At 57.9% G+C, this 57,671-nt stretch carries 46 protein-coding genes (1 of these 46 running past the window's edge); 37 read left to right on the top strand and 9 right to left on the bottom strand.

Annotation, left to right across the window (positions count from 1 at the left end; all coding sequences use genetic code 11):
- Nucleotides 1–93, top strand: partial view of a tRNA adenosine(34) deaminase TadA gene (tadA, locus tag ACKLKD_RS18090; RefSeq protein ID WP_025711668.1) — the 3' end only. 417 nt of this gene lie to the left of the window's left edge; 93 of the gene's 510 nt are visible here — the last part of the coding sequence; its start codon lies beyond the left edge, outside the window; it ends in the stop codon at nucleotides 91–93.
- On the opposite strand, the gene mltF is transcribed toward tadA, so the two are convergent.
- Nucleotides 90–1,706, bottom strand: coding sequence for a membrane-bound lytic murein transglycosylase MltF (gene mltF, locus ACKLKD_RS18085; RefSeq protein ID WP_080896819.1), 1,617 nt, complete (start codon nucleotides 1,704–1,706; stop codon nucleotides 90–92). The two genes, tadA and mltF, sit on opposite strands and share 4 nt — an antisense overlap.
- A 175-nt stretch (nucleotides 1,707–1,881) precedes the next feature.
- Here mltF and purL point away from each other — a divergent pair, with 175 nt between their 5' ends.
- The 5 genes from purL to glnB all read left to right on the top strand — a co-directional run bounded on the left by purL (nucleotide 1,882) and on the right by glnB (nucleotide 10,228).
- Nucleotides 1,882–5,769: a phosphoribosylformylglycinamidine synthase gene (gene purL, locus ACKLKD_RS18080; RefSeq protein WP_025711671.1), complete on the top strand. Its 3,888-nt coding sequence runs from the start codon at nucleotides 1,882–1,884 to the stop codon at nucleotides 5,767–5,769.
- Between the two features lie 590 nt (nucleotides 5,770–6,359).
- Nucleotides 6,360–7,796 carry a sensor histidine kinase gene (locus ACKLKD_RS18075; RefSeq protein WP_025711672.1) on the top strand — a complete coding sequence of 479 codons (1,437 nt, stop codon included), beginning with the start codon at nucleotides 6,360–6,362 and terminating at the stop codon, nucleotides 7,794–7,796.
- Between the two features lie 17 nt (nucleotides 7,797–7,813).
- Nucleotides 7,814–8,500, top strand: coding sequence for a two-component system QseEF-associated lipoprotein QseG (gene qseG / locus ACKLKD_RS18070; protein ID WP_025711673.1), 687 nt, complete (start codon nucleotides 7,814–7,816; stop codon nucleotides 8,498–8,500).
- Nucleotides 8,487–9,824, top strand: a complete 1,338-nt coding sequence (gene glrR, locus ACKLKD_RS18065; RefSeq protein WP_025711674.1) for a two-component system response regulator GlrR — start codon at nucleotides 8,487–8,489, stop codon at nucleotides 9,822–9,824. Before qseG ends, glrR begins: the two co-directional genes overlap by 14 nt.
- Nucleotides 9,825–9,889: 65 nt before the next feature.
- Nucleotides 9,890–10,228, top strand: coding sequence for a nitrogen regulatory protein P-II (gene glnB, locus ACKLKD_RS18060; RefSeq protein WP_002914032.1), 339 nt, complete (start codon nucleotides 9,890–9,892; stop codon nucleotides 10,226–10,228).
- Nucleotides 10,229–10,302: 74 nt separating this feature from the next.
- Here glnB and hmpA read toward each other — a convergent pair whose 3' ends face one another.
- A complete protein-coding gene (gene hmpA / locus ACKLKD_RS18055; protein WP_008803780.1) occupies nucleotides 10,303–11,493 on the bottom strand; it encodes an NO-inducible flavohemoprotein in 1,191 nt (396 codons plus the stop codon).
- Between the two features lie 325 nt (nucleotides 11,494–11,818).
- Here hmpA and glyA point away from each other — a divergent pair, with 325 nt between their 5' ends.
- Nucleotides 11,819–13,072 (top strand): serine hydroxymethyltransferase, encoded by a 1,254-nt coding sequence (gene glyA / locus ACKLKD_RS18050; protein WP_002914027.1) that lies wholly within the window; start codon nucleotides 11,819–11,821, stop codon nucleotides 13,070–13,072.
- Between the two features lie 56 nt (nucleotides 13,073–13,128).
- Here the strand turns inward: glyA and ACKLKD_RS18045 are convergent, their stop codons facing one another.
- Together ACKLKD_RS18045 and ACKLKD_RS18040 are read right to left on the bottom strand one after the other, a co-directional pair.
- Entirely contained in the window at nucleotides 13,129–13,551 is a 423-nt protein-coding gene (locus tag ACKLKD_RS18045) for a DoxX family protein (RefSeq protein ID WP_087805527.1), read from the bottom strand.
- A 73-nt stretch (nucleotides 13,552–13,624) separates the two neighbouring features.
- Nucleotides 13,625–14,821: an ROK family transcriptional regulator gene (locus ACKLKD_RS18040; protein WP_087805520.1), complete on the bottom strand. Its 1,197-nt coding sequence runs from the start codon at nucleotides 14,819–14,821 to the stop codon at nucleotides 13,625–13,627.
- A 112-nt stretch (nucleotides 14,822–14,933) separates the two neighbouring features.
- On the opposite strand from ACKLKD_RS18040, the gene ACKLKD_RS18035 reads away from it, so the two are divergent.
- From ACKLKD_RS18035 to ACKLKD_RS18020, 4 genes are all read left to right on the top strand, one after another.
- On the top strand, nucleotides 14,934–18,209 hold the full coding sequence (locus ACKLKD_RS18035) for a DUF5107 domain-containing protein (protein WP_087805518.1): 3,276 nt from the start codon (nucleotides 14,934–14,936) through the stop codon (nucleotides 18,207–18,209).
- A gap of 70 nt (nucleotides 18,210–18,279) precedes the next feature.
- Nucleotides 18,280–19,716, top strand: coding sequence for a sugar porter family MFS transporter (locus ACKLKD_RS18030; RefSeq protein ID WP_025711679.1), 1,437 nt, complete (start codon nucleotides 18,280–18,282; stop codon nucleotides 19,714–19,716).
- Complete coding sequence (locus ACKLKD_RS18025) at nucleotides 19,716–20,549, top strand: aldose 1-epimerase (protein ID WP_087805516.1); 834 nt, start codon at nucleotides 19,716–19,718, stop codon at nucleotides 20,547–20,549. Before ACKLKD_RS18030 ends, ACKLKD_RS18025 begins: the two co-directional genes overlap by 1 nt.
- Nucleotides 20,550–20,631: 82 nt before the next feature.
- Entirely contained in the window at nucleotides 20,632–21,768 is a 1,137-nt protein-coding gene (locus tag ACKLKD_RS18020; RefSeq protein WP_025711681.1) for a 3-phenylpropionate MFS transporter, read from the top strand.
- Here the strand turns inward: ACKLKD_RS18020 and csiE are convergent.
- The gene (gene csiE, locus ACKLKD_RS18015) at nucleotides 21,765–23,042 is read right to left on the bottom strand and encodes a stationary phase inducible protein CsiE (protein WP_080896822.1); all 1,278 of its coding nucleotides are present in this window, start codon (nucleotides 23,040–23,042) and stop codon (nucleotides 21,765–21,767) included. The two genes, ACKLKD_RS18020 and csiE, sit on opposite strands and share 4 nt — an antisense overlap.
- Nucleotides 23,043–23,166: 124 nt before the next feature.
- Between csiE and ACKLKD_RS18010 the strand changes: the two genes are divergently transcribed.
- From ACKLKD_RS18010 to ACKLKD_RS18000, 3 genes are all read left to right on the top strand, one after another.
- Nucleotides 23,167–23,805 (top strand): DUF1007 family protein, encoded by a 639-nt coding sequence (locus ACKLKD_RS18010; protein WP_080896823.1) that lies wholly within the window; start codon nucleotides 23,167–23,169, stop codon nucleotides 23,803–23,805.
- Nucleotides 23,796–24,776 (top strand): nickel/cobalt transporter, encoded by a 981-nt coding sequence (locus ACKLKD_RS18005; RefSeq protein ID WP_025711684.1) that lies wholly within the window; start codon nucleotides 23,796–23,798, stop codon nucleotides 24,774–24,776. Before ACKLKD_RS18010 ends, ACKLKD_RS18005 begins: the two co-directional genes overlap by 10 nt.
- A gap of 99 nt (nucleotides 24,777–24,875) precedes the next feature.
- Complete coding sequence (locus tag ACKLKD_RS18000; protein ID WP_080896824.1) at nucleotides 24,876–25,712, top strand: hypothetical protein; 837 nt, start codon at nucleotides 24,876–24,878, stop codon at nucleotides 25,710–25,712.
- Between the two features lie 46 nt (nucleotides 25,713–25,758).
- Here the strand turns inward: ACKLKD_RS18000 and suhB are convergent, their stop codons facing one another.
- Nucleotides 25,759–26,562, bottom strand: coding sequence for an inositol-1-monophosphatase (gene suhB / locus ACKLKD_RS17995; protein WP_025711686.1), 804 nt, complete (start codon nucleotides 26,560–26,562; stop codon nucleotides 25,759–25,761).
- Nucleotides 26,563–26,682: 120 nt separating this feature from the next.
- Between suhB and trmJ the strand changes: the two genes are divergently transcribed.
- The 11 genes from trmJ to sseB all read left to right on the top strand — a co-directional run bounded on the left by trmJ (nucleotide 26,683) and on the right by sseB (nucleotide 35,610).
- Nucleotides 26,683–27,417, top strand: a complete 735-nt coding sequence (trmJ, locus tag ACKLKD_RS17990; RefSeq protein ID WP_025711687.1) for a tRNA (cytosine(32)/uridine(32)-2'-O)-methyltransferase TrmJ — start codon at nucleotides 26,683–26,685, stop codon at nucleotides 27,415–27,417.
- A gap of 252 nt (nucleotides 27,418–27,669) precedes the next feature.
- Entirely contained in the window at nucleotides 27,670–28,161 is a 492-nt protein-coding gene (gene iscR, locus ACKLKD_RS17985) for a Fe-S cluster assembly transcriptional regulator IscR (protein WP_012540866.1), read from the top strand.
- Nucleotides 28,162–28,339: 178 nt separating this feature from the next.
- Nucleotides 28,340–29,554 (top strand): cysteine desulfurase, encoded by a 1,215-nt coding sequence (gene iscS / locus ACKLKD_RS17980; protein WP_002913992.1) that lies wholly within the window; start codon nucleotides 28,340–28,342, stop codon nucleotides 29,552–29,554.
- 26 nt (nucleotides 29,555–29,580) lie between these two features.
- Nucleotides 29,581–29,967, top strand: a complete 387-nt coding sequence (iscU, locus tag ACKLKD_RS17975; protein ID WP_002913991.1) for a Fe-S cluster assembly scaffold IscU — start codon at nucleotides 29,581–29,583, stop codon at nucleotides 29,965–29,967.
- A 17-nt stretch (nucleotides 29,968–29,984) separates the two neighbouring features.
- On the top strand, nucleotides 29,985–30,308 hold the full coding sequence (iscA, locus tag ACKLKD_RS17970; RefSeq protein WP_004104506.1) for an iron-sulfur cluster assembly protein IscA: 324 nt from the start codon (nucleotides 29,985–29,987) through the stop codon (nucleotides 30,306–30,308).
- A gap of 74 nt (nucleotides 30,309–30,382) precedes the next feature.
- Nucleotides 30,383–30,898 carry a co-chaperone HscB gene (hscB, locus tag ACKLKD_RS17965; protein ID WP_025711688.1) on the top strand — a complete coding sequence of 172 codons (516 nt, stop codon included), beginning with the start codon at nucleotides 30,383–30,385 and terminating at the stop codon, nucleotides 30,896–30,898.
- 15 nt (nucleotides 30,899–30,913) lie between these two features.
- Nucleotides 30,914–32,764 carry a Fe-S protein assembly chaperone HscA gene (hscA, locus tag ACKLKD_RS17960; RefSeq protein WP_025711689.1) on the top strand — a complete coding sequence of 617 codons (1,851 nt, stop codon included), beginning with the start codon at nucleotides 30,914–30,916 and terminating at the stop codon, nucleotides 32,762–32,764.
- 1 nt (nucleotide 32,765) lies between these two features.
- Nucleotides 32,766–33,101, top strand: a complete 336-nt coding sequence (fdx, locus tag ACKLKD_RS17955) for an ISC system 2Fe-2S type ferredoxin (RefSeq protein ID WP_002913956.1) — start codon at nucleotides 32,766–32,768, stop codon at nucleotides 33,099–33,101.
- A 1-nt stretch (nucleotide 33,102) separates the two neighbouring features.
- Nucleotides 33,103–33,303 carry a Fe-S cluster assembly protein IscX gene (gene iscX, locus ACKLKD_RS17950; RefSeq protein ID WP_002913954.1) on the top strand — a complete coding sequence of 67 codons (201 nt, stop codon included), beginning with the start codon at nucleotides 33,103–33,105 and terminating at the stop codon, nucleotides 33,301–33,303.
- A 107-nt stretch (nucleotides 33,304–33,410) separates the two neighbouring features.
- Complete coding sequence (gene pepB / locus ACKLKD_RS17945) at nucleotides 33,411–34,697, top strand: aminopeptidase PepB (protein WP_080924277.1); 1,287 nt, start codon at nucleotides 33,411–33,413, stop codon at nucleotides 34,695–34,697.
- 136 nt (nucleotides 34,698–34,833) lie between these two features.
- Nucleotides 34,834–35,610 carry an enhanced serine sensitivity protein SseB gene (sseB, locus tag ACKLKD_RS17940; protein WP_025711691.1) on the top strand — a complete coding sequence of 259 codons (777 nt, stop codon included), beginning with the start codon at nucleotides 34,834–34,836 and terminating at the stop codon, nucleotides 35,608–35,610.
- 70 nt (nucleotides 35,611–35,680) lie between these two features.
- Here sseB and ACKLKD_RS17935 read toward each other — a convergent pair whose 3' ends face one another.
- From ACKLKD_RS17935 to sseA, 3 genes are all read right to left on the bottom strand, one after another.
- Nucleotides 35,681–36,523, bottom strand: a complete 843-nt coding sequence (locus ACKLKD_RS17935; RefSeq protein WP_025711692.1) for a hypothetical protein — start codon at nucleotides 36,521–36,523, stop codon at nucleotides 35,681–35,683.
- 102 nt (nucleotides 36,524–36,625) lie between these two features.
- Complete coding sequence (locus ACKLKD_RS17930; protein WP_008803797.1) at nucleotides 36,626–37,276, bottom strand: DUF5066 family protein; 651 nt, start codon at nucleotides 37,274–37,276, stop codon at nucleotides 36,626–36,628.
- A 164-nt stretch (nucleotides 37,277–37,440) separates the two neighbouring features.
- Nucleotides 37,441–38,298, bottom strand: coding sequence for a 3-mercaptopyruvate sulfurtransferase (gene sseA / locus ACKLKD_RS17925; protein ID WP_012967442.1), 858 nt, complete (start codon nucleotides 38,296–38,298; stop codon nucleotides 37,441–37,443).
- Nucleotides 38,299–38,503: 205 nt separating this feature from the next.
- On the opposite strand from sseA, the gene ACKLKD_RS17920 reads away from it, so the two are divergent.
- The 12 genes from ACKLKD_RS17920 to ACKLKD_RS17865 all read left to right on the top strand — a co-directional run bounded on the left by ACKLKD_RS17920 (nucleotide 38,504) and on the right by ACKLKD_RS17865 (nucleotide 57,492).
- Nucleotides 38,504–43,453: an alpha-2-macroglobulin family protein gene (locus ACKLKD_RS17920; RefSeq protein ID WP_087805514.1), complete on the top strand. Its 4,950-nt coding sequence runs from the start codon at nucleotides 38,504–38,506 to the stop codon at nucleotides 43,451–43,453.
- A complete protein-coding gene (gene pbpC, locus ACKLKD_RS17915) occupies nucleotides 43,454–45,778 on the top strand; it encodes a peptidoglycan glycosyltransferase PbpC (RefSeq protein ID WP_087805512.1) in 2,325 nt (774 codons plus the stop codon).
- A 160-nt stretch (nucleotides 45,779–45,938) separates the two neighbouring features.
- Nucleotides 45,939–46,370, top strand: coding sequence for a nucleoside-diphosphate kinase (gene ndk / locus ACKLKD_RS17910; protein WP_004144312.1), 432 nt, complete (start codon nucleotides 45,939–45,941; stop codon nucleotides 46,368–46,370).
- Nucleotides 46,371–46,722: 352 nt separating this feature from the next.
- Nucleotides 46,723–47,889: a bifunctional tRNA (adenosine(37)-C2)-methyltransferase TrmG/ribosomal RNA large subunit methyltransferase RlmN gene (locus ACKLKD_RS17905; protein WP_002913894.1), complete on the top strand. Its 1,167-nt coding sequence runs from the start codon at nucleotides 46,723–46,725 to the stop codon at nucleotides 47,887–47,889.
- A gap of 276 nt (nucleotides 47,890–48,165) precedes the next feature.
- Nucleotides 48,166–49,161 (top strand): cytoskeleton protein RodZ, encoded by a 996-nt coding sequence (rodZ, locus tag ACKLKD_RS17900; RefSeq protein WP_025711696.1) that lies wholly within the window; start codon nucleotides 48,166–48,168, stop codon nucleotides 49,159–49,161.
- A gap of 26 nt (nucleotides 49,162–49,187) precedes the next feature.
- Entirely contained in the window at nucleotides 49,188–50,309 is a 1,122-nt protein-coding gene (gene ispG / locus ACKLKD_RS17895; RefSeq protein WP_025711697.1) for a flavodoxin-dependent (E)-4-hydroxy-3-methylbut-2-enyl-diphosphate synthase, read from the top strand.
- A gap of 91 nt (nucleotides 50,310–50,400) precedes the next feature.
- On the top strand, nucleotides 50,401–51,675 hold the full coding sequence (gene hisS / locus ACKLKD_RS17890) for a histidine--tRNA ligase (RefSeq protein ID WP_012967446.1): 1,275 nt from the start codon (nucleotides 50,401–50,403) through the stop codon (nucleotides 51,673–51,675).
- A gap of 34 nt (nucleotides 51,676–51,709) precedes the next feature.
- Entirely contained in the window at nucleotides 51,710–52,330 is a 621-nt protein-coding gene (locus ACKLKD_RS17885) for a YfgM family protein (RefSeq protein ID WP_002913890.1), read from the top strand.
- A gap of 10 nt (nucleotides 52,331–52,340) precedes the next feature.
- Nucleotides 52,341–53,519 (top strand): outer membrane protein assembly factor BamB, encoded by a 1,179-nt coding sequence (gene bamB / locus ACKLKD_RS17880; RefSeq protein ID WP_025711698.1) that lies wholly within the window; start codon nucleotides 52,341–52,343, stop codon nucleotides 53,517–53,519.
- A 113-nt stretch (nucleotides 53,520–53,632) separates the two neighbouring features.
- The gene (gene der / locus ACKLKD_RS17875) at nucleotides 53,633–55,111 is read left to right on the top strand and encodes a ribosome biogenesis GTPase Der (RefSeq protein WP_025711699.1); all 1,479 of its coding nucleotides are present in this window, start codon (nucleotides 53,633–53,635) and stop codon (nucleotides 55,109–55,111) included.
- A gap of 217 nt (nucleotides 55,112–55,328) precedes the next feature.
- A complete protein-coding gene (locus ACKLKD_RS17870) occupies nucleotides 55,329–56,582 on the top strand; it encodes a tyrosine-type recombinase/integrase (RefSeq protein WP_064175242.1) in 1,254 nt (417 codons plus the stop codon).
- Nucleotides 56,583–56,685: 103 nt separating this feature from the next.
- Nucleotides 56,686–57,492 carry a hypothetical protein gene (locus ACKLKD_RS17865; protein ID WP_087805510.1) on the top strand — a complete coding sequence of 269 codons (807 nt, stop codon included), beginning with the start codon at nucleotides 56,686–56,688 and terminating at the stop codon, nucleotides 57,490–57,492.
- Nucleotides 57,493–57,671: the final 179 nt, after the last annotated feature.

Raw genomic sequence — 57,671 nt, 5'->3', positions numbered from 1 at the left:
TCCTGCGCTTCAATGTTGAGCGACTTTTTCCGCTGGCGACGGGCAGAGAAGAAGGCGCTGAAGAAGGCCCGGGAGCAGCAAGGAGAGAATTAGTACGGATGGCCGGGGAGCTTTAACCGGGCATTATCCAGCTGTTTATCGGCGCGAAACTTGAAAAAGGGCAGGGTCGTTTCCTGCGGTTGTTCAAGCTCATGCGGGAGCACGGCCGGATAATCCTCCGCCAGGGCCAGCGTTTGCTGCTGCTGGCGCTCCTTCTCTGACAAATAGCCGACAAGGCTAATCTGATATTTGCGGATGTTTTCCACGTAGGCGTAGGCCTCATGGCCGCGGGCATAGCCGTATTTAAGTTTGCTGTAATAAGGCTTCTGGCTCAGCAACGGTAAACGCAGCTTAACGTCCGCCCAGCTGTTAGGGTTGCCTTTCTGTTTGCGGGTGAGCGCCATGGCGTCCAGCATATGGGCATAGCCCATATTGTAAGCGGCCAGCGCAAACCAGATGCGTTCGTCTTTCGGGATCGAATCCGGGACTTTATCCATCATATCCTGCAGGTAGCGCATGCCACCGTCGATACTCTGCGCCGCATCGGTGCGGTCTGTCAGCCCCAGGCTTTGTGCGGTATTGCGTGTCAGCATCATCATGCCGCGCACCCCGGTGGGGGAGGTGGCCTGTGGATCCCAGTGGGACTCCTGCCAGGCAATCGCGGCCAGCAGGCGCCAGTCAATCTCGCGAGCGTACTTTTCAAACAGCGGTTGCACCTCGGGGAGAATATTTTCCACCGCGCGCAGGAAGGTGCGGGTGTCGACATAATCGAAGTCGTTGCCGTGGCCGAGGTATTTCTCTTCCAGGCGGGCCAGCGTCCCGTCTTCATTAATGTTATTGAAGAAATCAAGCATCGCCGCCGACAGCGAATTATCCTCGCCACGAGCGCTAAACCAGGTGACCGGCTGTTCGTCGGTGATATCCAGCGCCACCGCCAGCTCCGGATGGACGCGCTGAAACAGGCTGACGGCCACCGAATCGGCGACGGTGTAATCAAGTTTACCGTCAATCACCGCCTGCATCAGAGCCGTGGTGCCGCGCTTCTCATCCACGCGCCAGGCAAGATCCGGGTATTTCTCCGCTTGCAAAGCCTGCAGATCGTTGATCGCCACATGGCCCGGGGCAATGGCAAGCTGCTCGGCGCTAAGCGCAGCGAGCGTGCGCGGCCGGGTATTGCCGACGCGATAGACCAGCTGTTGCGAAACGGAGTAGTAGGTAGGCCCGGCCTGGTAGTTTTTCACCCGCTCCTGGTTATAGACCAGACCGGCGGCCAGCATATCGGCCTGACCATCGTCGAGGTCGTCAAACAGCTGGCTGATGTTCTGCCGGACGGTTACCTTAAGCGTTACGCCCAGGTAGTCAGCAAACTGTTTCGCCAGTTCATAATCCAGACCGAACGTTTTATTGTTCATGGTGGTGAAGGTCATCGGCGAGTTAATGGTGCTGATGCGTAGCTCGCCGCGAGCGATAATGCCTGCCACCCGGTTTTCGGGTTTACTGGACCAGGGGATCGACGGCCACAGGGCCGCCGCCAGCAAAAGGGTGACAATGCCGATCAGCAGATAATTAATCTTTAATTTTTTCAGAGCGTTAATCTTCTGCAGCTTCAGGTTCCTCAGCAGGCGATGTCCGGAAAAAACGCAAGGTTGTCGTTGAATGAGCGGCATTCTGCTTAAGAATGCGCCAGTTGGCAACTTATTCGCGATGGACGTCACATTTATTGATAAAGCTGATGAATCATTTTATTTCTACGCAAACGGTTTCGTCGGGGCGCAGGATTCACTATAATGACGCCCGTTTCCCCCCCTGGCTCACCCTGAAAGCTTCGAAGACGAGAGACTTATGATGGAAATTTTGCGTGGTTCACCTGCACTGTCGGCATTCCGTATTAATAAACTGCTGGCACGATTTCAGGCGGCCAACCTTCCGGTAAGCGCCATATATGCCGAGTATATTCATTTTGCCGATCTGAACGCCCCGCTGAGTGCTGACGATCGCGAGCGCCTGGCGCGACTGCTTAAGTATGGCCCGAGCTTAAACAGCCATACCCCGACCGGTAAATTACTGCTCGTGACCCCTCGCCCTGGTACCATCTCTCCCTGGTCTTCTAAAGCTACCGATATTGCCCATAACTGCGGTCTGTCGCAGGTCGTGCGCCTGGAGCGCGGCGTGGCGTATTACGTTGAAGCCTCGACCCTGACCGAAGCGCAGTGGGCGGCCGTGGCCGCGGAGCTGCATGACCGCATGATGGAGAGCGTCTTCGACGCCCTGGAAGCGGGTGAGAAGCTGTTTGCCCACCATCAGCCGACGCCGGTCACCAGCGTTGACCTGCTTGGCGAAGGGCGTCAGGCGCTGATTGACGCCAACCTCCGTCTGGGGCTGGCGCTGGCCGACGACGAAATTGACTATCTGCAGGACGCGTTTACCCGTCTGGGCCGCAATCCGAACGATATCGAGCTGTATATGTTCGCCCAGGCGAACTCAGAGCATTGCCGCCATAAGATTTTCAACGCCGACTGGATCATCGACGGCGAACAGCAGCCGAAGTCGCTGTTCAAAATGATCAAAAACACCTTTGAAAAAACGCCGGATTACGTCCTGTCGGCCTATAAAGACAATGCCGCGGTGATGGAAGGGTCTGAAGTCGGACGTTACTTCGCCGACCACCAGACCGGACGCTACGACTTCCATCAGGAGCCGGCGCACATTCTGATGAAGGTGGAAACCCATAACCACCCGACGGCCATCTCTCCATGGCCGGGCGCGGCAACCGGCTCCGGCGGTGAAATTCGCGATGAAGGCGCCACCGGCCGCGGCGCGAAGCCGAAAGCGGGCCTGGTGGGCTTCTCGGTTTCCAACCTGCGTATTCCGGGCTTCGAGCAGCCGTGGGAAGAGGATTTCGGTAAACCGGATCGCATCGTCACCGCCCTGGACATCATGACCGAAGGCCCGCTGGGCGGCGCGGCGTTTAACAACGAATTTGGTCGTCCGGCGCTGAACGGCTACTTCCGCACCTATGAAGAGAAAGTTACCAGCCATAATGGCGAAGAGCTGCGCGGCTACCACAAACCGATCATGCTGGCCGGCGGTATTGGCAACATCCGCGGCGAGCATGTGCAGAAGGGTGAAATCACCGTCGGCGCGAAGCTGATCGTGCTGGGTGGCCCGGCGATGAACATCGGCCTCGGCGGCGGCGCGGCGTCTTCTATGGCCTCCGGCCAGTCTGATGCCGACCTCGATTTCGCCTCCGTACAGCGTGACAACCCGGAAATGGAGCGTCGCTGTCAGGAAGTGATCGACCGCTGCTGGCAGCTGGGCGACGCCAACCCGATCCTCTTTATCCACGACGTTGGCGCCGGCGGTCTCTCCAACGCCATGCCGGAGCTGGTGAGCGATGGCGGCCGCGGCGGTAAATTCCAGCTGCGCGATATCCTGAGCGATGAGCCTGGCATGAGCCCGCTGGAGATCTGGTGTAACGAATCGCAGGAACGTTATGTTCTGGCGGTCGCCCCGGAACAGCTGCCGCTGTTCGACGAGCTGTGCCGCCGCGAGCGCGCGCCTTATGCCGTTATCGGCGAAGCCACCGCGGAGCAACATCTGAGCCTGAGCGACAGCCACTTTAACGATCAGCCGATCGACCTGCCGCTGGACGTCCTGCTCGGCAAAACGCCGAAAATGACCCGCGACGTGCAGACCCTGAAAGCCCAGGGGAGCGCGCTGGATCGCCAACCAATTACCCTTGCCGATGCGGTAAACCGTGTTCTGCACCTGCCGACGGTGGCCGAGAAAACCTTCCTCGTGACCATCGGCGACCGCACCGTGACCGGTATGGTCGCCCGCGACCAGATGGTTGGCCCGTGGCAGATCCCGGTGGCCAACTGCGCGGTGACCACCGCCAGCCTCGACAGCTACTACGGTGAAGCGATGGCGATGGGCGAGCGCGCCCCGGTCGCCCTGCTGGACTTCGCGGCCTCTGGCCGTCTGGCGGTCGGCGAAGCGTTGACCAATATCGCCGCTACGCAGATTGGCGAGCTGAACCGCGTGAAGCTGTCGGCTAACTGGATGGCCGCCGCAGGTCACCCGGGTGAAGACGCTGGCCTGTATGAGGCGGTGAAAGCGGTGGGCGAAGAGCTGTGTCCGGCGCTGGGCCTGACCATTCCGGTCGGCAAAGACTCGATGTCGATGAAAACCCGCTGGCAGGAAGGCAGCGAGCAGCGTGAGATGACCTCCCCGCTGTCGCTGGTGATTTCCGCCTTCGCCCGTGTCGAAGATGTTCGTCATACCGTCACGCCGCAGCTTTCGACGGAAGATAACGCCCTGCTGCTGATCGACCTCGGTAAAGGCCACAACGCGCTGGGCGCGACGGCGCTGGCGCAGGTCTATCGCCAGCTCGGCGACAAGCCGGCTGACGTGCGCGATGTTGCCCAACTGAAAGGCTTCTGGGATGCGATGCAGGCCCTGGTGGCGCAGCGGAAACTGCTGGCCTACCACGACCGCTCCGACGGCGGCCTGCTGGTAACTCTGGCGGAAATGGCCTTTACCGGCCACTGTGGCCTGGAAGCGGATATCGCCGCCCTGGGTGATGACCGTCTGGCGGCGCTGTTCAATGAAGAGCTGGGGGCGGTGATCCAGGTGCGCGCCGCAGACCGTGAGGCGGTGGAGGCCATTCTGGCGGCTAACGGCCTGGCGGACTGCGTGCATTACCTCGGCAAAGCCGTCGAGGGCGATCGCTTCGTGCTGACCGCCAACGGTCAGACGGTGTTCAGCGAGAGCCGCACCACGCTGCGCATGTGGTGGGCGGAAACCACCTGGCAGATGCAGCGTCTGCGTGACAACCCGGCCTGCGCCGATCAGGAGCACGAAGCGAAAGCCAATGACGCCGACCCGGGCCTCAATGTGAAGCTCTCCTTTGATATTAATGACGACGTTGCCGCACCGTACATTGCCACCGGCGCGCGCCCGAAAGTAGCCGTTCTGCGCGAGCAGGGGGTGAACTCCCACGTTGAAATGGCGGCAGCCTTCCATCGTGCTGGTTTTGACGCTATCGACGTGCATATGAGCGACCTGCTGGCGGGCCGGACCGGTCTGGGTGATTTCCATGCCCTGGTGGCCTGCGGCGGCTTCTCCTATGGCGACGTGCTGGGCGCGGGTGAAGGCTGGGCGAAGTCGATTCTGTTCAACGAGCGCGTGCGCGATGAGTTCGCGACGTTCTTCCATCGTCCGCAGACCCTGGCGCTCGGCGTGTGTAACGGCTGTCAGATGATGTCCAACCTGCGCGAGCTGATCCCGGGCAGCGACCTGTGGCCGCGCTTTGTGCGTAACCAGTCTGACCGCTTCGAAGCGCGCTTTAGCCTGGTGGAAGTGACGCAAAGCCCGTCCCTGCTGCTGGAAGGCATGGTTGGCTCGCGGATGCCGATTGCGGTCTCCCACGGCGAAGGTCAGGTGGAAGTGCGCGACAGCGCGCATCTTGCCCAGCTGGAGAGCAAAGGTCTGGTGGCGCTGCGCTTCGTAGATAACTTCGGCAAAGTGACCGAAACCTATCCGGCGAACCCGAACGGTTCCCCGAACGGTATCACCGCGGTGACCAGCGAAAGCGGGCGCGCGACCATCATGATGCCGCACCCGGAACGCGTCTTCCGCACCGTAAGCAACTCCTGGCACCCGGAGAACTGGGGCGAGGACAGCCCGTGGATGCGTATCTTCCGTAACGCGCGTAAACAGCTGGGGTAATTTTCCCACGGCGTACCACGCGACCGTATCGGCCCCCTGCTCAGGCAGGGGGCTTTTTTATCTGTGATGGCCGGCACGCCAGGGTGTCGGGAATTACCGACAACGGCGATATTGCAGTGTCGTCAATAGGCGACATTTAAGTCATTGATTTAAATGATGAGTAATCGGTGGCTTATTTGGTGTCGCTAAATGGCGACAGTTTGAATATAAAATGAACAGTGATTACGCGACTGTTTTTGTGGTTGAAAGTCATATATATCAATGTGTTAATAAAATGTTTTGAAAGATGGCATAGTTCATGCATAATATTAACCAGTGGCTCATTCACCTTCTTATGTCAGCCCCTTCGGGACGCGCTACATAAACTTCGAATGACGCACAAACAGGTGCCTGCCGTCCAACTCCTGATAATAGCCTGGCTTTATCAGACATCGGGCGAAACGTCGAGTAAGGCACCGCCTCATTCCTGAACAAAGCCAGGCCTTGCGCCTGGCTTTGTTGTTTCTGCGGTGCAGTGGCCAGCGGTAGCGCTTTTCTCCGGCGCGCTCCTCGGTTAGCATCGACCAGAGCTAATGATTGAGACAAGATCCTTGAAGCGACTCTCCCTGTTTCCCCGTTCGCTGCGTCAGCTGGTGACGCTCTCCTTTGTGCTGATCCTGCTGCCGCTGCTGGTGCTGGCGTGGCAGGCCTGGCAGAGCCTGAATGCCCTTAGCGCCCAGGCGGCGCATATCAACCGCACCACGCTGGTTGATGCCCGACGCAGCGAGGCGATGATCAATGCCGCGCTGGAGATGGAGCGCAGCTATCGCCAGTACTGCGTGCTGGACGATCCGACGCTGGCGCGGGTGTATCAGAATCAGCGACAGCGCTACAGCCAGATGCTGGACGCGCACGCCGGTGTACTGCCTGATGAAAAGCTCTGGCAGGCGCTGCGTCAGGACGTTAGCGATCTGGCGCAGCTGCAGTGTAAAAACAGCGGCCCTGACGCCCAGGCAGCCGCCAGGCTCGAAACGTTCGCCAGCAATAATAGCGATATGGTGCAGGCGACCCGTGCGGTCGTCTATTCCCGCGGCCAGCAGCTGCAGCAGGAGATAGCCGAACGCGGCCAGTTTTTTGGCTGGCAGGCGCTGGTACTGTTTCTGCTGAGCCTGGCGCTGGTGCTGCTCTTCACCCGCATGATTATCGGCCCGGTGAAAGGCATCGAAAGAATGATCAATCAGCTGGGGGCAGGGAAGTCGCTGGACGATGCAGCATTGTTTACCGGCCCGCGCGAACTGCGCTCGGTGGGCAAGCGCATCATCTGGCTCAGCGAGCGCCTGGCGTGGCTGGAGTCGCAGCGGCATCAGTTTCTTCGCCATCTGTCGCATGAGCTGAAAACCCCGCTGGCCAGTATGCGTGAAGGCACTGAGCTGCTGGCTGACCGGGTCGCCGGGCCACTGACCTCTGAGCAGCAGGAAATCGTCGAGATCCTCGACAACAGTAGCCGTAATCTGCAAAAGCTGATTGAACAGTTACTGGACTACAATCGCAAACAGGCTGACGGCCCGGTGGCTCGCGAAGCGGTGGATCTGGTCGAGCTGGTGGAAAACGTTGTGGCGGCGCACAGTCTGCCCGCGCGGGCTAAACTGATGCATACCGAGCTGACACTGCAGGCGCGACACTGTCTGGCAGAGCCTGCGTTGTTGATCAGCGTGATGGATAATCTCTACTCCAATGCGGTGCACTATGGTGCTGAATCCGGTAACATCCGTATCCATAGCTACCGGCACGGAGAGCAGGTGCGTATTGATGTCGCCAACAGCGGCGAACCGATCCCGGCCGCGGAAAAAAATATGATTTTTGAGCCTTTTTATCAGGGAAGTCACCAGCGTAAAGGGGCCGTTAAGGGCAGTGGTCTGGGTTTGAGTATTGCCCGTGACTGCGTCCGGCAGATGCAAGGGGATCTCAGTCTGGTTGACGCACCCGCCGGGCAGGTCTGTTTTCGCATTACGCTCCCCGCAGCAGCACCGGAAAAATCCAATCTATGAATCGATATCGGGGAACTATGTCCCAATTCCTGGCCTGGCGCCGTTCGCTCAACGGATGGTTGCTCTCAGGCATTGCTTGTCTGACGCTGGCGGGGTGTTCCGCCGGCTTCTCACCGCATACCGCGGAAGGTAACGCCGCCCCCGGGCTGGCGCAGCATCAGGTGGCCGATTTTCTCGCCGTCGACTGCGCCGATATCTGGGCTTACAGCAGCGATGCCAGCGATAAAAATCCCCTTTACTGGCTACGGGGAATTGACTGTGCCGATCGTCTGGCGCCGGTGCAGGCGCGGGCGGAGGCGAAACGTCATACTGACGACAGCTGGCAGGACGCGTTCCGGCGCGGCATCCTGCTTGCTGATGCCAAAATTACCCCTGACGAGCGCCGCGAGCTGGTGGCACGTCTCGACGCCTTTAGCCCGCAAATTGCCGTACAGGTCCGCCCGCTCTATCAGCTCTGGCGTGACGGGCAGACCCGTCAGCTGCAGCTGGTGGAGGAACGCGCACGCTACGCGAAGCTTCAGCAGTCCAGCGATAGCGAACTGGAAACACTGCGCCAGCAGGAGCAGGCGCTGCGCGAACAGCTGGAGCTGACCACCCGTAAGCTGGAGAACCTGACGGATATCGAACGCCAGCTCTCCAGCCGCAAGCCGGGCGGCAATTTCGGCAGCGAAAAAGTGCCGGAGGTGATCCATGACGATCCGTAAACCGGCGCGTTTACTGCTGGTGGATGACGATCCCGGGCTGCTGAAGCTGCTGGGTATGCGCCTGGTCAGCGAAGGCTATAGCGTGGTCACCGCCGAGAGCGGGCCGGAAGCGCTGCGCGTGCTGGGGCGAGAGAAAGTGGACCTGGTGATTAGCGATCTGCGGATGGATGAAATGGACGGCCTGCAACTGTTCAGTGAGATCCAGAAGGGACAGCCCGGCATGCCGGTGATCATTCTCACCGCCCATGGCTCGATCCCTGACGCGGTGGCAGCCACCCAGCAGGGGGTGTTCAGCTTTTTGACCAAGCCGGTCGATAAAGATGCCTTGTATAAAGCCATTGATGAGGCGCTGGAGCAGCGCTCGCCGGCCACCGACGAAGCCTGGCGCCAGGCGATTGTGACCCGCAGTCCGCTGATGCTGCGCCTGCTTGAGCAGGCCGGAATGGTGGCGCAGTCGGACGTCAGCGTGCTGATTAATGGCCAGAGCGGGACCGGGAAGGAGATCGTCGCCCAGGCGATCCACAACGCCAGCCCGCGTCATGACAAGCCGTTCGTGGCGATCAACTGCGGCGCGCTGCCGGAACAGCTGCTCGAGTCTGAGCTGTTTGGCCATGCGCGGGGCGCCTTTACCGGCGCGGTCAGCAACCGCGAAGGGTTATTTCAGGCCGCCGAGGGCGGGACGCTTTTTCTCGACGAGATCGGCGATATGCCGGTTGCGCTGCAGGTGAAGCTGCTGCGCGTCCTGCAGGAGCGTAAGGTGCGTCCGCTGGGCAGCAATCGCGATATCGAGATCAATGTGCGGATCATCTCCGCCACCCACCGCGACCTGCCGAAGGCGATGGCCCGCGGCGAGTTCCGCGAAGATCTGTTCTATCGCCTCAACGTGGTGAATCTGAAGATCCCGCCGCTTTCCGAGCGTACGGAAGATATTCCGCTACTGGCCAACCATCTGCTACGCCAGTCCGCCGATCGCCATAAGCCGTTTGTCCGGGCGTTTTCCAGTGATGCGATGAAGCGGCTGATGGCCGCTAAATGGCCGGGCAACGTGCGTCAGCTGGTGAACGTAATTGAGCAGTGTGTGGCTCTGACCTCTTCACCAGTAATCGGCGATGCGCTGGTGGAGCAGGCGCTGGAGGGCGAGAACACCGCGCTGCCGACCTTCGTGGAGGCGCGCAATCAGTTTGAGCTGAACTATCTGCGTAAGCTGTTGCAAATTACCAAGGGCAACGTCACCCATGCCGCGCGGATGGCTGGACGCAACCGCACTGAATTCTATAAGCTGCTGTCGCGCCATGAGCTCGACGCCAACGACTTTAAAGAGTAGCTCCGCACTATAGCGCAAGTTATGATACGGTAAGCAACCGGTTACGCGACTAAGACAGGAACACCATGAAAAAGATTGATGCGATTATTAAACCTTTCAAACTGGATGACGTGCGTGAAGCGCTGGCCGAAGTCGGCATCACCGGGATGACGGTAACGGAAGTGAAGGGCTTTGGCCGCCAGAAAGGGCATACCGAACTGTACCGCGGTGCGGAGTATATGGTGGATTTTCTGCCAAAAGTGAAAATTGAAATCGTGGTGACCGACGATATCGTCGATACCTGTGTGGATACCATCATCCGTACGGCGCAGACCGGCAAGATTGGCGACGGCAAGATCTTTGTCTTTGACGTCGCACGGGTCATTCGTATCCGTACTGGTGAAGAAGACGACGCGGCGATTTAACTCTCGCCGCTCGCTGCAGTATTGCCGGGTGGCGCTGCGCTTACCCGGCCTACAAATCCCCGCGTCGTCGGGGCTTACAGGACCTTATGCGGGCCGAAACATTCGTAATGAATGTTGTCTTTATTAACCCCTAATTCTACCAGCTGCTTCGCTGCAAACTGCATAAACGCTACCGGGCCGCAGAGATAGAACTGCATCTGCGGGGCGCGAATATTGTCCGCCACTGCCGCTAAATCCATCAAACCTTCGCTATCAAAACGTCCAGTCTGACGGTCGGCTTCGCTCGGGTTGCGATACCACACGTGCGAGGTAAACGCCGGCAGCGCCGCGCCAAGCGCACTCACTTCATCGGCAAAGGCGTGAACGTCGCCATTTTCCGCCGCATGGAACCAGTTCACCTGACCCTGATGACCGCTCTTCGCCAGCGCATCCAGCATCGCCAGCATCGGCGTTTGCCCGACGCCCCCGGAGAGCAGGGTGACCGGCGTCTGTGGCTCAACGTTAAGGAAGAAGTCACCCGCCGGGGCGGCTAAATAGACCACATCGCCTTCGCTGGCATGGTTATGCAGCCAGCTGGAAACCTGACCGCCGTCCTCACGTTTTACCGCGATGCGGTAGCCTTTGCCGTCCGCTTTGCGGGTCAGGGAGTACTGGCGGATTTCCTGATATTCGAAGCCTTCCGGTTTCAGCCAGATGGCCAGGTACTGGCCAGGCTGGTAATCAGCAACCGGCTGGCCGTCCACCGGCTCCAGCTCAAAGCTGGTGATAAGCTGGCTGCGCGGCGTTTTCTTCACGATGCGGAACGCGCGGGTTCCTTCCCAGCCGCCGGTTTTACTGGCGTTTTGCTGATAGATCTCGGCTTCACGGCCGATAAAAACGTTCGCCAGTACGCCGTAGGCTTTGCCCCAGGCATCGAGCACTTCCTGGCCCGGGCTGAACATTTCATCGAGGGTCGCCAGCAGATGGCTGCCAACGATGTTGTACTGCTCCGGTTTGATCTGGAAGCTGGTGTGTTTCTGGGCGATTTTTTCCACCGCCGGCAGCAGGGCGGGCAGGTTATCGATATTGCTGGCGTAGGCGGCAATCGCGTTGAACAACGCTTCACGCTGATCGCCGTTGCGCTGGTTGCTCATGTTGAAGATCTCTTTGAGCTCCGGATTATGCGCAAACATGCGATCGTAAAAATGGGCGGTGAGCTTCGGACCGGTCTCTACCAGCAGAGGGATGGTGGCTTTGACCGTGGCGATGGTTTGAGCGTCGAGCATAGCGTGCTTCCTTGTGTGTTATCTTATTGATGCATTTTAAATGCATCTTAAAGAAATAACCCTGCGTTGTAAATGGTTCTTTAACACTTTCCCCCGATGCCGTTACAACATGAAGAATTTGCATCACAATCCTGAAAAGAAATCCGTTGATACTGAGAGAGGCGTTATTGCTCAAAGCCTTGTGTCATGCGGAGCCAAACGTTTGCGTAAAATCCTTTGTCAAGACCTGTTATCACAGAATGATTCGGTTATACTGTGGGCCGTTGTCCAATCGGACCGCCTTTTTAGGCCGAAATTTTATTGTTAGCTGAGTCAGGAGATGCGGATGTTAAAGCGTGAAATGAACATTGCCGATTATGATGCCGAACTGTGGCAGGCTATGGAGCAGGAAAAAGTACGTCAGGAAGAGCACATCGAACTGATCGCCTCCGAAAACTACACCAGTCCGCGTGTGATGCAGGCGCAGGGCTCTCAGCTGACCAACAAATATGCTGAAGGATATCCGGGCAAGCGTTACTACGGCGGCTGCGAATATGTCGACGTGGTTGAGCAACTGGCTATCGACCGTGCGAAAGAGCTGTTCGGCGCAGACTATGCTAACGTCCAGCCGCACTCCGGCTCCCAGGCTAACTTTGCCGTCTACACCGCGCTGCTGCAGCCGGGCGACACCGTGCTCGGTATGAACCTGGCGCAGGGCGGCCACCTGACTCACGGCTCCCCGGTTAACTTCTCCGGCAAACTGTACAACATCATCCCTTACGGTATCGATGAGTCCGGCAAAATTGACTACGACGACATGGCGAAGCAGGCTCAGGAACACAAACCGAAGATGATCATCGGTGGTTTCTCCGCTTACTCCGGTATCGTTGACTGGGCGAAAATGCGTGAAATCGCTGACAGCATCGGCGCTTACCTGTTCGTCGATATGGCGCACGTGGCAGGCCTGATTGCCGCTGGCGTGTACCCGAACCCGGTTCCGCATGCGCACGTCGTGACCACCACCACCCACAAAACCCTGGCGGGTCCGCGCGGCGGCCTGATCCTGGCGAAAGGCGGTAGCGAAGAGCTGTATAAGAAACTGAACTCTGCCGTATTCCCAAGCGCGCAGGGCGGCCCGCTGATGCACGTTATCGCGGCGAAAGCGGTGGCGCTGAAAGAAGCGATGGAGCCAGAGTTTAAAGTTTACCAGCAGCAGGTTGCGAAAAACGCCAAAGCAATGGTGGAAGTGTTCCTGAACCGCGGCTACAAAGTGGTGTCTGGCGGTACTGAGAACCACCTGTTCCTGCTGGACCTGGTGGATAAAAACCTGACCGGTAAAGAAGCTGACGCCGCCCTGGGCCGCGCCAACATCACCGTCAACAAAAACAGCGTGCCGAACGATCCGAAGAGCCCGTTCGTGACCTCCGGTATCCGTATCGGTTCTCCGGCGGTGACTCGCCGCGGCTTTAAAGAAGCGGAAGTCAAAGAGCTGGCTGGCTGGATGTGTGACGTGCTGGACAACATCAATGACGACGCGGTCATTGAGCGCGTGAAAGGCAAAGTGCTGGATATCTGCGCCCGCTTCCCGGTATATGCGTAAGCGTTAGCGTTGACATCAAAAAGGCCGCGTATGCGGCCTTTTTTTGTCTCTGTTGATTAGCGGCGGTCGAGGGAGATCGCACCGGGGCCGGTGATCGCCAGCAGCAGGAAGGCGCCGGCAATACTGACGTTTTTCCAGAAGTTAATCATGTTCGGCAATACCGCGTCGCCGGTCATATCCCAGTAATGATGGCCAATCACCGCCGTGCCCAGGGTGTAGAAGATAAAGATAACCGCCAGCGGGCGGGTGAAAAAGCCAAGCACAATCAGAATCGCGGCTGGCACTTCCATAATAACGGCGATAATCGCCGCCAGCGTCGGCAACGGCGCGCCGGACGCGGCCATGTACTGCACGGTGCCGCCAAAACCCAGCAGTTTGGGATAGCCAAACAGAATAAACAGAACCACCACGGCGATGCGGGCGATGAGCAGCAACAGAGAGCGGGAAGCGCCAAAATCAAAATAGCGGAGTGTGTTCATAATCAGCTCGTTATGAGAGAAGTGTGATTTAAACGTAATACACAAATTTGCGCTCCGCCACGTTCGTTAATGACTAAACCAGCGTCTGCAATTGCTCCTCAACGTACAGATAACCTATCCCCATCAGCTGTTGGGCGCGGGTCAGCTGGCCAAAGCCAATTTGGGTGGCGTGCGCTCGCGGCGTATCCCGGTGGTCAAAGGGGTTGAAACCCGTTTGTTTGACGATATTTTCCAGCCACTGCTCACCAAAGGCGCAGCTGCGCCCGTAAAGCCAGATCTGATTAATATTTAATATATTCAGGAAATTATAGAGGCTTAAGCCAATGGCGTTGGCAGCGTTATCAACCCATGCGCGAATTTGCACATCTCCCTCTTTCCAGGCCTCAATGAGCGACGCCGTGGTTAACTGATCGGGGGAGAGCGTTGCTTCAGGCTGCGTTTTGAGCCACATTCGGGCCTGTTTTTTCAGCGCGCTGAGAGAGGCGACGGTTTCGAGGCAGCCGTATCTTCCGCAGTCGCAGGCTTTGCCGTCAGGATTAACAATCGTATGCCCTATCTGCCCGCTGCCGTACAGGCTGCCGCGATAAATATGATCGTTAATCACAAATGACGAGCCGATACCGTAGTCGACGTTGATCACGCAAAAATCCGGCTGTGTACCCTGATGTTGCCACTTCTCCGCCAGCGCCAGCATCACGCAGTCGTTATCCACCCGAACCTGCACGCCAAGCCGCTCCTCAAGCAGATACTTTATTTCGACCGGTGTTTTCCAGCGTGCCTGGGGCATGGTTTGTGAAACGCCGGTTATCGGATCAACCTGTCCATGTACGCCAAGTGCGAGATTGATGCTGTGCTGCGGGTAGCGGCGGTGGATATGCCGCCAGCATTCAACGATGGCCTCAAGCAGGGACGGTGGGGTGGGGGCGTTGACTGGCAAATACTGGTGCTCATCCACTGCCAGCAGGCGGGCGTCAGCAAGCTGATACTCAATGCTGGTCGGGGTGATATTCATGCACAGTGTCCAGGCGCCGTGTTCGGGGATCTGGTAGCTGCCGCTGTTCACGCCCCGTTTGCTCATGTGTTCCGTTGAGTGACTGATTAATCCCTCGCTCAGCAGCTCGGCGAGAATATTGCTCACCGCCGGAATGGAGAGTCCGGTGAGTTGAGAGAGCTGTGATTTACTGAGCTGCTTTTCCCGCCACAGATGGGAAAGAAAAATCGATTTATTGGCCTGCCGGACCCGGGCGTTATTAAAACCAGTACGCTGCATACACTTAACTCCCTTAACTATATTGCGTGAGCTTTGCGCATTTTAACAGCGAACTGGCGCTATAGACTCCTCTCATAGCATATTTTACTTCGTTTTGTTTAGTGGAGGCGTCATGTACGGTTCGGTTAAGGTCTGGCAGGAAACCATTTCATTACCAACGTGGACGACGGGAGCGGAAGATCCGAACCCTATGTTTCTGGAAAAACGTGTTTATCAAGGATCTTCCGGCAGCGTCTATCCCTACGGCGTGATTGATACCCTGACCGGCGAACGTGAAATGCGCGATTATCACGCCGTGTGGATGGAGAATGATTTCCTTCGGGTCATGCTGCTACCGGAGCTGGGCGGCCGAATTCATCGAGCATATGACAAAGTCAAACAACGTGATTTCGTCTATTACAATGAAGTGGTTAAGCCAGCCCTGGTAGGGCTTCTCGGTCCCTGGATCTCCGGCGGAATCGAATTTAACTGGCCGCAACATCACCGGCCGACGACCTTTATGCCGGTCGATTTTTCTGTTCAGCAGGGAAAGAACGGCGCCCAGACCGTATGGATGGGGGAAGCGGAGCCCATGCGCGGTTTGCAGGTTATGGCCGGGTTTACACTCTATCCTGACCGCGCGCTGATTGAAATCACTGGCAAGATCTTTAATGGTAACGCCACGCCGCGCCATTTCCTGTGGTGGGCCAACCCTGCAGTCAAAGGCGGAGATGCCCACCAGAGTGTATTCCCTCCCGATGTCACTGCTGTATTCGACCATGGTAAGCGCGATGTTTCCGCTTTCCCGATTGCGACCGGTACCTACTACAAGGTGGACTATTCTGCGGGAGTTGATATCTCCCGTTATAAAAACGTTCCGGTCCCCACTTCGTATATGGCGGAGAAGTCGGACTACGATTTTGTCGGCGCTTATCACCATGACGAGCGAGGTGGGTTACTGCATGTTGCCGATCACCACGTCTCTCCGGGTAAAAAACAGTGGAGCTGGGGCTATGGGGAGTTTGGCCAGGCCTGGGATCGAAATCTGACCGATGAAAATGGCCCCTACATTGAGTTAATGACCGGAGTCTTCACCGATAACCAGCCTGACTTTACGTGGCTGGCGCCTTATGAAGAGAAGGTGTTTGTGCAAAATTTCCTTCCCTATAGCGAGTTAGGGATGGTGCAAAACGCCAATACGCAGCTGGCACTGAAGCTGGTTCGCGAGTCTGGGCAACTGCAGCTTGGCGTGTATGCCGTTGCTCCGCTACATCATATCGTGGTTGAACTCAGCGCTGACCATCAGTCATTTTACGAAACTCAGCTGACGCTGAAGCCCGGTGAGAGCTGGCAGCAGACGCTGCCGGAAAATGGCGCCGGGTGCTTAACCCTCAAAGTGAAAAATGCCGAGAACCAATTACTGCTGGATTATCAGGAGCATATTACCCGGCAGACGCCGCTGCCCGATCCGGCGTCAGCGCCAGCGATGCCGGAAGAAATCCACAATAGTGACGAACTCTATTTTATCGGTCAGCACCTTGAACAATACAACCACGCAAGCCGCTATGCCGGAGATTACTATCGCCGGGCGATTGAGCTTGACCCGCAGGATTATCGCAATAATGTTGCCCTCGGTACCCTGGCATTCAACTGTGCCGATTGGGCGCTGGCGGAGCAGTGTGCCCGCGCCGCGCTACAGCGCGCGCATCGTCTGAATAAGAACCCGCGAGATGGCGAAGCCAGTATGCTGCTTGCCAGCGTGCTGGAAAGGATGGGGGATGATGCAGGCGCCTGGGATCACTATTACAAAGCCTCCTGGAGCGGTAACTGCCGTGACGCCGCCTGGTGGTCGCTGGCGCGGCTGGCGATGAAGCGCGGTGATGTTGCCGATGCGCTGGAAAAAGTAAACACCAGTCTGCGGTTCAACGCCAGCAATCCTCTGGCGATGGGGCTGAAAGCGCTGGCATTAGCCAACAGTGGGCAGAAGCAAGCAGCGCTGGAGTTTATTTTCGCCTCTCTTGAACAATACCCATTGGGCTATCCGCTGCACTGCGCACGCTGGATGATTGAGCGGAGCGACGACGCGCGGGAGACCCTGCTGCGCATCACGGGGCGCAGAGGGGTCAACGCCAGCCTGCTGGCGGGCTGGCTGCTCTCTCTCGGACAGAAGCAGGCGGCGAAAGAGGTGCTTGAGGTTGTGGATTGTCAGGAAGCGCTGCCGATGCTGTGGCGTGCGTCCTTGAGCGATGACGCCAATAAACGGCAACAGTTTATTACCGAAGCCGAGCACTGCCATGCGCGGAAAGTACGTTTCCCCAACACGCTCGATGAAGTTCAGATGCTGCAAAACCTGAGCGATAGCGCTTTTGCCCGCTATCTGCTCGGTTGCTTCTGGTACAGCAAACGTCGCTATGAAGAGGCGGTGAGCTGCTGGCGCGAGACGCTGGAAAAATCTCCCGATTATGCGCCTGCTCATCGTCTGCTGGGCGTCTACTCCTGGAATAAACAGCAGGATGCAACGCAGGCGCTGGCTTATCTGCAGCGCGCCGTCGCGCTGGAACCGGAAAATGCGCGCTTCCTGTTTGAACTCGATTTTTTGCAAAAATTACTGGCCAGGCCGGTACATGAGCGACTGACGACGCTGGTGGAACGTAAAGCCGTGGTACTGAAGCGGGACGACCTGACCGCTGAGCTGCTAAGCCTGCGGAACGCGTCTGGTCATTATGCCGATGCCGCCGCGATTCTGGATACGCGCGTATTCCATCCCTGGGAAGGAGGAGAAGGGAAAATCACCGGCCAGTATTTGCTCAATCAGCTTCATCGGGCATTACAGTTCATCGAGCGTGAGGCGTTTAAACAGGCCATCGACTGTCTGAAAGCCGCATTACGCTATCCCGACAATCTGGGGGAGGGGCGACTGCCTGGGCAAACGGACAACGATATCTGGTATTTGCTGGGCTATTGCGCAGAACAGGCTGGGGATGCGCAGCAGGCGGCGGAATATTACCAGCTTGCCCGGCAAGGTGGCTCAACGCTGGACGCCGGGCGTTACTACAACGATCAACCCGCCGATTACCTTTTCTGGCAGGGCATTGCGCTGAGTAAGAGCGGTAAACCAGCGCAGGCCGAGCAGCACTTCCGCCATTTTATCGACTGGGCCGTGCAGCATCGGGATGACGTTCCGCAAGTTGATTTTTTTGCCGTCTCTCTTCCGGACCTGGTGGTTCTCGACGTATCAGCGCAGCAAAGACATCAGCAGCACTGCTTGTTTATTGAGGCGCTGGGACATCTGGGGCTGGGTAATGTATCCGCCTGCCAGCAGAGGATGCAGCAGCTTCTGCAAATCAACCCGGCTCATGATAAAGCGCATCTGATTCGCCATGCTCTGCAAAGCGGCATTTTTTCCTGAACCTGAAAGTGGCGGGCTCGGCCCGCCTGAACCCTACTGTTCCCTGCGTTTCCCTTATAGAGGAATCATTATGAATAACGCGCAGACACATTTGAAAATGGGCTACGTCTGGACGATTTGTCTGGTCGCTGCCTGCGGTGGTTTACTGTTTGGCTATGACTGGGTGGTGATTGGCGGCGCTAAGCCATTTTATGAAGCCTGGTTTTCAATTACCGACCCGGCGCAGTCGGGTTGGGCGATGAGCTCAGCGCTGTTGGGGTGCATTTTCGGCGCATTAATTTCGGGATGGTGCGCCGATAAACTGGGACGCAAACTGCCATTAATTCTTTCCGCTGTGCTGTTCAGCGCGTCGGCGTGGGGGACGGCGGTCGCCAGTCATTTCGACATGTTTGTGGTTTACCGCATTGTGGGTGGCGTGGGGATTGGTCTGGCATCCGCGCTCAGCCCGCTCTACATTGCCGAAGTTAGCCCGGCAGAGAAAAGAGGACGCTTTGTCGCGGTCAACCAGCTCACCATCGTGATTGGCGTGCTGGCCGCTCAGTTAATCAATCTGATGATTGCTGAACCGGTGGAGACGGGGGCGACGCAGCAGATGATTGTGGAGAGCTGGAACGGGCAGATGGGATGGCGCTGGATGTTCGGCGCGGAACTGGTTCCGGCGCTGGCGTTTCTGGTTCTGATGTTTTTTGTTCCCGAGTCGCCGCGCTGGCTCATGAAGGCCGGTAAACCGGAGCGCGCCCGGGCGGCGCTGGAACGCATTGGTTCTGCCGACTATGCCGACCGGATCCTGCGTGAAATCGCGCATACCCTGGAAAAGGATAACAACAAAGTTTCCTACGGCGCGCTGTTGGCTCCCCAGGTGAAACCGATTGTGATCATTGGCATGGTGCTCGCCATATTCCAGCAGTGGTGCGGGATTAACGTCATCTTTAACTACGCGCAGGAGATTTTTGCCTCGGCGGGGTTCGATATTAACAGCACGCTGAAATCGATCGTCGCGACGGGCGTCGTTAATCTGGTCTTTACCATTGCGGCGCTGCCGCTGGTGGATAAAATCGGTCGCCGTAAATTAATGCTGCTTGGCGCTTCGGGATTGACGCTGATCTATGTGCTGATCGCCGGCGCTTACGCCATGGGCATAATGGGGTGGCCGGTACTGTTGCTGGTGCTGGCGGCGATTGCTATTTATGCGTTGACCCTGGCGCCGGTGACCTGGGTGCTGCTGGCGGAGATTTTTCCCAACCGCGTACGTGGACTCGCGATGTCTTTAGGTACTCTGGCGCTTTGGATTGCCTGCTTCCTGTTAACCTATACTTTCCCGCTGCTGAATGCCGGCCTGGGCGCGGCAGGCAGCTTCCTGCTGTATGGCGTCATTTGTGCGGCCGGCTACCTCTATATCCTGCGCAACGTGCCGGAAACGAAAGGTATCACCCTTGAAGCGCTGGAAGAGCAGCTGGCGCAGCGTCATTCGGGCGTTAATGCGGCGAAGCAGGAGCAGATGCGCTAATGGCGGAAGAGTGGATTCTGGAAAACGCGCATCTGCGGATGCGCATCTCCTCCCTGGGTGGCAAAGTACAAAGTTTGTTCTACCGGCAACATCAGGCTCCGGTGCTGTACGAAAACCCGGCGGGCGGCATGTTTCCTATGCTGCCATTGGCCAATCGCGTCGCCGGCAACCGTTTTACTTTTCATGGGCAGGAGATTGCCCTGCCTCGCCACCATGCCGACGAGCACTTCTTTCTTCACGGTGACGGCTGGTTACAGCGCTGGGAAATTATTGAGCAAGGTGCCGGGTATTGTGTATTGCAGCTGCGTCGGCAGCATGCCTGCGGTTTCGATTATCTGGCGCAGCTCCGCTACCAGTTGCTGCGTAACCAGCTGATAGCGGAGCTAACGCTCACCCACTGTGGGGAGGCCCCAGCGCTTTACGGCTGCGGCTTTCATCCCTTTTTCCCTTTTGATGAGCGCAGTAAGGCCCAGTTCGAAGCCAGCGGCTACTGGCCGGAAGGGGAACATCATCTCCCTCTCGGCTGGCAAGGCGAACTGCCCGACTACGCTGATTTCAGCGTGGCGCAGTTCGGGGAGGATCGTTGGCTGAACGTGGGTTATTCCGGCTGGGGCGGGCGGGCGAGGGTAAGCAATGACGTGATGAATATCACAATTCTATCGCAAACTCCGTGGTTGATGCTTTTCAGAATGCAAGGTGAATCATTCCTTTGCCTCGAGCCGCAAAGCCATCCGGTAAACGCCCACAACATGGACGGGCAGCCGGGGCTGCGAGTTTTAGGCGCGGGAGAGAAACTGAATTTTTCGCTGAAAATCATCATCGAGGGGGCATAAATAACGAGCTATCAGCAGACAAGAGTATCTTGCGCCCGCCGGGGTTTATCGCCAGACTATCGCCACCATTCGGGAGGAAATCATGGTCTTGCACTCCACGCGCTGGCTGGCGCTCAGTTATTTCACCTACTTTTTTAGCTACGGTATTTTTCTGCCCTTCTGGAGCGTCTGGCTGGCAGGCAATGGACTGACTCCGGAAACCATTGGCATCTTGCTTGGCGCCGGGCTGGTGGCCCGTTTTCTCGGTAGCCTGCTGATTGCCCCGCGGGTCAGCGATCCCTCCCGGCTGATCGCCGCCTTGCGCGTGCTGGCGCTGTTAACCTTGCTCTTTGCGCTGGCCTTCTGGGCCGGCAGTCACGTGGCATGGCTGCTGGCCATTATCGTTGGCTTCAACCTGTTCTTTTCACCACTGGTGCCGCTGACGGATGCCCTGGCCAATACCTGGCAAAAGCAGATCACCATGGACTATGGCCGGGTGCGGCTATGGGGCTCCATTGCTTTCGTCATCGGTTCCGCGCTGACCGGCAAGCTGGTGAGCCTGTTTGATTACCGGGCGATCCTGTTGATGTTAAGCCTTGGCGTTGCCTCGATGCTGCTCGGCATGCTGCTCAAACCGTCGGTGATGCCGCAGGGAGAGTCGCGCCAGCAGCAGGGGGCCGGTCTGACGGCATGGCTGACGCTGGTGCGCCAGAGCTGGCGCTTCCTGGCCTGCGTTTGTCTGCTGCAGGGGGCGCACGCCGCCTACTATGGCTTTAGCGCCATCTACTGGCAGCAGGCTGGCTATTCGGCTTCGGCGGTCGGTTATCTGTGGTCGTTAGGCGTGGTGGCGGAAGTGGTGATCTTCGCATTAAGCAAAAAAGTGTTCCGCCGCTTCAGCGCGCGCGATCTGCTGCTGCTCTCCGCTGTGTGCGGGCTGATCCGCTGGACGCTGATGGGCTGGACCACGGCGCTGCCAGGGCTCATCCTCGCGCAGATCCTCCACTGTGGCACCTTCACGGTGTGTCACCTGGCGGCGATGCGCTATATCGCCGCCCGTCAGGGCAGCGAGGTGATCCGCCTGCAGGCCGTCTACTCGGCGGTGGCGATGGGGGGAAGTATTGCCATCATGACCGTCTTCGCTGGCTTCCTCTACCAGCACCTGCACCAGGGCGTATTCTGGGTGATGGCGATGCTAACGATCCCGGCGCTGGTTATTCGACCGAAAGCGGTAGCGGCCTAGTCTTCGAGCATCGCGCAGATATGCTGCTGCTGACGTTCAGTAAAGCCGTTTTCCGCATGGATTAGCGGCGGCGAAAACAGCGGCAGCGCCGTCGCATAGGGGGTGACAATCAGTGTGACCCCTTTCGGTGTACCTTCCTTTTGAAAGCGCTCTACGCTCTGGTATTTGATATTTAGCGGCAGCAGCGTGAGTTCGCGCAGTTGCTGTTCCAGCGTCGCTTCAATATCCGGATTATCATCGGTCAGCAGCAGGACCTGCTTCTCGTGCAGGTCGCTTTTTTGCATCAGCCAGGCGCCAAAGATCACCGCGATTAAGCTGGTCTCCTCCTCATTAAAACGAATGTGCCAGGCCTCCTCGAATTCACCCAATGCCGCCTGGGTGGTGCGCAGTAAGCGGGGATAGAGCCGGCTCACTTCCTCTGTGAGCGCACTGTCGATGCCGATGGCAAACACGCTGCGGATCAATGCCTGCGACAAATGAATATAGAGTTGATCGCTGAGCCCCTGCTCATCACTGAACGACCTGCCGGCGAGGATCTGGAAGCGGTGGATCAGGCCGGAGATAGCCAGCCGCAGGCGGCGATCCTGCGGATGACCGTCGCGAAGCGGATCGGGAGTTTTGAGCAACATAAACAGCAATGAGAGGAAAAAGGGTTCCCCGACATGCGGCGGAGCCCCGACCCGGCGCTGCCAGTGGCGGACAATCTCCTGCGCCAGGGTAAACTCGGCGGCGGTCTGGGCCCAGTGCTGCTGTTCATCGTTAAAGTCAGGCGAATAGCCCCGGTGATGTTCAAGCAGGCAATACTGCAGGTACAGGCGCAGAAACTGCACGTCCCGGCAGTCGAACTGGCGATTGAGCGCCCGCGCGCAGCGATTGACCAGCGCCTGCAGATTGGTATCGTCGTATAAAGTGCGGGCGATACCTTCCTGTTTAAGCTGCGTTTTCAGCGCCGGGGTAAAATGATGGTTAACGAACTGCGGGCACAGACGCAGCCCCCGCCGCAGCGCATGCAGCAGACATAAACGTTGGTCGAGCGCGGCGCCTTCAATCCGATAGCTGCCGTCCACCTGTGACTGGAGGGTCAAGCGGTGGTAACGCTGAATTTCGCGTCCGGTCTCCTCAATATCCTGCCGGGCCGTGGTCTCATCAACGAGGTTGATTCTGCCAAGCCGTTCAGTCGTTACCGACTGCCCGGGCAGATAAAACATCAGGAGCACCTGGCTACGGCGCTGTGGACTGGAAAGCGCAGATGGTGGTTCAATGACGGTCATCATCTGGTAAGTTCCAGTTAGGGTTTCCGCTAAGGATAGACAATGACGGCGGTGGGGACAGGGAAGAGCGTCTGCTTTAGCTCAGGATTGCTGGCGAAGGTCACAGAATTTTTCACGTGAGGAACAGATGAACAGAGTGAAACAATGCACCGGCGCGGCGTTTTTCATGGTTTTATCGTGGTCAGCCGCCGCGCATCCGCATAGCTTCATCAGTTTGCACAGCGAGCCGGTGATCGAAGACGGTCTGTTGAGCGCCTTTAAAATGCGCTGGACCATGGACGAAATAACCTCATCGGATCTGCTCTATGATGCCGGAAGCGCCAAACCGGGCAGCGAAGTGTGGAAAAAGCTGGCGGCGGAGGTGATGGCCAACGTGCTCGGCCAGCACTATTTCAGCGAGCTGTGGCACAACGGCCAGCGGGTGAAATTTGCCAATCGTCCCGCTGGCTATGGCCTCGAGCGTGAAGGACTGCAGGCGGTTCTGACCTTTACCCTGCCGCTGGCGACGCCGCAACCCGTTGCCGGGCAGACGTTTACCTTCTCCACCTTCGACCCGACCTACTACGTCGACATGTTTTATGACAAGGATAGCGATTTTTCCCTGCCCGCAGCCCTGCAGGATGCCTGTAAGGCAACGGTGATGACGCCAAAACCGAACGACAAAATGCTCTCGTACGCTCAGTCGCTGGATAAAGCGGATGCGCCGCCGGAGGATATGGCACTGGGCAGCTATTTTGCCCAGAAGGTGACCCTGACATGTCAGTGATTTTTACCCCGCGCGCGCGATCCTCGCGCTGGAAAGCGCTGTGGCCGCTGGCGCTGTTGCTGGCTGTGAGCATCATCGGCGGTATTTGGCTGTGGCAGGCGTGGCCGCAGGTGCTGATGCAGAGCGCTGTCTGGCAGCGTTCGCTGAATCTGGAACTCAGCCGTCTGCTGCAGGCGGTGGCGGAGAACCCGGCAGCGGCGGGGCTGTCGCTGCTCGGGTTCAGTTTCGTTTATGGTGTGCTGCATGCCTTAGGGCCCGGCCATGGTAAAATTGTCATTACTACCTGGCTCGCCACCCATCCCTCGAAGCTGAAATCGAGCATTAACCTGACGCTGGCCGCCTCTTTATTACAGGGGCTGGTGGCCATCGTGCTGGTGGTCGTGGTGCTGGCGCTGCTGCAGCTGCCGGCACGCCAGCTGCATCTCAGCAGTTTCTGGCTGGAGAAGGGCAGCTATCTGCTGGTGGGCGCGTTAGGTTTGCTGCTGTGCTGGCGGGCGCTAAAAAAGTTGTGTCTGCTGCTGAGTCGGCCAACGTTTACCGCTTTTACCCCGCATCATGTTCATCACGAGCACTGTGGCTGCGGGCACCAGCATCTCCCGGCGCCGGATCAGCTTCAGAGCGGCGACGACTGGCGGGCACGCGCCGCGATTGTCCTGTCGATGGGCATGCGCCCCTGCTCGGGGGCAATTATGGTCCTGCTGTTCAGCAAGGTGATCGGGGTGTTCAGTTGGGGGATGGCGGCGGCGCTGGCGATGGCGGCGGGAACCTCGTTGACCATTACCGCGCTGGCGTTGCTGGTGCACAGTTTTCGCCAGCTGGCGGTGAAGCTGGGCCAGCATCAGACGCCACCGCTGTGGCGCCAGGTGGGCTGGCTGACGCTGGCGCTGGCCGGAGGCGTCTTTTTGCTGGTGGCGGCAGGGGTGATGTGGGTCAGTGCTGTCCCGGCCGGCGGTGGGATCCGCCCGTTTTAGCCCGGCGCCGGGCGCAAATCCGAAAGTAGTCACCCGCGCTTGCCGCTGATGACGCGATGCTCTAGTTTTCCGCTTTTCGGCGGATGACAAGGAGTCGCAATGGCCGCAAATATCCTTTCTCCCGCGCAGAGCGGGCGGTTCTATTATGGCTGCGCCGCTGTCGCCGGGCTGCTGGTGGGGCTGGCGATCGTCTACTGGTTTCCGGCGCTGGCCAGCTGGTGGCCGGCGGATCTGGTGCGTGTCTACCACGCCATGCCATATGTTATGGGATTCGGGGTGGCGAGTGTCGGGGATATCCCGCTGGCGGCCTACGCCACTTTAACGCTGTCGGGGTTCGTCATGGCTTTTTGCCATCCCGGGCACAGTAAACTGCCCATCGTTGCCTGGGCCGTGCATAACCAGCCCTCACCGCGGGAAATGGTTGACTGGATCCTGCGCAGCTGGGTGCTGCAGTTCGGTTTTCTGGTGATCATTTTCTGGCGTTTCGCGTTTATGGGGAAGCTAAGCAGCGACAGGCTAATGCAGATTGCGGGCATCTGTAACGACGTTTGCTATCTGGCCACGCTGGTACTGGCATGGATCCTGCTGCGCGACAGCTGGCGCGGCGTTAAAGGCGTTGTCGCGCCGGCAGGTAACATTCGCTTACCGCTGATCTTTGCCCTGAGCTTTTATCTGCCGTTTCAGTTGATATGGATTTTACTCAGTGCGCAGCAGTATGAACTGCCCCTGTGGGGATGGCTGCTGCTGGCCCCGGCAATGGTAGGCGTGTTGCTGGCCCGGCTGGCGACGGTAGGGATAGCGCTGTGTCTCCAGCGCTGGCTGGGGCAACAGGGCTGTCTGCGCTGGCGCGGACCGCTGGCCCTGTTTAGCGGCCTGACGGTGCTGTGCATCGGCGGCAATGCGGTGATTCGCCAGATCCTCAACATGATAAAATGACATAAAAAAAGGAAGCCGCGGCTTCCTTTTTGTCATCAGTAAGAGATTAACGCTTCAGCGCATCGCTCAGTTGCTCACGCATATTCGCCAGCATCGCTTTTACTACACGCGGGTTACCGGCAACGATGTTGCCCGTCATCATATAGTTATGACCACCGGTGAAGTCGCAGACAATCGCGCCAGCTTCACGAGCGATCAGCTCGCCTGCAGCGAAATCCCATGGCTTCAGGGCGATTTCAAAGTAGCCGTCAACGCGGCCGGCGGCCACATAGGCCAGATCCAGCGCAGCGGAGCCGGTGCGACGGAAGTCGGCGCATTCGGTAAACATATTACCCAGAATATTCATGTAGGTGGTGGCGTGCTGCTTCGCTTTGAACGGGAAGCCGGTGGCGATGATAGTGCCATCGAGGTCACGCGCGTTGCTGCCGCGCAGACGATAGCCGTTCAGCTGCGCGCCCTGGCCGCGGGTGGCGGTAAACAGTTCGTTACGCATTGGATCGTAGACCACCGCGACTTCAGTACGGCCTTTAATGCGTACGGCGATGGAAACAGAGAAGTGCGGCAGACGTTTTACGAAGTTGGTGGTGCCATCCAGTGGATCGATAACCCATTGAACATCCTGATCTTCACCCTCGTGTTCACCGCTTTCTTCGGTGATGATGGTGTGCTGTGGGTAAGACTTGCGAATGGTTTCGATAATAATCGCTTCTGCGGCTTTATCGACGTTGGTCACAAAGTCATTGCTGCCTTTCTGGCTGGTTTCTACGGAATCTGGCGTTTCGTAGTGCTTGGCAATTAAATTACCCGCCTTGCGCGCTGCGCGCACGGCAATGTTCAGCATCGGATGCATCGGTCTCTCTCACTGGATGTTAAAGAACGGGAAAAAACGGCGCATATAGTAACAGCGAATTCTGCTTATGTCTCCGTTTTATGTTAGCATGCACGAATAATCTTTAGCCGAAGAACCATAATGCTGCAAAATATTCGAATCGTACTGGTAGAAACCTCTCACACCGGCAACATGGGCTCTGTAGCCCGCGCGATGAAAACCATGGGCTTAACTAACCTGTGGCTGGTCAATCCCCTGGTCAAACCCGATTCGCAGGCTATCGCGCTGGCCGCGGGCGCCAGCGATGTGATCGGCAACGCGCAGATCGTCGATACCCTCGATGAAGCCCTGGCGGGCTGCAGCCTGGTGGTCGGTACCAGCGCACGTTCCCGCACGCTGCCGTGGCCAATGCTCGATCCGCGCGAATGCGGAATCAAGAGCGTCGCCGAAGGTCAGCATGCGCCGGTGGCGCTGGTCTTTGGTCGCGAGCGCGTTGGCCTGACCAACGATGAACTGCAGAAGTGCCATTACCATGTGGCGATTGCCGCCAACCCGGAGTACAGCTCGCTGAACCTGGCGATGGCGGTGCAGGTTATTGCCTATGAAGTGCGGATGGCCTGGCTGGCGACGCAGGAGCAGGCGCAGCCGGCAGTTGATCATGAAGAGGCTCCATACCCGCTGGTGGACGATCTGGAACGTTTCTACGGCCATCTTGAGCAGACGCTGCTGGCGACGGGCTTCATCCGCCCGAACCATCCGGGGCAGGTGATGAACAAGCTGCGTCGTCTGTTCACCCGCGCGCGTCCGGAAAGCCAGGAGCTGAACATCCTGCGCGGCATGCTGGCGTCTATTGAACAGCAGAATAAAGGTAAGTAAGCGCGTTAACGCCGGATGGCGCTTCGCTTATCCGGCCTACGAATCTACATCTCTGTTCTAGCCCGGGCGAGGCCTTTGGCCGACCCCGGCAGCGGCTCGAAATTAATAACGGCACGGAAAGCCAAATACCTGACTAAAACAGTCAAGTAAATAGTTGACCAAATTACTCGGGAATGTCAGACTTGGCCCTGCTATGCAATACCCATATTAATAAAAAGCCCGGCCAGGGGCGAGTTTGAGGTTAAGTAAGACATGAGACTGACATCTAAAGGGCGTTATGCCGTGACCGCAATGCTTGACGTTGCGCTCAACTCTGAAACCGGCCCGGTGCCGTTGGCAGATATTTCAGAGCGTCAGGGAATTTCGCTTTCCTATCTGGAACAGCTGTTCTCTCGCCTGCGTAAAAATGGCCTGGTTTCCAGCGTTCGTGGTCCGGGCGGTGGTTATCTGTTAGGTAAAGATGCCAGCAGCATCGCCGTCGGCGAAGTGATTAGCGCCGTAGACGAATCCGTTGACGCGACCCGTTGCCAGGGCAAAGGCGGCTGTCAGGGCGGCGATAAGTGCCTGACTCACGCGCTGTGGCGCGATTTGAGCGAACGCCTGACCGGCTTCCTGAACAATATCACATTGGGTGAACTGGTGAATAACCAGGAGATCCTTGATGTGTCCGGTCGTCAGCATCAGCACGAAACCCAGCGCAATGCGCGCACCCAGGACGCGATCGACGTTAAACTGCGCGCCTGAGTGACCCGTCCCGTTTCGGGCTGCGGCTGACAGGGCAAAGCGGCACGAAACGGCGGGACAACGATTATAACGAGCTTTCAGAATCAGGCCGGGATGCTCCGACATTCCGTGTACTCGGTCGTACATCAAGCCGGTTGCCTGATTCCTTGCATTGAGTGATGTACGGAGTTTAAGAGCAATGAAATTACCGATTTATCTCGATTACTCCGCAACCACGCCGGTGGACCCGCGTGTTGCCGAGAAAATGATGCAGTTCCTGACCATGGACGGGACCTTTGGTAACCCGGCCTCCCGTTCCCACCGTTTTGGCTGGCAGGCTGAAGAGGCGGTTGATATCGCCCGCAATCAGATTGCCGAGCTGGTCGGTGCCGACCCGCGCGAAATCGTCTTTACCTCTGGTGCGACTGAATCCGATAACCTGGCGATCAAGGGTGCAGCCAACTTTTATCAGAAAAAAGGCAAGCACATCATCACCAGCAAAACCGAGCATAAAGCGGTTCTGGATACCTGCCGTCAGCTGGAGCGTGAAGGCTTCGAAGTGACCTACCTGGCGCCGCAGAGCAACGGGATTATCGATCTGAAAGAGCTGGAAGCGGCGATGCGTGACGACACCATCCTGGTTTCCATCATGCATGTGAATAACGAAATCGGCGTGGTGCAGGATATCGCTACCATCGGCGAGATGTGTCGCGCCCGCGGTATCATTTACCACGTAGACGCCACCCAGAGCGTGGGCAAGCTGCCTATCGATCTGAGCCAGCTGAAAGTGGACCTGATGTCCTTCTCCGGTCATAAAATCTACGGTCCGAAAGGTATCGGCGCGCTGTACGTTCGCCGTAAGCCGCGTATTCGTATCGAGGCGCAGATCCACGGTGGCGGCCATGAGCGCGGTATGCGTTCCGGTACTCTGCCAGTTCACCAGATCGTCGGCATGGGTGAAGCTTACCGTATCGCCAAAGAAGAGATGGAAAGCGAAATGGCGCGCCTGCGCACCCTGCGCAACCGTCTGTGGAACGGCGTGAAGGATATGGAAGAAGTTTACCTGAATGGCGACCTCGAGCAGGGCGCGCCGAACATTCTTAACGTCAGCTTCAACTATGTTGAAGGTGAGTCGCTGATTATGGCGCTGAAAGATCTGGCGGTTTCCTCCGGTTCAGCCTGTACTTCCGCGAGCCTTGAGCCATCCTACGTGCTGCGCGCGTTAGGCATGACCGATGAACTGGCGCACAGTTCTATTCGTTTCTCTTTAGGTCGTTTCACTACCGAAGAAGAGATTGACTATGCCATCGATCTGATTCGCAAATCCATTGGTCGTCTGCGTGAACTCTCTCCGCTGTGGGAAATGTTCAAGCAGGGCGTGGATCTGAACAGTATTGAATGGTCACATCACTAATTCGGCACCGATAAGGAGAATTCAACATGGCATACAGCGAAAAAGTTATCGATCATTACGAGAATCCGCGCAACGTCGGCTCTTTTGACAACAGCGACGAGAACGTCGGCAGCGGCATGGTCGGCGCGCCGGCCTGCGGCGACGTGATGAAGTTGCAGATTAAAGTCAACAATGAAGGTATCATTGAAGACGCGCGCTTCAAGACCTATGGCTGCGGTTCCGCTATCGCTTCCAGCTCCCTGGTCACCGAGTGGGTGAAGGGTAAATCGCTGGACGAAGCGCAGGCGATCAAGAACACCGATATCGCCGATGAACTGGAACTGCCGCCGGTGAAAATTCACTGCTCTATCCTGGCGGAAGACGCGATTAAAGCCGCGATTGCGGATTACAAAAGCAAACGTGAAGCAAAATAATTAGTTGAGGTTTTGTTATGTCGATTACTCTTAGCGACAGTGCAGCAGCGCGAGTCAATACCTTCCTGGCGAACCGCGGTAAAGGGTTTGGCCTGCGCCTGGGCGTGAGAACCTCCGGCTGCTCGGGTATGGCCTATGTACTGGAGTTTGTTGACGAGCCGGCGGCTGAAGACACCGTGTTTGAAGACAAAGGCGTGAAGGTCGTGATCGACGGCAAAAGTCTGCAATTCCTCGACGGCACGCAGCTGGACTTCGTCAAAGAAGGCCTCAACGAAGGGTTTAAATTCACTAACCCTAACGTCAAAGACGAGTGCGGCTGCGGCGAAAGCTTTAACGTATAATCGGTACTCCCCAACCCCACCGCGGTCACGCCGCGCGTGGGGTTTTAGTTTAGATGCATGACCCTGAGGTTACTATGGACTATTTCACCCTCTTCGGGTTACCAGCCAGCTATACCCTCTCGCTCGAACAACTGGCTGTCCGGTATCAGGATCTGCAGCGCCAGTACCATCCGGATAAATTTGCCAGCGCACCTGCAGCGGAACAGCTTGCGGCGGTTCAGCACTCCGCCACCATTAACCAGGCCTGGCAGACGTTGCGCCATCCGCTGACTCGCGCGGAATACCTTCTCTCGCTGCATGGCTTTGATCTCGCCAGCGAACAGCATACCGTTCGCGACACCGCGTTTCTGATGGAACAGCTGGAGCTGCGCGAAGAGCTGGATGAGATCGGTCAGGCGAAAGACGATGCGCGGCTGGAAAGCTTTATCAAACGAGTGAAAGCGCTGTTTGATACCCGCCAGCAGCTGATGGTTGACCAATTGCATAATGAGAGCTGGGAGGCGGCGGCGGACACGGTACGTAAGCTCCGTTTCCTCGATAAACTGCGCAGCAGTGCTGAAGAACTCGAAGAAAAACTGCTCGATTTTTAATTTTCGGAAGCAATTATGGCCTTATTACAAATTAGTGAGCCCGGCCTGAGCGCCGCGCCGCATCAGCGTCGTCTGGCGGCCGGTATCGATCTGGGCACCACCAATTCTCTGGTGGCTACCGTGCGTAGCGGCCAGGCCGAAACTCTGCCCGATCATCAAGGCCGCTACCTGCTGCCGTCGGTGGTGAACTACCACGCTTCGGGGCTGACCGTCGGCTATGATGCCCGGCTGAACGCCGCCCAGGATCCCGCCAATACCATCAGCTCGGTGAAGCGGATGATGGGGCGCTCCCTCGCCGATATTCAAAACCGCTACCCGCATCTGCCGTATCAGCTGCAGGCCAGTGAAAACGGTCTGCCGATGATCCAGACCGCTGGCGGCCTGCTGAATCCGATCCGCGTCTCCGCCGATATCCTGAAAGCGCTGGCCGCCCGCGCCACTGAAGCGCTGGCTGGCGAACTCGACGGCGTGGTCATTACCGTTCCGGCCTACTTCGACGACGCTCAGCGTCAGGGGACTAAAGACGCGGCGCGTTTGGCGGGTCTGCACGTGCTCCGCTTGTTGAACGAACCCACTGCGGCGGCGATTGCCTACGGCCTCGATTCCGGTCAGGAAGGGGTGATTGCGGTCTACGATCTCGGCGGCGGCACCTTTGATATCTCCATTCTGCGCTTAAGCCGCGGGGTGTTTGAAGTGCTGGCCACCGGCGGTGACTCGGCTCTCGGCGGCGATGATTTCGACCATCTGCTGGCGGACTACCTGCGCGAGCAAGCAGGCTTCAGCGACCGTAGCGACAATCGTCTGCAGCGTGAGCTGCTGGATGCCGCCATCGCGGCGAAAATCGCCCTCAGCGATGCCGAGGAAGCGCACGTTGAGGTCGGCGGCTGGCAGGGCGAAATCACCCGTAGCCAGTTTAACGATCTGATTGCCCCGCTGGTAAAACGTACCCTGATGGCCTGCCGACGCGCGCTGAAAGACGCCGGCGTTGACGCGCAAGAGGTGCTGGAAGTGGTGATGGTCGGCGGTTCCACTCGCGTGCCGCTGGTGCGCGAACGCGTTGGCGAATTCTTTGGCCGCACTCCGCTGACCTCTATCGACCCGGACAAAGTTGTCGCCATCGGCGCGGCGATCCAGGCCGATATTCTGGTCGGCAACAAGCCGGACAGCGAACTGCTGCTGCTGGATGTTATCCCGCTGTCGCTTGGGCTGGAAACCATGGGCGGCCTGGTAGAGAAAGTCATCCCGCGTAATACCACCATTCCGGTGGCCCGCGCGCAGGAATTCACCACTTTCAAAGATGGCCAGACGGCGATGTCCATTCACGTGATGCAGGGCGAGCGTGAGCTGGTGCAGGATTGCCGCTCGCTGGCGCGTTTTGCGCTGCGCGGTATCCCGGCGCTGCCGGCGGGTGGGGCGCATATTCGCGTTACCTTCCAGGTGGATGCTGACGGTCTGCTGAGCGTTACGGCGATGGAAAAATCGACCGGCGTGGAAGCCTCCATCCAGGTGAAACCGTCTTACGGCCTGACGGACGGCGAAATCGCCACCATGATTAAAGATTCAATGAGCTACGCCGAACAGGATATCCAGGCGCGCATGCTGGCTGAACAGAAAGTCGAAGCCGCTCGCGTACTGGAGAGCCTGGCCAGCGCGCTGGCCGCCGACGCCGCGCTGTTAAGCGCCGCGGAACGTCAGGCTATCGATGCCGCTGCGGAGCAGGTCCGCGCCGCCGCGGCAGGCGATGATGCCGACGCGATTAAAGAAGCGATTAAAAATATCGACACACAAACCCAGGAATTCGCCGCCCGCCGTATGGATCAGTCGGTCCGTATCGCGCTGAAAGGCCAATCCGTGGACGAGGTTTAAAATGCCAAAAATTGTATTTCTGCCCCACCAGGACCTGTGTCCGGATGGCATCGTTGTGGAAGCTGAGACCGGTGAAACCATTCTCGATGCCGCGCTGCGTAGCGGCATCGAGATTGAACATGCCTGCGAAAAATCCTGTGCCTGCACCACCTGCCACTGCATCGTGCGTGAAGGTTTTGACTCGCTGGCCGAGAGTAGCGAAGATGAAGACGATATGCTGGATAAAGCCTGGGGACTGGAACCTGACAGCCGCCTGAGCTGCCAGGCGCGCGTCACCGACGAAGATCTGGTCGTTGAGATCCCGCGTTACACCATCAACCACGCACGCGAGCACTAATATGGCACTGAAATGGACTGACAGTCGCGAAATCGGCGAAGCGTTGTACGATGCTTACCCGGATCTCGACCCGAAAACCGTTCGCTTTACCGATATGCATCAGTGGATTTGCGATCTGGAAGAGTTTGATGATGACCCAAACGCATCCAATGAAAAAATTCTCGAGGCGATTCTGCTAGTCTGGTTAGACGAAGCCGAATAATTTTCGCGTCATGATTCATGCGGCGATATGAAGTTGGCTAAATCATCGAGCGAGAGAACGTTACGGGCTGCCATACGGTGGCCCGTTTGCTAAGAAGGATAATGATAATGACCGAAGCCATGAAGATTACGCTTTCTACTCAGCCAGCCGATGCGCGCTGGGGAGAAAAGGCGTCTTACAGCATTAATAATGACGGCATCGCCCTGCACCTCAACGGCAAAGACGATCTGGGTTTGATCCAGCGCGCGGCGCGGAAAATTGACGGTATGGGTATCAAGCACGTCGCCCTGAGCGGCGAAGGCTGGAACACCGATCGCGCCTGGGCCTTCTGGGCGGGCTATAAAGGGCCGAAGGGCACTCGCAAAGTGGAATGGCCGACTCTGGACGACGCGCAGCGTAGTGAACTGGATAACCGTCTGACCATAATCGACTGGGTGCGCGATACCATCAATGCGCCGGCGGAAGAGCTGGGGCCGGAGCAGCTGGCGCAGCGCGCCGTCGACCTGCTGTGCAGCGTGGCGGGTGAGCAGATGAGCTATCGCATCACTAAAGGTGAAGATCTGCGCGAGCAGGGTTATCTCGGCCTGCACACCGTGGGCCGCGGCTCCGAGCGTCCGCCGGTCCTGCTGGCGCTGGACTATAACCCGACTGGCGATAAAGAAGCGCCGGTGTACGCCTGCCTGGTGGGCAAAGGCATCACTTTTGATTCCGGCGGCTACAGCATCAAACAGAGCGCCTTTATGGATTCAATGAAATCCGATATGGGGGGTGCGGCGACCGTCACCGGCGCGCTGGCTTTTGCCATCACCCGCGGTCTGAACAAGCGCGTGAAGCTCTACCTGTGCTGCGCCGACAACCTGATCAGCGGCAATGCATTCAAACTTGGCGATATCATTCATTATCGTAACGGCAAAACCGTTGAAGTGATGAACACCGACGCCGAAGGCCGCCTGGTGCTGGCGGATGGCCTGATTGACGCTTCGGCGCAGAAGCCAGAGCTGATCATCGACGCCGCCACCCTGACAGGCGCGGCGAAAACCGCGCTGGGTAATGACTACCACGCGCTGTTCAGCTTTGACGATGCGTTGGCCAATCGCCTGCTGGCGAGCGCGCAGGCGGAAAACGAAGCCTTCTGGCGTCTGCCGCTGGCCGAGTTCCACCGCAACCAGCTGCCGTCTAACTTTGCTGAACTGAACAATACCGGCAGCGCGGCCTATCCGGCTGGCGCCAGCACCGCGGCGGGCTTCCTGTCCCACTTCGTGGAAAACTACCACCAGGGTTGGCTGCATATTGACTGCTCCGCGACGTACCGTAAAGCCGCGGTAGAGCAGTGGTCGGCGGGCGCGACGGGTCTTGGCGTACGTACTATCGCCAATCTGCTGACGGCTGAGTAATGGCCTTGCCGGGTAGCGCTACGTTTACCCGGCCTGTATTTTTTGCCGGGTGGCGCGATACCTGCCCGGTCTGGAAAATCCCCAGGCCCGTGCAAGCGTGGTGCCGGCGGGCAATTCATTGTGAAGTAGCCAAACTATGTCTGATACCAAAAACGAATTAGAAACCCTGCTGGAAAAAGCGGCGACCGAGCCCGCTCATCGTCCGGCATTTTTCAGCGCGCTGCTGGAGGCGACCGTCTGGGTGCCGGGCAGTGCAGCCGATGGTGAGCAGATTGTCGAAGATAGCGCGCTGGATCTGCAGCACTGGGAAAAAGAGGACGGCAGCTCGGTGATCCCGTTCTTCACCTCGCTGGAGGCGCTGCAGCAGGCGGTGGAAGACGAGCAGGCTTTCGTGATGATGCCGGCCCGCACGCTGATGGCGATGACGTTGGGCGAATCGCTGTTCCTCAACCCGAAGCTGCCGAGCGGCAAAGAGTTCACCCCGCGTGAAATCAGTCATCTGCTCGGTGAAGAGGGCAGCCCGCTCAGTACCCAGACGGTACTGGAAGGCGGCGAAGCGCTGTTGTTATCTGAAGTCGCCGAACCGCCGGCGCAGATGGTGGATTCGCTGACTACGCTGTTCAAGACGCTGAAGACCGTCAAGCGGGCGTTTCTGTGCTCAATTAAAGAGCACGCCGACGCGCCGGCTAACCTGCTAATCGGCATTGAGGCGGAAGGGGATATCGAAGCCATTATTCAGACCACCGGTAGCGTGGCGACCGATACCCTGCCCGGCGATGAACCGATTGATATTTGCCAGGTGGTGGAAGGCGAGAAGGGCATCAGCCACTTTATGATTGCCCATATCACGCCGTTCTATGAAAAGCGCTGGGGCAGCTTTCTGCGCGATTTTAAACAAAACCGCATTATCTGAAAGCGGGGGCGTCTGCCCCCACTGTGTTTCCGCGGCCTGCGCCAGGATCTGAAAAACGGCTCTGTAGAAATTAATGCAGAGCGGCAAAAATCCGCGGGTAGGCTGACACCATGTGATAAAGAAGAAATCCCGTTACGCACAGCGTGACGATCCCATTGTAGAGTGCTATATCCCCGCGCCAGGCCCGGCATCTCTCTTCGCCCAGCAGAGAACGTATCGCTGCCACCAGCCCGCCGACCAGCATAAACGCCAGTAACACCCCCACCATCTGCGCAATGACAATATACCAGCCCAGCGGCGTATTCACGCCCCGGGCGCTCATCAGCGCGATTTGCGCCGGCAAAATCGTCTGGAACCCGAGGGTGAGGAGCATCAGAAGGCGCAGATCCGCCAGCTGAGCGTCGAACGTGCGGGCCAGACGCCGGGCGTCACGCAGCAGCAGCACACCCGACGCCACCGCCGCGGCAACGCTGACGTGCTGGAGAATAAAAATATATAACGCCAGCGTCCCGGATCCGACCTTGGCCAAAAAGAACAGATTGCAAAAGACGATAATCAGCAGGCCAAATTTTATGCCCCAGGCGCGGAGAACCTCGCCGGGCCAGCGCCGGCTTGACGCAGGGTTATGCATCATCCACGCGGCAAGGGTCGACTTACCGTAACCGGGCGCGAGCAGCACCATCAGAAAACCCAGCAGCGCCTGGTGACCATAGGTTATTAACGGGACCTCTTCCAGCGTGACCCCGAGAAAGCGGGTATAAACAGAAACCGGCACAGGCACCAGGCTTAACCATGTCCGGTTCCATTGCGGCCAACAATAAAGAATGACGCCGCCCGCCAGCAGGCCAGCTATGCCTCCCAGCCAGGGACGGCGCGGTGAATCAGCAGAATGTGGGTTAGAGACTAATGCCATTTTCACTCCTTGTGGTGACATCAGGTTACGGATAAAACGCTCCCTCCTGGAGCAGGCCCCGGCGGCGCGCGTTAATCGCGTCATCCGGGGTGAGATGGTGAATTAGTCAGGACAGCCTTCGAGCCTGGCGTAAAGATCCTCATGAATATATTCCAGCTCCAGCAAGGCGCCATCGCGTGCCTCATTGAGGGTCTGCTGATGCTGCCATTCGTCGTGACTCTCCTCGCTGCCGGCAAAGATCCCCTGCAGATATTCAATCAGTGACGATTCTGCCAGCCAGAGATCATTCTCTTTACCCTCGAAGCGGACAACAGGATATTCACCTTGTTCATCACGTTCAGTGACATAGATAAATACCTGCTGATCGCCGGCGTGGCTGATGCGAATCAGGGCAGGAAGACGCGGATCGTCGTTCCAGACGGGCATCAGCTCTTCAAAGTCCAGTCCGGCCATATCAAGACCATTCATGTAATAAGCATCTTCATCAAGCGAGTCGGAAAGCAGGACGCCATGTTCATCAATGGAGTCCACAACCCATTCCAGTACCAGCTGTCCGTGGGGGCTTTTCAGTTGGCAATCGTAGGCCAACAGCGCTTTCAGACTCTCCGGAAGCGCCACGGTTTCGCTATTTTGCGGGTCACGATATTTCCGTACCCGCAGGCGATCCACTTCGTCTACGGGCATCGGTTTCGGGGTGGGATTGCGGTTGTACTTATGTACGACATCCATGAGATCCGGTAATGAAAATGCCATTATTCAATTTCCTTATATAGTGAGTGGCAGTAAAGCGAATACGGCAGGTACAAACCCTGCGGCAGCACAGAGTAACCGGTTTAGCGAGAAGCAGAAGGAGGGGAGAGGGAAAATCAGAAATTATTTAGTGACCGCGGGACGGGAGGCCCGCGGTCACGCCGTGTTTACGGAGCGGCAGAGGCCGGTTCAATCGGCAGATCGCTCCGCGCGCCCCATTCGCTCCAGGAGCCGTCGTACAGGCAGACGCCGTTCACGCCAAGCGTGGTGAGCGCCAGCACGACCACCGCCGCCGTCACCCCCGATCCGCAGCTGGCGATGATTGGCCGTTCAAAATCGACACCCTGACGTAAAAAGATGTCGTTCAGCTCGTCGACGGTTTTCAGCTCGCCGTTAATCACCAGCTCCGTCCACGGCACGTTAAGCGCGCCGGGGATATGCCCGCGACGCAGGCCCGGGCGCGGTTCGTCGGCCTGACCGTTGAACCGGGCCGCCGGACGCGCATCGACAATCTGCGCCGACCCTTCATGGCTGACCAGCAGGACGTCGGTCAGGCGCTTAATCTGCTGGGGATCGAAGCGCACATCGAATTCCCCTTCGGCCACCTCGGGCACCCCTTGCTCCAGCGGCAGCTCGTCGCGACGCCAGCCCTCCAGTCCGCCGGCCAGAATGGACACCTTCTCGACGCCAAAGGTGCGCAGCATCCACCAGGCGCGAGGCGCGGAAAACAGATTGCCCTCGTCATAGACCACCAGGTGCTTATCGCTGCAGACGCCCAGCTCGCGCATGGCGACGGCAAACGCTTCGGCGCGCGGCATCATATGCGGCAGCGGGCTGGTGTGGTCGGAAAGCGCCTCGATATCGAAAAACAGCGCGTTCGGCACGTGGCCAGCGCGGTATTCCGCGGCCATATCGCGCAGGGCCTCCTGCCCGGCGGGCGCCATGCGGGCGTCGATAATCTGAATTTCCGGGTCATCAATATGTTCTGCCAGCCAGTCGGCAGCGACAAAAAACGAGGTGGACATAGGTGCCTCCGTTTTATTATTCATGACTGAATTGTCGGCGTTTTATCCGGCGCTGACAAGTTAAGGACGCCAGAGTGGGGACGGCGTCACGGCACTTTTCTGATTAATCGGCATAAACCCGCGTCATCACTGTTGAGAAATGTCAGCATAACGCATAATAAATGTGACAAATTGCATCAGGCTCACCGGCCGAGGGGTTAGAAGGATGAAACCATTTCGTTTAGCGGCGCTGTCACTGGCGCTCCTTACCGCATTTTCATTAACCGGGTGTGATGACAGCGGTACGCCGCAGGCCTCGGCCCCGGCGCCGGCCGCGGATAGTAGCCCTGGCACAACGGCAAAACCGGACCGCGCCCAGCTGGCGGCGCTGGCGGAAAAAAGCCAGGGCAAAGCGCTAACGCTGCTCGACGCCTCGGAAGTGCAACTGGATGGCGCCGCGACCCTGGTGCTGACGTTTTCCGTACCGCTGCAGCCGGACCAGGATTTCTCCCGCAGCGTGCATCTGGTGGATAAGAAAAACGGGAAGGTGGACGGCGCCTGGGAGCTGGCGCCGAATCTGAAAGAGCTGCGTCTGCGTCATCTCGAGCCGAAGCGCGATCTGATTGTCTCGGTCGACCCGACGCTGATGGCCCTGAACAAGGCGACGCTCGACAAACCGTTTGAGAAGACACTGACCACCCGCGATATCGCGCCGAGCGTTGGTTTCGCCAGCCGCGGTTCGCTGCTGCCGGGCAACGTGATCGCCGGGCTGCCGGTGATGGCGCTGAACGTCGATAATGTCGACGTTAATTTCTTCCGCATTAAGCCGGAATCACTCTCCGCGTTTGTCAGCCAGTGGGAATACCGTAACTCGTTAAGCAACTGGGAGTCTGACGAGCTGCTGAAGATGGCGGATCTGGTCTATACCGGCCGCTTCGATCTCAACCCGGCGCGCAATACCCGCGAAAAGCTGCTGCTGCCGCTAAGCGACATCAAGCCGCTCCAGCAGCCTGGCGTCTACGTGGCGGTGATGAACCCGGCGGGCCACTATAGCTACAGCAACGCGGCAACGCTGTTCACCCTCAGCGATATTGGCGTCTCGGCGCATCGCTACCACAACCGGCTCGATGTCTTCACCCAGAGTCTCGAAAATGGCGCCGCGCAGTCGGGAATTGAAGTGCAACTGCTAAACGCCAAAGGGCAGACGCTGGCACAGGCGAAAAGCGACAGCCAGGGTCATGTCACCCTGCAAACCGATAAAGAGGCCGCGCTGCTGCTGGCGCGAAAGGAGGGGCAAACCACGCTCCTCGACCTCAAGCTGCCGGCGCTGGATCTGGCGGAATTCTCGATTGCCGGTGCGCCGGGCTTCAGTAAACAATTCTTTATGTTTGGCCCGCGCGATCTCTATCGTCCGGGTGAAACCGTGATCCTCAATGCGCTGTTGCGCGATAGCGACGGTAAGCCGCTGGCGGAACAGCCGGTGAAGCTGGAGGTGGTGCAGCCGGATGGCCAGGTGATCCGCTCGGTGATGAGCAAACCGGTTAACGGTCTGTATCAGTTTACTTATCCGCTCGACAGCGGCGCGGCCACCGGTATGTGGCACATTCGCGCCAGCACCGGCGATAATCAACCCCGCGAGTGGGATTTCCACGTCGAAGACTTTATGCCCGAACGTATGGCGCTGAACCTGACGCCGCAGGCGGCGCCAGTCGCGCCGAATGCCGATGTCACCTTTGGCGTCAGCGGCGCCTATCTCTACGGCGCGCCGGCCAGCGGCAACCAGCTGCAGGGCAAGCTCTTCCTGCGTCCGCTGCGCGACGCCGTCGCCGCGCTGCCGGGCTTCCAGTTAGGCGATATCGCGGAAGAAAACCTCTCCCGTAGTCTGGATGAAGTCCAGCTGACGCTGGATGAAAAAGGCCATGGCGAAGTGACCACCTCGAGCCAGTGGCAGGATAGCCACTCGCCGCTGCAGGTGGTGTTGCAGGCCAGCCTGTTGGAATCCGGCGGCCGGCCGGTGACCCGTACGGTTAAGCAGCCGATCTGGCCTGCCGAGGCGCTGCCGGGGATCCGCCCGCAATTTACGCTAAAAGACGTTTACGATTACCGCACCGACACCACCGTGAAGCAGCCGGTGGTGGATGAAAACAGTAATGCCGCGTTTGATATCGTCTATGCCGACGCCAAAGGCGAGAAAAAAGCGGTCTCCGGTCTGCAGGTGCGGCTGATCCGCGAACGACGTGACTACTACTGGAACTGGTCCGATAGCGAGGGCTGGCAGTCGCAGTTCGATCAAAAAGATCTGCAGGAGGGCGAGGAGTCGCTGGATCTGCAGGCCGGGCAAACCGGTAAAGTGAGCTTCCCGGTAGAGTGGGGCTCCTATCGTCTGGAGGTGAAAGGGCCGGACGATGTCGTCAGCAGCGTGCGCTTCTGGGCCGGCTATAGCTGGCAGGATAACAGCGAAGGTACCGGCGCGGCGCGTCCGGACCGGGTCACCATGAAACTGGATAAACCGAGCTATAAACCGGGCGATACCATCAAACTGCATATCGCCGCCCCGGCGGCGGGTAAAGGCTACGCGATGGTGGAATCCAGTGAAGGGCCGCTGTGGTGGCAGGAAATTGACGTCCCTGCGGAGGGGATGGAGCTGTCGATCCCGGTGGATAAAGCCTGGAATCGCCACGACCTCTACCTCAGCACGCTGGTGGTTCGCCCCGGCGATAAATCGCGCTCGGCGACGCCGAAACGCGCGGTAGGCCTGCTGCATCTGCCGCTGGGCGATGAAAACCGTCGCCTGACGCTGGCGCTGGAGGCCCCGGACAAAATGCGCCCCAACCAGCCGCTGACGGTAAAAGTGAAAGCCAGCGTCAAAGAGGGCGAGGTGCCGAAACAGGTCAACGTCCTGCTCTCCGCGGTGGATAGCGGGGTGCTGAATATTACCGATTACGCCACGCCGGATCCGTGGAACGCTTTTTTTGGCCAGAAGCGTTACGGCGCAGATATCTATGACATCTACGGCCAGGTGATCGAAGGACAGGGGCGTTTAGCCAGCCTGCGCTTCGGCGGCGATGGCGACGAGTTAAAACGCGGCGGCAAACCGCCGGTTAACCACGTGACGATCGTCGCCCAGCAGGCGCAGCCGGTGGTGTTGAATGACCTGGGCGAAGGCACGGTGACGTTGCCCATCGGCGATTTTAACGGCGAACTGCGGGTGATGGCCCAGGCGTGGACGGCAGATGACTTCGGCAGCAGCGAAGATAAAGTGGTGGTGGCCGCCCCGGTTATCGCCGAGCTGAACACCCCGCGCTTCCTTGCCAGCGGCGACACCACGCGTCTGGCGCTGGATCTCAGTAACCTGACTGATAAACCGCAAACCCTGCAGGTTCACCTTGCCGCCAGCGGGCTGGTCACCTTAACCGAGGGCCAGCTGCCGCCGGTGCAGCTGGCGCCGGGCGCGCGCAGCACGCTGTTCGTGCCGGTGAGCGCGCTGGCGGGTTTTGGCGATGGTCAGCTCAATGCCACCATCAGCGGCCTGAGCCTGCCGGGTGAAACCTTCGCCCCGCTGCAAAAACAGTGGAAAATCGGCGTCCGTCCGGCGTTCCCGGCACAGACCATCAATAGCGGCGCGGTGTTACAACCCGGCGAAAGCTGGCAGGCGCTGGCGGCGCAGAGTGAGGGCTTCGCTCCGCAAACGCTGCAGGGCCAACTGCTGCTCAGTGGTAAACCGCCGTTGAACCTCGCCCGCTATATCCGCGAGCTGAAAGCCTATCCTTACGGCTGCCTTGAGCAGACCGCCAGCGGCCTGTTCCCTTCTCTATACACCAGCGCGGCGCAGCTAAAAGCGCTGGGCATCAGCGGCGATAGCGATGAAAAACGCCGCGCGGCGGTCGATGTGGGTATCTCGCGCCTGCTGCAGATGCAGCTGGAAAACGGTGGCTTTGCGCTGTGGGATAAAGAGGGGCCGGAAGAGTACTGGCTGACCGCCTACGCCATGGACTTCCTCGTCCGCGCCGGCGAACAGGGCTACAGCGTGCCGGTCAACGCCCTTAATAAGGGGAACGAGCGCCTGCTGCGCTATCTGCAGGAACCGGGGCTGATGACCGTGCGCTACAGCGACGACGCCCAGGCCAGCCGCTTTGCCGCTCAGGCCTATGCCGCGCTGGTGCTGGCGCGTCAGCAAAAAGCGCCGCTCGGCGCACTGCGTGAAATCTGGAGCCGTCACGACCAGGCGCACTCCGGCTTGCCGCTATTACAGCTCGGTATTGCGCTGAAAACCATGGGCGATGCGCCGCGCGGCGACGAAGCCCTGAAGCTGGCGGTTACCACGCCGCGTCACAATGAAAACCGCTGGCTGGGCGATTACGGCAGCCAACTTCGCGATGACGCCCTGAAGCTGGCGCTGCTGGAAGAGAACAAGCTGCTGCCGGAGGTGCAAAATCAGCTGTTGGGCAGCTTGTCGGAAGAAGCCTTCGGTCAGCGCTGGCTGTCGACCCAGGAAACCAACGCCCTGTTCCTTGCCGGGCGTACCCTCGCCGACCTGCCGGGCAACTGGCAGGCGCAAACTTCGCTGCAGGCGGAGCCGCTGGCCAGCGACAAAGCGCAAACCCGCAACCTCGACGGCGATCGGCTGGCGTCGCTGCAGGTGAGCAATACCGGCACTCAGCCGCTGTGGCTGCGCCTCGACAGTAGCGGCTATCCGCAAAGTGCGCCGCAGCCGGGAGGGAATGTCTTGGGGATTGAACGCACTATTTTCGATACCCAGGGACAGCAGAAATCGCTGTCATCACTGCGCAGCGGTGAACTGGTGCTGGTCAAGCTGGAGGTGACCGCCAAACGCAACGTACCTGACGCGCTGGTGGTTGATCTGTTGCCTGCCGGTCTGGAGCTGGAAAACCAGAACCTGGCCAACAGCAGCGCCAGCCTGCAGGAGAATGGCGACGCGGTACAAAATCTGCTTAACCAGATGCAACAGGCGGATATTCAGCATATCGAGTTCCGCGATGACCGCTTTGTCGCCGCAGTCGCCGTCAATGAAGGCCAGCCGGTGACGCTGGTCTATCTGGCGCGGGCGGTGACGCCGGGCACTTATCAGGTCCCGCAGCCGCAGGTGGAATCGATGTATGTGCCGCAGTGGCGGGCGACCGGGGCGGCCAGCGGCCCGCTTACCGTGACGCCGTAAATGCGCGTATTGCCTCGGGTAAAACGCCGCTGGCGCTGGCTGGCGGCGTTTATTTTTCTGCTGTGGCTGGCGGTGCTGGCCGCCGATCGTCTGTGGCCGCTGCCGCTGCATGACGTCACGCCCGCCCGCGTGGTGGTGGCGGAAGACGGCACGCCGCTCTGGCGCTTTGCCGATGCGCAGGGCGTCTGGCGCTACCCGGTCACTCTCGCCGATGTGTCGCCGCGCTATCTGCAGGCGCTCATCCAGTATGAAGACCGCTGGTTCTGGAAACATCCAGGGGTCAATCCCTTCGCGGTGCTGCGCGCCGCCTGGCAGGATCTGACTTCCGGGCGGGTCATTTCCGGCGGCAGCACGCTTACCATGCAGGTGGCACGTCTGCTCGACCCCCATCCGCGCACCTTCGGCGGTAAGCTGCGCCAGCTGTGGCGGGCGCTGCAGCTGGAGTGGCATCTGTCAAAAAACGACATTCTTACCCTCTATCTGAACCGCGCGCCGTTTGGCGGCACTCTGCAGGGGATCGGCGCGGCCAGCTGGGCTTATCTCGGCAAACCGCCCGCTCAGCTCAGCTACGGCGAGGCAGCGCTACTGGCGGTGCTGCCGCAGGCGCCGAGCCGTTTACGCCCGGACCGCTGGCCGCAGCGTGCTCAGGCTGCTCGCGACAAAGTACTGGAACGGATGCTCAGCCAGGGCGTCTGGCCGCAACGGGCGGTACAGGAAGCGATGGAAGAACCTGTATGGCTATTCCCGCGGCAGATGCCGCAGCTGGCGCCGCTTTTTTCACGCCGGGCGCTGGCGACCAGCCGTGATGAAAAGGTGGTGACGACTCTGGATGCCGGGCTCCAGCGGCAGCTTGAAGATCTGGCGCTGAACTGGAAATCGCGCCTGCCGCCGCGCAGTTCGCTGGCGATAGTGGTGGTCGATCACACGGATATGAAAGTCCGCGGCTGGGTGGGCTCGGCAGATATCACCGACGACAGCCGCTTCGGCCATATTGATATGATCTCGGCGGTGCGTTCGCCAGGGTCGGTGCTGAAACCCTTTGTCTACGCGATGGCAATGGATGAGGGGCTGATTCATCCGGCGTCGCTATTGCAGGATGTGCCGCGGCGCTTTAGCGATTATCGCCCCGGCAATTTCGACAGCGGGTTTCACGGCCCGGTGAGCGCCAGCGAGGCGCTGGTGCGTTCATTGAATCTGCCGGCGGTGCAGGTGCTTGAAGCCTACGGGCCCAAACGTTTCGCGGCGAATTTACGCAATGCCGGACTGCCCCTGATGCTGCCCGCTGGCGCAGAGCCGAACCTGTCGCTGATCCTCGGCGGCGCCGGCGCGCGGCTGGAAGATATCGTGGCGGCGTACGGCGCTTTCGCCCGTCATGGCAAAGCGGCGCGCCTGCGCATGAAACCCGACGAACCGCTGGTGGAAAGGGCGCTAATGTCGCCAGGCGCGGCGTGGATTGTCCGGCGCATTTTGGCCGGCGAAGCGCAACCGGTTCCCGATGCCTCACTGCCGCAAGTGGTCCCGCTGGCGTGGAAGACCGGCACCAGCTACGGCTATCGTGACGCGTGGGCGGTGGGCCTTAATGCGCGTTATCTGATAGGCATCTGGACCGGACGCCCGGACGGTACGCCGGTGGTGGGGCAGTTTGGTTTCGCCAGTGCGGTGCCGCTGCTCAACCAGGTCAATAATTTACTGCTGGCGCGCCCGGCGATGAGCCGTAGCGGGCTGCCGATCGATCCGCGTCCGGCAACGGTCAGCCAGGGGACTCTCTGCTGGCCCGGCGGGCAGGATCTGCCGGCGGGTGACAGCAACTGCCGCCGGCGCTTAGCCAGCTGGCTGCTGGATGCCAGCCAGCCGCCGACCCTGCTGCTGCCGGGACAGGAAGGTGTGCGCGGGATCCGCTTCCCGGTGTGGCGCAATGAACGAGGTGAACGGGTGGCGGCGGATTGCCCCGGCGCGCGCGAAAGCATGATTGAGGTCTGGCCGTTGCCGCTGGAACCCTGGCTGCCACCAGGTGAGCGTCGCTCCGCGCGTCTGGGGCCGGTAGCGAAAACATGCCCGCCGCTGCAAAATCAGGATGCCGCGCCGCTGGTACTCTCCGGGATCCGTGAGGGCGCGGTGATAAAACGTCTGCCGGGTGAGGTGCGGGTGAGGTTGCCGCTACAAACCAGCGGCGGGGAAGGGCGGCGCTGGTGGTTTCTCAACGGCGAACCCTTAGACACTACCGGTGCGGGAACCACACTCACCCTGGATAAGCCCGGCGAGTGGCAGCTGGTGGTCATGGATGAGGCGGGGCAAACGGCGGCCGCCAGTTTCACCCTGCAATAACCAGGGTAAATTTGTTGTTGGCGGTTTGTGTTTCCAATACTCATCTTATTTTAACAAAATGTTACCTTCATCCGTAGGCAGGGGCGGGGATGCTCATTATAATGCGCGCCAGGCCATACGATCGTATGTGCAACAACAGAACATTAAATTAGAGGTAATCATGGCTATTGAACGTACTTTTTCCATCATCAAACCAAACGCGGTGGCAAAAAACGTTATTGGCAGCATCTTTTCCCGCTTTGAAGCTGCAGGGTTCAAAATCGTCGGCACCAAAATGCTGCACCTGACCGTTGAACAGGCTCGCGGTTTCTATGCTGAGCACGAAGGTCGCCCGTTCTTCGACGGTCTGGTTGAGTTCATGACCTCCGGCCCGATCGTGGTTTCCGTTCTGGAAGGCGAAAACGCGGTTCAGCGTCACCGTGACCTGCTGGGCGCCACCAACCCGGCAAACGCCCTGGCGGGTACCCTGCGCGCTGACTACGCTGACAGCTTCACCGAGAACGGCACCCACGGTTCCGACTCTGTAGAATCCGCTGCCCGCGAAATCGCGTTCTTCTTTGCTGAAGGCGAGGTTTGCCCGCGCACTCGCTAATCTCCTGCGTCTTTCACGCCACAGCATTGTTGGCTTCCTTCGCGCACCCCGGTCACATAGTTATCTATGCTCCCGGGGATTTGCGAACTCGCCGTCTCGCTGTGACCTGAAATACTTTGGAGATACAAACCTCGTCTTTTCGACCGTCGCGGCGTTGGCCTGACAATCGAAAAGCCTTAGAGGATTGAGCAGTCAGTAACAGATTTTTTTATCATTGACTGTGTGCAGGCATGGCTTCCATGCGCCAGAATTTGTAGAATATAGCGCCCCTGGACGAGCAGTCGCTCTCCGGGGCGTTTCTTTTTCAACCCACCTGGGGCCATAACGTGTAATAACGAGGCCGGAAAACATTATGTCTGAACAAATTGTCACGCCTGATACCGCCGCTCTGACGGTGCCGAACAAAGATGCCAAAATCAACCTGCTGGATTTAAACCGTCAGCAGATGCGCGAGTTTTTCAAAAACATGGGCGAGAAGCCTTTCCGCGCCGATCAGGTGATGAAATGGATGTATCACTACTGCTGCGACGACTTTGATGAAATGACCGACATCAACAAAGTCCTGCGCAGTAAACTGAAAGAAGTGGCGGAGATCCGCGCCCCGGAAGTGGTTGAAGAGCAACGCTCAACCGACGGGACCATTAAATGGGCGATCGCCGTTGGCGATCAGCGCGTCGAGACCGTCTATATCCCGGAAGAAGACCGTGCCACCCTGTGCGTCTCTTCACAGGTTGGCTGTGCGCTGGAGTGCAAATTCTGCTCCACCGCCCAGCAGGGCTTTAACCGCAACCTGCGGGTGTCTGAAATTATCGGCCAGGTCTGGCGTGCGGCGAAAATCGTCGGCGCGGTGAAGACCACCGGCGTGCGTCCGATCACCAACGTGGTGATGATGGGCATGGGCGAGCCGCTGTTGAACCTCAACAACGTCGTGCCGGCGATGGAAATCATGCTCGACGATTTCGGCTTTGGCCTCTCCAAACGTCGCGTGACCCTGTCGACTTCCGGCGTGGTGCCGGCGCTGGATAAGCTCGGCGATATGATCGACGTCGCGCTGGCGATCTCTCTGCACGCGCCGAACGACACCATTCGTGACGAAATCGTCCCGATCAATAAAAAGTACAACATCGAGACCTTCCTCAACTCAGTGCGCGGCTATATTTCGAAGTCCAATGCCAACCAGGGCCGGGTGACCATCGAGTACGTCATGCTGGATCACGTCAACGACGGTACCGAGCACGCCCACGAACTGGCGGCACTGCTGAAGGACACCCCGTGCAAGATCAACCTGATCCCATGGAATCCTTTCCCGGGCGCGCCGTATGGTCGCAGCTCCAACAGCCGCATCGACCGTTTCTCCAAAGTCCTGATGGAGTACGGCTTTACCACCATCGTGCGTAAAACCCGCGGCGACGATATCGATGCCGCTTGCGGCCAGCTGGCGGGCGACGTTATTGACCGGACCAAGCGTACGCTGCGTAAGCGGATGCAGGGCGAAGCGATTGACGTAAAAGCGGTCTGACAAATGATGACCCGTGCAACACAGGCGGCACGGGTCATATTTATGGCCAATAGCCAGGCGAAATACGCTGATTTGGTTAATAATTACGGTGCGTTTTTGTCGACTTTGAGGCAGTATGTAGCGGCACAACAACCGCTTAGCATTCAATTTTGATTCGTCTCTGTGATCGCGCGGCTGACAGTCCTATACTGTGAGGCTGACGTAGCACAGATGTCTCGCGGCGCCGGCTTTTTCCCGCGCTGAACTTTAAATTTCACGTACCAGTAGTTGTAGCGAATGAATACTGAAGCCACTCAAGATCATCAAGAAGCAAACACCACGGGCGCGCGTCTGCGTCACGCCCGCGAACAACTCGGACTTAGCCAGCAAGCGGTGGCAGAACGCTTATGCCTGAAGGTGTCCACGGTTCGTGATATTGAAGACGATAAGGCCCCCGCCGACCTCGCTTCAACCTTCCTGCGCGGGTACATCCGCTCCTACGCTCGCCTCGTACATATTCCTGAAGAAGAGCTGCTGCCGATGATGGCCAAGCAGGCGCCCATCCGCGCGGCAAAGGTTGCGCCAATGCAGAGCTTCTCTTTAGGCAAGCGTCGCAAAAAGCGCGACGGCTGGCTGATGAGCTTTACCTGGCTGGTGCTGTTTGTGGTTATCGGTCTGAGCGGCGCCTGGTGGTGGCAAGACCATAAGGCGCAGCAGGAAGAGATCTCTACCATGGCCGATCAGTCTTCCGCTGAGCTGAACGGCGGTGACGCCAACAGCCAGAACGTGCCGCTGGATACCAGCGCTCCGGCAGCCTCGACCACTGATAGCGCCGCGAACAGTGCGCCGACCGATACCGCCAGTGCCCCGACCACCAGCGCGCCGGCCCAGACACCAGTGGACAATAACGCTGTCGTGGCGCCTTCGCAGGCCAATGTCGATACCGCGGGGACGACGCCGGCAGCTCCGGCTACCACTCCGGCTTCGCCGTTGCCGACCGACCAGGCAAACGTGACGACGCCGGCGGCTGCGGCGCAGGATCTGGTGATGAACTTTTCCGCCGACTGCTGGCTGGAAGTGAGCGATGCCACCGGTAAAAAACTGTTCAGCGGCCTGCAGCGTAAAGGCGGCAACCTGAACCTGAGCGGTCAGGCGCCGTATAAACTGAAAATTGGCGCCCCGGCAGCGGTACAGATCCAGTTCCTCGGCAAGCCAGTCGATTTGAGTCGTTTTATCAGAACTAACCAGGTTGCGCGTCTGACCCTCAATGCCGAACAATCACCGGCGCAGTAACAGACGGGTAACGCGGGAGATTTTTCATGCATAACCAGGCTCCGATTCAACGTAGAAAATCTAAACGTATTTACGTTGGTAATGTGCCAATTGGCGATGGGGCTCCCATCGCCGTCCAGTCAATGACCAATACGCGCACCACCGATGTGGCGGCAACGGTAAATCAAATCAAAGCGTTAGAGCGCGTGGGCGCGGACATTGTCCGCGTCTCTGTTCCGACGATGGATGCCGCAGAGGCGTTCAAATTGATCAAACAGCAGGTTAACGTCCCGCTGGTCGCCGATATCCACTTTGACTATCGTATCGCGCTGAAAGTCGCGGAATACGGTGTCGACTGCCTGCGTATCAACCCGGGCAACATCGGCAACGAAGAGCGCATCCGCATGGTGGTGGACTGCGCACGCGATAAAAACATTCCGATCCGCATCGGCGTCAACGCCGGCTCGCTGGAAAAAGATCTGCAGGAAAAATACGGCGAGCCGACGCCGCAGGCGCTGCTCGAATCCGCCATGCGTCACGTCGATCATCTCGATCGTCTGAACTTCGATCAGTTTAAAGTCAGCGTAAAAGCCTCCGACGTTTTCCTGGCGGTGGAATCCTATCGTCTGCTGGCGAAACAGATCGATCAGCCGTTGCATCTCGGGATCACCGAAGCGGGTGGCGCCCGCAGCGGTGCGGTGAAGTCCGCGATCGGCCTGGGCCTGCTGTTATCCGAGGGGATCGGCGATACGCTGCGCGTCTCGCTGGCGGCGGATCCGGTAGAAGAGATTAAGGTCGGCTTCGATATCCTCAAATCTCTGCGTATTCGTTCCCGCGGCATTAACTTTATCGCCTGCCCAACCTGTTCACGCCAGGAGTTTGACGTTATCGGCACGGTGAACGCCCTGGAGCAGCGCCTGGAAGATATCATCACCCCGATGGATGTTTCGATCATCGGCTGTGTGGTAAACGGCCCGGGCGAAGCGCTGGTTTCAACCCTCGGCGTCACCGGCGGCAACAAGAAAAGCGGCCTGTATGAAGACGGCGTGCGTAAAGATCGCCTGGACAACGACGACATGATCGACCAGCTGGAAGCGCGGATCCGTGCCAAAGCCTCGATGCTCGATGAAGCCCGTCGGATTGACGTTCAACAGGTTGAAGCAAAATAACGTGTTGGGAAGCGATACGCTTCCCGTGTATGATTGAACCTGCGGGCGCAAGGCGCCGGGGTTCATTTTTGTATATATAAAGAGAATAAACGTGGCAAAGAACATTCAAGCCATCCGTGGCATGAACGATTATCTGCCGGGCGAAACCGCTCTCTGGCAGCGCATTGAAGGCTCACTGAAGCAGGTGCTCGGTAGCTACGGTTACAGCGAAATCCGTTTGCCGATTGTAGAGCAGACCCCGTTATTCAAACGCGCGATCGGCGAAGTGACCGACGTGGTTGAAAAAGAGATGTATACCTTCGAGGACCGCAACGGCGACAGCCTGACGCTGCGTCCGGAAGGGACGGCGGGCTGCGTACGTGCCGGCATCGAACATGGTCTGCTGTACAATCAAGAACAGCGTCTGTGGTACGTCGGGCCGATGTTCCGTCACGAGCGTCCGCAGAAAGGCCGTTACCGCCAGTTCCATCAGATCGGCGCCGAAGTGTTTGGCCTGCAGGGTCCGGATATTGACGCGGAGCTGATTATGCTGACCGCGCGCTGGTGGCGCGAACTGGGTATTTCCGATCACGTCAGCCTGGAGCTGAACTCCATCGGTTCGCTGGAAGCGCGCGCTAACTACCGCGACGCGCTGGTGGCATATCTGGAACAGTTCACCGATAAGCTGGATGAAGACAGCAAACGCCGGATGTACACCAATCCGCTGCGCGTACTGGACTCCAAGAATCCGGACGTACAGGCGCTGCTGAACGACGCGCCGGCGCTCGGCGACTACCTGGACGAAGAGTCGAAAACCCACTTTGCCGGCCTGTGCGCGCTGCTCGACGATGCCGGGATCCGCTACACCGTCAACCAGCGTCTGGTTCGCGGCCTCGACTACTATAACCGCACCGTGTTCGAGTGGGTGACCACCAGCCTTGGTTCCCAGGGCACCGTCTGCGCCGGCGGCCGTTACGACGGTCTGGTTGAGCAGCTTGGCGGTCGCGCAACGCCGGGCGTTGGCTTTGCTATGGGGTTAGAGCGCCTTGTTTTACTGGTCCAGGCAGTGAATCCGGAATTTAAAGCCGATCCTGTTGTCGATATATACCTGGTAGCCTCCGGGACCGATACTCAGTCTGCTGCAATGCGTCTGGCTGAGCAGGTTCGCGATGCGCTGCCCGGCGTGAAGCTGATGACCAACCACGGTGGCGGCAACTTTAAGAAGCAGTTTGCCCGCGCCGATAAATGGGGCGCCCGTATCGCCCTGGTGGTCGGTGAGTCAGAGATCGCTGACGGAAACGTGGTAGTGAAGGATTTACGCTCAGGTGAGCAAACTACCGTAACGCAGGAGAGCGTTGCCGCGCATTTGCGCACACTTCTGGGTTAATCTCCCGGGAATTATTAGTCAGGAGAAGGACTGCGTGGAAACTTTTAACAACGAGAACGATCAGGTCGATGCGCTGAAGCGCTTCTTTGCCGAAAATGGCAAAGCGCTGGCGGTCGGGGTGATTTTAGGGATTGGCGCGCTGGTTGGCTGGCGCTACTGGACCTCCCATCAGCAGGATACCGCCAGAGACGCGTCGCTGGCTTATGAAAAGGCGACTTCCGCGCTGAAATCGAATACGCCAGAAGTGCTGTCAGGGGCAGAGAAATTCGCGGCTGACAATAAAAATACCTACGGCGCCTTCGCCTCTCTCGAGCTGGCACAGCATTTTGTTGAGCAGAACGATCTGCCGAACGCTGAAAAGCAGCTGCAGCAGGGGCTGGCGGCCGCGTCTGATGATAACCTGAAATCGGTTATCAGCATGCGTCTTGCCCGCGTTCAGCTGCAGATGAAGCAGGCTGATGCGGCGCTGAAAACCCTCGACAGCATCAAAGGTGAAGGCTGGACCGCCATTGTGGCCGATTTGCGCGGCGAAATTCTGTTGAGCAAAGGCGATAAGCAAGGGGCCCGTGCGGCGTGGGAAGCTGGCGTGAAAAGCGATGCTTCTCCTGCGCTCAGCGAAATGATGCGTATGAAAATGAATAATTTGTCCATCTGAGAGGGACTCGATGCAATTGCGTAAATTACTTTTGCCAGGGCTGCTTTCCGTTACCTTGCTGAGCGGGTGTTCGCTGTTTAATAGCGAAGAAGATGTGGTGAAAATGTCACCGCTGCCGACGGTAGAAAATCAGTTTACGCCGTCCACGTCCTGGAGCACCTCTGTTGGCGATGGTATCGGCGAGTTTTACTCTAACCTGCATCCGGCTTTTGCTGACGGCGTGGTCTATGCTGCTGATCGTAAAGGCACCGTCAAAGCGTTGAACGCGGACGACGGTAAAGAAGTGTGGTCTGTGAACCTGGCCGAGAAAGATGGCTGGTTCTCGCGCACTCCTGCGCTGCTTTCCGGCGGGGTGACCGTCTCTGGCGGCCATGTTTATATTGGCAGTGAGAAAGCGCAGCTGTTTGCGTTGAATACCAGTGATGGTACTGTTGCCTGGCAAACCCGCGTCGCCGGCGAGGCGCTGTCGCGCCCGGTCGTCAGCGATGGCATGGTGCTGGTGCATACCAGCAATGGCCAGCTGCAGGCGCTGAATGAAACTGACGGTGCGGTAAAATGGACTGTTAACCTCGATATGCCAGCGCTCTCCCTGCGCGGCGAGTCTGCGCCGGCGACCGCTTATGGCGCGGCAATTGTCGGCGGCGACAACGGCCGCGTCAGTGCAGTATTGATGCAGCAGGGGCAGATGATTTGGCAGCAGCGTATTTCTACGGCCACCGGCCCGACGGAAATCGACCGCCTGAACGACGTCGACACGACGCCGATCATCGTCAACGGCGTGGTTTATGCGCTGGCTTATAACGGTAACCTGACCGCGCTGGATCTGCGTAGTGGCCAGATTATGTGGAAACGCGAGTTGGGTTCGGTGAATGATTTCATCGTCGATGGTAACCGTATCTACCTGGTTGACCAGAACGATCGTCTGCTGGCGCTGACCACCGATGGCGGTGTGACTCTGTGGACGCAAAGCGATCTCCTGCACCGCTTGCTGACCGCGCCGGTGTTGTATAATGGCAATCTGGTGGTCGGTGATAGCGAAGGCTACATGCACTGGGTGAATCCGGAAGATGGCCATTTTGTGGCACAGCAGAAAGTCGATAGTTCCGGCTTCCTGACCGATCCGGTGGTTGCCGATGGTCGACTGCTGATCCAGGCGAAAGACGGTACGCTGTACGCGATTACGCGTTAATTACCGCTGTCGTGAGTGATTAAGAAACGGCCCCTGGCAGACAGGGGCCGTTTTGACTTTTTTAAAAACGTCGTTAAGACGATGTTGCTTAGTGATTGTATGAGGCATTTAACATGATACCTGTGGTCGCGCTTGTCGGGCGCCCTAACGTTGGAAAATCCACGCTCTTTAACCGCCTGACGCGCACTCGTGATGCGCTGGTTGCGGATTTCCCGGGGCTGACTCGTGACCGTAAGTACGGTCGGGCCGAAGTCGAAGGCCGCGAATTCATCTGTATTGATACCGGTGGTATTGATGGTACGGAAGAGGGCGTGGAAACCCGGATGGCGGAGCAGTCGCTGCTGGCTATCGAAGAGGCCGATGTGGTGCTGTTTATGGTCGATGCGCGCGCTGGCCTGATGCCGGCGGATATCGCGATCGCAAAACACCTGCGCTCTCGCGAAAAGCCCACCTTCCTTGTCGCCAACAAAACTGACGGCATCGACGTCGACCAGGCGATGGCGGATTTCTGGTCGCTGGGGCTGGGCGATATCTATCCTATCGCCGCTTCGCACGGCCGCGGCGTGACCAGCCTGCTGGAGCAGGCCCTTCTGCCATGGGTGGACGAAATCAACCCGCAGGAAGAGGTGGACGAAGACGCCGAATACTGGGCGAAATTCGAAGCTGAGCAGAATGGCGAAGCGGAAGAAGAGCCGGAAGACGACTTCAATCCGCAGGATCTGCCTATCAAGCTGGCGATTGTCGGACGCCCCAATGTCGGTAAATCTACCCTCACCAACCGTATTCTCGGTGAGGATCGCGTGGTGGTCTACGATATGCCGGGCACGACCCGTGACAGCATTTATATCCCGATGCAGCGTGACGAGCGTGAATATGTGCTCATCGATACCGCCGGGGTACGCAAGCGCGGCAAAATTACTGACGTGGTGGAGAAATTCTCGGTCATCAAGACACTGCAGGCGATTGAAGACGCCAACGTCGTGCTGCTGGTAATCGATGCCCGTGAAGGGATTTCCGACCAGGATCTCTCCCTGCTGGGCTTTATTCTGAACAGCGGCCGTTCGCTGGTGATCGTCGTCAACAAGTGGGACGGCCTCAGTCAGGAAGTGAAAGAGCAGGTGAAGGAGACCCTCGACTATCGTCTGGGCTTTATCGACTTTGCCCGGGTGCACTTCATCTCCGCCCTGCACGGCAGCGGCGTCGGCAACCTGTTTGAATCGGTACGCGAAGCCTATGACAGCGCCACGCGCCGCGTAAGCACCGCGATGCTGACGCGGATCATGAACATGGCGGCGGAAGATCATCAGCCACCGCTGGTTCGCGGCCGTCGCGTGAAGCTGAAATATGCCCACGCCGGGGGCTACAACCCGCCTATCGTGGTGATCCACGGTAACCAGGTGAAGGATCTGCCGGATTCCTACAAGCGCTACCTGATGAACTACTTCCGTAAATCCCTGGACGTGATGGGTACGCCAATCCGGATCCAGTTCAAGGAAGGGGAAAACCCGTTCGCCAACAAGCGCAACACCCTGACGCCGAACCAGATGCGTAAACGTAAGCGCTTGATCAAGCACATCAAGAAAAGCAAATAAGCTATCAGGACGATTCACCCACCAGCACGAAACCCCAAAAGCCCGCATATGCCGGGCTTTTTTGTTATCAGGGGCTATCATAAAGACGCAACAAAGCGCATGATTGGCGTGTACACCCACGTGTACCCCATGAGATTTCTCTTTTGTTAGGTGTACAAATTCGATGTGTACCTGACGATTTAAGGGTGTACACCCGACTTATTCCAGGTATTCGCAAATGCCAAAACTCACAGACATGCAGATCCGCGCGTGGATAAAAAGCGGTGAAAGATTTGAAGGTCGCTCTGATGGTAACGGGCTTTACCTGTCTTATCGCGAGAACTATCAAACGCCCGTTTGGCGCTATCGCTATAAGCTGGCCGGTAAGTCACGCGCAATGATGATTGGGTCTTATACAGACCTTACACTTTCGAAAGCCAGAGAGACGGCGAAAGAGCTGTCCGCCCGAGTAGCGCTTGGCTATGACGTAGCCGCAGAGAAGCAGGAACGCAAAGCCGAGGCGATAGCGAAGATTGAGGCCGAGAAGAACGCCATTCATGTTTCAGAGCTTGCCGCTGAGTATTACGCCCGCCAGATAGAAACCTCTTACAAACATCCGGAGCTTTTCCGTAGCAGCCTGCAGAAGAATATCGTAGCTCTGATCGGGAAGATGAAAGTAGCGGACGTTCGCCCGCGGCACATTGATAGCGTCCTGCAGGATGTTTTAGAGCGCGGCTCACCCACAGTGGCTAATGATGTACTTCGAATGCTTAAACGCCTGTTTGATTACGCCGTCGTGCGCGGAATGATAGAGGTTAATCCGGCTATATCATTTGGTTCAAAAGACGCTGGCGGGAAAGAACAGGGGCGCAAACGCGCGTTAAGCCGTGATGAGTTGGTTATGTTCTTCAAGGCGCTACGGCGTGGCCGCGGAATCAGCAGAGAAAATGAGCTGACGTTCAAGATTATTCTGGCGCTTGGGGTGCGAAAAATGGAGTTGTGCGCCGCCGAATGGTCAGAGTTCGATCTTGATAATGAGGTATGGCATCTCCCTGGCTCGCGAGCAAAGAATGGCGATGACATCGATATCCCGCTGCCGGCACCGGTTATCGAGTGGATTAAGGAGATTCGACTTTTCGCCGGCGATAGCCGTTGGTTAATCCCAGCCAGGCGAGCCAGAACAACGGCGCATGTTAGTCGGGCCACGCTGAATATGGTCATGCCGTCCGTATTGAAAGAGATGGCTGACGTAGAGCCGTTCAGTATCCACGACCTGCGGCGCACCATGCGTACACAGATGGCCGCGATAGGCATTGACCCTGTTATAGCGGAACGCTGCCTTAACCACAAAATACCGGGTATAGAGGGCATCTATAACCGTCACCAGTATTTTGATGAGCGGAAAGCGGCGTTATCTCAGTGGGCCGATTTGCTGGTGGCTCTGGAGTCCGGCCAGGAATACAACGTTACACCGCTGAGAAAGGCTAAGTAACCAGAATTGACGAACTGACCGGAACTAGCTCGACGGGGCGAAAAGCGGCAAACCTTACCGCCTGTTCAGGTCATTTTTTAAGGGTGACGTTATAGGTGACGTTATGAGCCGCAAGCCAATTCCATTTAAAACAATGACGTTAGAGCAAGCTGCTAAGTTTTTAGAATGTGATGTTGATAATCTTTTCCAATGGTGGGAAGAGAGAGCGATTAAATTATGCATCGATTGTAAAGACCTGAGAGCCGAAATTATTTTTACTAATGACGAAAAGGATTTCGATCCTCTTAAGCTAGACGAAGTACCTTTCTGGCAAGATGAATACTCATCATTTATGCCAATCCGAGTCACTTTTGATGAGTTGGATGGTGTATTTAAAACTGAGGGAATAGTCAAAGGGCTTTTTATACCAAGCCAGCAAATTATTAACAACATCAAAAATGATGTCATTATAACAGACGATTTTCTTGCTGACCCCTTTAAGTCAACAGGGGACTTCCCTGTTACCATTAAAATTATCAAATATGGAGATTCACATGCTGGTGATTACAACTGTAAATATGTGCCAAAGATAAGACAAAGCCTGTTAAGGATTCACTCAGAAGACATCGAGGTAATTAGGGATATTCTTTATCCCTCCCCAATTCCCATCCCAGTTCCCACCTCCCTGCAAACACCTATGCCAGAAAGTCTAAGTGACTCGCGCAAAGTAGGCATGAAAACTGTCAATGCTATGGCTCTCTTTATCAAGCAATTAATTGCCATTAACTATGGAGACGATGTGGCTAACTCGCCACGAAAACATATTGATAACCCCAGAGGGGTAATAAAAAATTCTTTTGAGAATAAAGGCCTGACTCCACCATCTGGCAATGTTGTTGAGAAATGGTTAAAGAATTCGGATTTAGATTAATTTTTGTAATATTACAATATTACGATTTTCAGTGAGTAGCATACCCCTAACGCCGCATAGAGCGGCAATAACGAGTTAGGGGATTTATGGACACACACCAATCAACAACCCACGCTTTACCACAAACTGGTTACATTCGCCGCTATCGACTGGCTGACGCTCTAGGGGTTCACGTTGCC

This window comes from Klebsiella sp. 10982 (assembly GCF_048589245.1).
In the GTDB taxonomy this organism is placed as follows: domain Bacteria; phylum Pseudomonadota; class Gammaproteobacteria; order Enterobacterales; family Enterobacteriaceae; genus Klebsiella; species Klebsiella quasivariicola.
This window is presented reverse-complemented; position numbering and strand designations above follow the sequence as displayed.

Bases quoted from the DNA above. Each gene is read 5' to 3' on its own strand.
- ACKLKD_RS18020 (WP_025711681.1), top strand. From the start codon at position 20,632: ATGGTCTTGCACTCCACGCGCTGGCTGGCGCTCAGTTATTTCACCTAC.
- sseB (WP_025711691.1), top strand. From the start codon at position 34,834: ATGTCTGATACCAAAAACGAATTAGAAACCCTGCTGGAAAAAGCGGCG.
- der (WP_025711699.1), top strand. From the start codon at position 53,633: ATGATACCTGTGGTCGCGCTTGTCGGGCGCCCTAACGTTGGAAAATCC.
- ACKLKD_RS17920 (WP_087805514.1), top strand. From the start codon at position 38,504: ATGAAACCATTTCGTTTAGCGGCGCTGTCACTGGCGCTCCTTACCGCA.
- iscX (WP_002913954.1), top strand. From the start codon at position 33,103: ATGGCACTGAAATGGACTGACAGTCGCGAAATCGGCGAAGCGTTGTAC.
- pbpC (WP_087805512.1), top strand. From the start codon at position 43,454: ATGCGCGTATTGCCTCGGGTAAAACGCCGCTGGCGCTGGCTGGCGGCG.
- purL (WP_025711671.1), top strand. From the start codon at position 1,882: ATGATGGAAATTTTGCGTGGTTCACCTGCACTGTCGGCATTCCGTATT.
- ACKLKD_RS18030 (WP_025711679.1), top strand. From the start codon at position 18,280: ATGAATAACGCGCAGACACATTTGAAAATGGGCTACGTCTGGACGATT.
- ACKLKD_RS17905 (WP_002913894.1), top strand. From the start codon at position 46,723: ATGTCTGAACAAATTGTCACGCCTGATACCGCCGCTCTGACGGTGCCG.
- mltF (WP_080896819.1), bottom strand. From the start codon at position 1,706: ATGCCGCTCATTCAACGACAACCTTGCGTTTTTTCCGGACATCGCCTG.
- ACKLKD_RS17870 (WP_064175242.1), top strand. From the start codon at position 55,329: ATGCCAAAACTCACAGACATGCAGATCCGCGCGTGGATAAAAAGCGGT.
- hscA (WP_025711689.1), top strand. From the start codon at position 30,914: ATGGCCTTATTACAAATTAGTGAGCCCGGCCTGAGCGCCGCGCCGCAT.
- ACKLKD_RS17930 (WP_008803797.1), bottom strand. From the start codon at position 37,276: ATGGCATTTTCATTACCGGATCTCATGGATGTCGTACATAAGTACAAC.
- rodZ (WP_025711696.1), top strand. From the start codon at position 48,166: ATGAATACTGAAGCCACTCAAGATCATCAAGAAGCAAACACCACGGGC.
- ACKLKD_RS18005 (WP_025711684.1), top strand. From the start codon at position 23,796: ATGTCAGTGATTTTTACCCCGCGCGCGCGATCCTCGCGCTGGAAAGCG.
- glnB (WP_002914032.1), top strand. From the start codon at position 9,890: ATGAAAAAGATTGATGCGATTATTAAACCTTTCAAACTGGATGACGTG.
- iscS (WP_002913992.1), top strand. From the start codon at position 28,340: ATGAAATTACCGATTTATCTCGATTACTCCGCAACCACGCCGGTGGAC.
- ACKLKD_RS17865 (WP_087805510.1), top strand. From the start codon at position 56,686: ATGAGCCGCAAGCCAATTCCATTTAAAACAATGACGTTAGAGCAAGCT.
- sseA (WP_012967442.1), bottom strand. From the start codon at position 38,298: ATGTCCACCTCGTTTTTTGTCGCTGCCGACTGGCTGGCAGAACATATT.
- ACKLKD_RS18010 (WP_080896823.1), top strand. From the start codon at position 23,167: ATGAACAGAGTGAAACAATGCACCGGCGCGGCGTTTTTCATGGTTTTA.
- iscA (WP_004104506.1), top strand. From the start codon at position 29,985: ATGTCGATTACTCTTAGCGACAGTGCAGCAGCGCGAGTCAATACCTTC.
- ispG (WP_025711697.1), top strand. From the start codon at position 49,188: ATGCATAACCAGGCTCCGATTCAACGTAGAAAATCTAAACGTATTTAC.
- trmJ (WP_025711687.1), top strand. From the start codon at position 26,683: ATGCTGCAAAATATTCGAATCGTACTGGTAGAAACCTCTCACACCGGC.
- ndk (WP_004144312.1), top strand. From the start codon at position 45,939: ATGGCTATTGAACGTACTTTTTCCATCATCAAACCAAACGCGGTGGCA.
- csiE (WP_080896822.1), bottom strand. From the start codon at position 23,042: ATGATGACCGTCATTGAACCACCATCTGCGCTTTCCAGTCCACAGCGC.
- ACKLKD_RS18025 (WP_087805516.1), top strand. From the start codon at position 19,716: ATGGCGGAAGAGTGGATTCTGGAAAACGCGCATCTGCGGATGCGCATC.
- glyA (WP_002914027.1), top strand. From the start codon at position 11,819: ATGTTAAAGCGTGAAATGAACATTGCCGATTATGATGCCGAACTGTGG.
- glrR (WP_025711674.1), top strand. From the start codon at position 8,487: ATGACGATCCGTAAACCGGCGCGTTTACTGCTGGTGGATGACGATCCC.
- iscR (WP_012540866.1), top strand. From the start codon at position 27,670: ATGAGACTGACATCTAAAGGGCGTTATGCCGTGACCGCAATGCTTGAC.
- hscB (WP_025711688.1), top strand. From the start codon at position 30,383: ATGGACTATTTCACCCTCTTCGGGTTACCAGCCAGCTATACCCTCTCG.
- bamB (WP_025711698.1), top strand. From the start codon at position 52,341: ATGCAATTGCGTAAATTACTTTTGCCAGGGCTGCTTTCCGTTACCTTG.
- ACKLKD_RS18045 (WP_087805527.1), bottom strand. From the start codon at position 13,551: ATGAACACACTCCGCTATTTTGATTTTGGCGCTTCCCGCTCTCTGTTG.
- pepB (WP_080924277.1), top strand. From the start codon at position 33,411: ATGACCGAAGCCATGAAGATTACGCTTTCTACTCAGCCAGCCGATGCG.
- iscU (WP_002913991.1), top strand. From the start codon at position 29,581: ATGGCATACAGCGAAAAAGTTATCGATCATTACGAGAATCCGCGCAAC.
- ACKLKD_RS18000 (WP_080896824.1), top strand. From the start codon at position 24,876: ATGGCCGCAAATATCCTTTCTCCCGCGCAGAGCGGGCGGTTCTATTAT.
- ACKLKD_RS18040 (WP_087805520.1), bottom strand. From the start codon at position 14,821: ATGCAGCGTACTGGTTTTAATAACGCCCGGGTCCGGCAGGCCAATAAA.
- hmpA (WP_008803780.1), bottom strand. From the start codon at position 11,493: ATGCTCGACGCTCAAACCATCGCCACGGTCAAAGCCACCATCCCTCTG.
- ACKLKD_RS17935 (WP_025711692.1), bottom strand. From the start codon at position 36,523: ATGGCATTAGTCTCTAACCCACATTCTGCTGATTCACCGCGCCGTCCC.
- qseG (WP_025711673.1), top strand. From the start codon at position 7,814: ATGTCCCAATTCCTGGCCTGGCGCCGTTCGCTCAACGGATGGTTGCTC.
- fdx (WP_002913956.1), top strand. From the start codon at position 32,766: ATGCCAAAAATTGTATTTCTGCCCCACCAGGACCTGTGTCCGGATGGC.
- suhB (WP_025711686.1), bottom strand. From the start codon at position 26,562: ATGCATCCGATGCTGAACATTGCCGTGCGCGCAGCGCGCAAGGCGGGT.
- ACKLKD_RS18035 (WP_087805518.1), top strand. From the start codon at position 14,934: ATGTACGGTTCGGTTAAGGTCTGGCAGGAAACCATTTCATTACCAACG.